General features: G+C 34.2%; 32 protein-coding genes (1 of these 32 running past the window's edge). 6 read left to right on the forward strand and 26 right to left on the reverse strand.

Annotation, left to right across the window (positions count from 1 at the left end; genetic code table 11):
• The 4 genes in view from BM289_RS09825 to BM289_RS09840 are tightly spaced (at most 25 nt apart) and all read right to left on the reverse strand, a layout consistent with a single transcriptional unit that may run on beyond the window.
• Positions 1-388, reverse strand: partial view of a hypothetical protein gene (locus tag BM289_RS09825; protein WP_091492795.1) — the 5' portion only. It extends 146 nt beyond the left edge of the window; 388 of the gene's 534 nt are visible here — the first part of the coding sequence; it begins with the start codon at positions 386-388; the stop codon falls past the left edge of the window.
• A complete protein-coding gene (locus tag BM289_RS09830; RefSeq protein ID WP_091492796.1) occupies positions 385-576 on the reverse strand; it encodes a hypothetical protein in 192 nt (63 codons plus the stop codon). The genes BM289_RS09825 and BM289_RS09830 overlap by 4 nt, the downstream gene beginning before the upstream one ends.
• A gap of 20 nt (positions 577-596) precedes the next feature.
• On the reverse strand, positions 597-2,297 hold the full coding sequence (locus tag BM289_RS09835; protein WP_143102061.1) for a hypothetical protein: 1,701 nt from the start codon (positions 2,295-2,297) through the stop codon (positions 597-599).
• Positions 2,298-2,322: 25 nt separating this feature from the next.
• A complete protein-coding gene (locus BM289_RS09840) occupies positions 2,323-2,772 on the reverse strand; it encodes a hypothetical protein (RefSeq protein WP_091492800.1) in 450 nt (149 codons plus the stop codon).
• Between the two features lie 310 nt (positions 2,773-3,082).
• On the opposite strand from BM289_RS09840, the gene BM289_RS09845 reads away from it, so the two are divergent.
• Complete coding sequence (locus BM289_RS09845; protein WP_091492802.1) at positions 3,083-4,492, forward strand: APC family permease; 1,410 nt, start codon at positions 3,083-3,085, stop codon at positions 4,490-4,492.
• Between the two features lie 250 nt (positions 4,493-4,742).
• Here BM289_RS09845 and BM289_RS09850 read toward each other — a convergent pair whose 3' ends face one another.
• The 6 genes from BM289_RS09850 to dinB form a co-directional block, all read right to left on the reverse strand.
• Entirely contained in the window at positions 4,743-5,144 is a 402-nt protein-coding gene (locus tag BM289_RS09850; protein ID WP_091492804.1) for an MFS transporter, read from the reverse strand.
• 139 nt (positions 5,145-5,283) lie between these two features.
• Entirely contained in the window at positions 5,284-5,745 is a 462-nt protein-coding gene (locus BM289_RS09855; RefSeq protein ID WP_091492805.1) for a DUF1810 domain-containing protein, read from the reverse strand.
• Between the two features lie 157 nt (positions 5,746-5,902).
• Complete coding sequence (locus BM289_RS09860) at positions 5,903-6,529, reverse strand: alpha-ketoglutarate-dependent dioxygenase AlkB family protein (RefSeq protein ID WP_091492807.1); 627 nt, start codon at positions 6,527-6,529, stop codon at positions 5,903-5,905.
• 40 nt (positions 6,530-6,569) lie between these two features.
• On the reverse strand, positions 6,570-7,949 hold the full coding sequence (locus tag BM289_RS09865) for an exonuclease domain-containing protein (protein ID WP_091492809.1): 1,380 nt from the start codon (positions 7,947-7,949) through the stop codon (positions 6,570-6,572).
• 112 nt (positions 7,950-8,061) lie between these two features.
• A complete protein-coding gene (locus BM289_RS09870; protein WP_091492810.1) occupies positions 8,062-11,115 on the reverse strand; it encodes a DNA polymerase III subunit alpha in 3,054 nt (1,017 codons plus the stop codon).
• Positions 11,115-12,296 carry a DNA polymerase IV gene (gene dinB / locus BM289_RS09875; protein WP_091492812.1) on the reverse strand — a complete coding sequence of 394 codons (1,182 nt, stop codon included), beginning with the start codon at positions 12,294-12,296 and terminating at the stop codon, positions 11,115-11,117. Before dinB ends, BM289_RS09870 begins: the two co-directional genes overlap by 1 nt.
• 86 nt (positions 12,297-12,382) lie before the next feature.
• Between dinB and BM289_RS09880 the strand changes: the two genes are divergently transcribed.
• Positions 12,383-13,156: an XRE family transcriptional regulator gene (locus BM289_RS09880; RefSeq protein WP_091492813.1), complete on the forward strand. Its 774-nt coding sequence runs from the start codon at positions 12,383-12,385 to the stop codon at positions 13,154-13,156.
• A gap of 160 nt (positions 13,157-13,316) precedes the next feature.
• On the opposite strand, the gene BM289_RS09885 is transcribed toward BM289_RS09880, so the two are convergent.
• The 11 genes from BM289_RS09885 to BM289_RS09935 all read right to left on the reverse strand — a co-directional run bounded on the left by BM289_RS09885 (position 13,317) and on the right by BM289_RS09935 (position 28,984).
• Entirely contained in the window at positions 13,317-14,078 is a 762-nt protein-coding gene (locus BM289_RS09885) for a phosphatase PAP2 family protein (protein ID WP_091492815.1), read from the reverse strand.
• A 584-nt stretch (positions 14,079-14,662) separates the two neighbouring features.
• Positions 14,663-16,381: an ATP-binding protein gene (locus BM289_RS09890; RefSeq protein ID WP_091492877.1), complete on the reverse strand. Its 1,719-nt coding sequence runs from the start codon at positions 16,379-16,381 to the stop codon at positions 14,663-14,665.
• Positions 16,382-16,633: 252 nt separating this feature from the next.
• Positions 16,634-17,755: a histidine kinase gene (locus tag BM289_RS09895; protein ID WP_091492817.1), complete on the reverse strand. Its 1,122-nt coding sequence runs from the start codon at positions 17,753-17,755 to the stop codon at positions 16,634-16,636.
• A 151-nt stretch (positions 17,756-17,906) separates the two neighbouring features.
• Positions 17,907-18,986 carry a porin gene (locus tag BM289_RS09900; RefSeq protein WP_091492819.1) on the reverse strand — a complete coding sequence of 360 codons (1,080 nt, stop codon included), beginning with the start codon at positions 18,984-18,986 and terminating at the stop codon, positions 17,907-17,909.
• Between the two features lie 412 nt (positions 18,987-19,398).
• Positions 19,399-19,950, reverse strand: coding sequence for a K(+)-transporting ATPase subunit C (locus tag BM289_RS09905; RefSeq protein ID WP_091492820.1), 552 nt, complete (start codon positions 19,948-19,950; stop codon positions 19,399-19,401).
• Between the two features lie 131 nt (positions 19,951-20,081).
• Positions 20,082-22,139: a potassium-transporting ATPase subunit KdpB gene (kdpB, locus tag BM289_RS09910; RefSeq protein ID WP_091492822.1), complete on the reverse strand. Its 2,058-nt coding sequence runs from the start codon at positions 22,137-22,139 to the stop codon at positions 20,082-20,084.
• 289 nt (positions 22,140-22,428) lie between these two features.
• The gene (kdpA, locus tag BM289_RS09915; RefSeq protein ID WP_091492823.1) at positions 22,429-24,150 is read right to left on the reverse strand and encodes a potassium-transporting ATPase subunit KdpA; all 1,722 of its coding nucleotides are present in this window, start codon (positions 24,148-24,150) and stop codon (positions 22,429-22,431) included.
• 104 nt (positions 24,151-24,254) lie between these two features.
• A complete protein-coding gene (gene kdpF / locus BM289_RS09920) occupies positions 24,255-24,332 on the reverse strand; it encodes a K(+)-transporting ATPase subunit F (RefSeq protein WP_073418200.1) in 78 nt (25 codons plus the stop codon).
• A 151-nt stretch (positions 24,333-24,483) separates the two neighbouring features.
• Complete coding sequence (locus BM289_RS09925) at positions 24,484-24,765, reverse strand: DUF7674 family protein (RefSeq protein ID WP_091492825.1); 282 nt, start codon at positions 24,763-24,765, stop codon at positions 24,484-24,486.
• Positions 24,766-25,140: 375 nt separating this feature from the next.
• Positions 25,141-26,496 (reverse strand): sigma-54-dependent transcriptional regulator, encoded by a 1,356-nt coding sequence (locus BM289_RS09930; RefSeq protein WP_091492826.1) that lies wholly within the window; start codon positions 26,494-26,496, stop codon positions 25,141-25,143.
• 49 nt (positions 26,497-26,545) lie between these two features.
• Positions 26,546-28,984 carry a sensor histidine kinase gene (locus BM289_RS09935; RefSeq protein ID WP_091492828.1) on the reverse strand — a complete coding sequence of 813 codons (2,439 nt, stop codon included), beginning with the start codon at positions 28,982-28,984 and terminating at the stop codon, positions 26,546-26,548.
• Between the two features lie 208 nt (positions 28,985-29,192).
• On the opposite strand from BM289_RS09935, the gene BM289_RS09940 reads away from it, so the two are divergent.
• Positions 29,193-31,169 carry a sigma 54-interacting response regulator gene (locus BM289_RS09940; RefSeq protein WP_091492830.1) on the forward strand — a complete coding sequence of 659 codons (1,977 nt, stop codon included), beginning with the start codon at positions 29,193-29,195 and terminating at the stop codon, positions 31,167-31,169.
• Between the two features lie 177 nt (positions 31,170-31,346).
• Here the strand turns inward: BM289_RS09940 and BM289_RS09945 are convergent, their stop codons facing one another.
• Complete coding sequence (locus tag BM289_RS09945) at positions 31,347-32,132, reverse strand: alpha/beta fold hydrolase (protein ID WP_244165353.1); 786 nt, start codon at positions 32,130-32,132, stop codon at positions 31,347-31,349.
• 359 nt (positions 32,133-32,491) lie between these two features.
• On the opposite strand from BM289_RS09945, the gene BM289_RS09950 reads away from it, so the two are divergent.
• Positions 32,492-33,688 carry a polysaccharide deacetylase family protein gene (locus BM289_RS09950; protein ID WP_091492831.1) on the forward strand — a complete coding sequence of 399 codons (1,197 nt, stop codon included), beginning with the start codon at positions 32,492-32,494 and terminating at the stop codon, positions 33,686-33,688.
• Positions 33,689-33,882: 194 nt separating this feature from the next.
• Here BM289_RS09950 and BM289_RS09955 read toward each other — a convergent pair whose 3' ends face one another.
• From BM289_RS09955 to BM289_RS09970, 4 genes are all read right to left on the reverse strand, one after another.
• Positions 33,883-37,422: an ABC transporter permease/M1 family aminopeptidase gene (locus BM289_RS09955; protein WP_091492833.1), complete on the reverse strand. Its 3,540-nt coding sequence runs from the start codon at positions 37,420-37,422 to the stop codon at positions 33,883-33,885.
• Positions 37,423-37,426: 4 nt separating this feature from the next.
• Positions 37,427-38,311, reverse strand: coding sequence for an ABC transporter ATP-binding protein (locus BM289_RS09960; protein ID WP_091492835.1), 885 nt, complete (start codon positions 38,309-38,311; stop codon positions 37,427-37,429).
• Positions 38,312-38,427: 116 nt separating this feature from the next.
• Positions 38,428-38,634, reverse strand: coding sequence for a helix-turn-helix domain-containing protein (locus BM289_RS09965; protein WP_012024053.1), 207 nt, complete (start codon positions 38,632-38,634; stop codon positions 38,428-38,430).
• A gap of 2 nt (positions 38,635-38,636) precedes the next feature.
• Complete coding sequence (locus tag BM289_RS09970; RefSeq protein WP_091492836.1) at positions 38,637-39,152, reverse strand: DUF2975 domain-containing protein; 516 nt, start codon at positions 39,150-39,152, stop codon at positions 38,637-38,639.
• 176 nt (positions 39,153-39,328) lie between these two features.
• Here BM289_RS09970 and BM289_RS09975 point away from each other — a divergent pair, with 176 nt between their 5' ends.
• The gene (locus BM289_RS09975; protein ID WP_091492838.1) at positions 39,329-40,342 is read left to right on the forward strand and encodes an LLM class flavin-dependent oxidoreductase; all 1,014 of its coding nucleotides are present in this window, start codon (positions 39,329-39,331) and stop codon (positions 40,340-40,342) included.
• A 535-nt stretch (positions 40,343-40,877) separates the two neighbouring features.
• Positions 40,878-41,097, forward strand: a 220-nt coding sequence (locus BM289_RS09985; RefSeq protein WP_143102063.1) for a hypothetical protein, incomplete at its 3' end; no start/stop codon positions are given.

The raw sequence follows: 41,097 nt of genomic DNA on the forward strand, positions 1-41,097 counted from the left end.
TTGAATTGTTCTTTTTTAATGAAGTCCTTATTTCAGTTATAAAATCTTCCAAATCCTTTTGAAGTGTTTTTTTTAAAGCATCTGGAAAAGATTTGATTTTTACAAAATCACTGAGAGCATTAAGGTTTTGTTTTCCGTTTCTTAGAGCAATTTCAAAATCATCTTCCGTTTTTAGATTTTGTAATTCAAAATATCTCTGAAATTTATCCAGCCAGTTTTGCTTCCTTTTTTTATAAACTTCTTCTGTTTTTGTATAGAAACGATTAGCTGTTCCAGAATCGATAATAAAAGTTCCAAGATTCATATTATCAAGAACAGAATTATTTCCATCCCCAAATTGATGTAAGAGAGTCACCCATTCAGAGTAAGTTGTAGGGGGCTTTGTCATTGATTTTTAATTCTTGGATTTATAAATTGAGCTTGGGGAATAATATCCCAATCTGGAAATTTTGCATTTTGTAATTCTGCCTCCGTTCTTCCTTGAAAAAGATTTGGTAGTATTTTGATGTCCTTTTTTTCTTCATTAAGAATCTCATCAGAATCTTCTAAATTATTGTTTAAAAGTATTTTGCTCATGATTAATTGTTTTTTTGATATTAAATAATATTTCGGACTGTTTCTTTCGATACGCTTGAAAAATCTTCTGGAGTAATTGATGATATAAGATTTCTAACTTCTTCAGCTTTATTATCTTCAAAAAGATGTTCTATTCTATAATCTACGGTTTCAGCTATACATCCTCGTAAAACTTCTTTTCCTTTTTGTTTGCGTTCTGTTATATTCTCGATAATTTTATTTTTGGCCTTTTTGTGGGTGTTAAGTGAATTCCAAATAATAACGATGCCCATTCCTAAACCTAAAGCTCCAACTATGGGATTGATTGTAAATAGCCAAAAACCAAGAAAACAAATTAATGTACCAATAATTAGTAAGCCATAAGGAAATGAAAGTTTGCTTAATTCTGTTTCTAGAACTTGATCATAAAAAATTTCTTGTTCTTTTAATAGTTCATTTTCATCACTTCCATCTTTGGTAGGAACTTTAAAGTTGTCAATAGATAATTCTACGAGTTTGGGAACATTATTTCTGCATTGAGCAGTAAAAGTATCATATGCTTCTAATATCCAGGTTTGACCTATTGAAACAGCCAGTGCCTGCGTAACTCTTGTTGCACCTGATAATTCTGGATTGAATGAAGCATTAGTAAGTAGTTGTAAAAAATCAATTTGCTCATTAAAAATATGCCTTTCAGCATCCATAATGGCTTGAGCAGCATTTTTGTCTCCATCCATTTGAATAATAAGCTGATTGAATCTAACTTGTTCTTGTAATGGTAATTCTTCATCGTCAAAATTGGTAACTAGTAAAGATAGAATTTCATCTAATTGTACTTTTATCCCTTTTGAAAAGTCAGCAGATGAAGAAATAATATTTTTAAAATGTGTATTTATAACATCATGCGTTTTTGCTTCTTTTAAAGATTTTTCTAATAAATTCCAATTGGTAGTGTATTTTTCAAGCAATGGATATTTTCCTTCAGATAAAGGGCCAATCGCTACAAAAAAATTAACCCATTGTTTTTTTTGTTCATTTATAAATGTATCTCCTTGGGTTAGCTGATCCAACCAGTTTTTAACATTTACCATCATTAAATTTCTTGATGCTGGAGGGAATACTCCTGTTGTAACTGCTTCAAGAATTATAATGAATTCTCTATCAAGATTATGAGGATTTTGGTGCATAAAATAACGTTCAAGCCATTTTAAGCATGCTTCATTTCTTGTTAATCGACGCATTACCATCATAAAGAAAAGAGTAGTTTTGTAGTCATCTCTTTTTAGAGCTTCATTTAAGGCTTTTTCTGTTTTACTTTTGTCATTTCTTATCCATGAAGTTAAAGAAACTAAAGCAGGAGCTAACCAATAACCAGGAGCTTTTATCATAACTTCTTCAGTAGTAAATCTTAAAGTATCATCACTTATTACTCCTGTATCTACCCCTTGAAGAATGCCTGTTGCCATTCTTCGTACTTCAGCATAATAACCAAATTTAATTTGTAAATCCTGCTTTAAATTTCCTTGTCTTGTTTCGGCAAGTTGTAACGCTTTATGCTTTAAATCTGCTTCAACAAAATCAGAAAATGAATCGGCAAGTTTAACCAATTCGCTTTCCATTTGATCTTGTTTAAAATTTAAAGAACCTAATTCGGAATGAACTCCTGACATGTCTTTGCTAATAGATCTTAAAGCATTATTTATTATTGATAGATCTGCATATGAAATTACTTGTTGTGACATAATTATCTAGTTTGGTTAGTATTTTTTATAATTTAGAGGCAGTTCCATCTTCACGTATTAGAATGATTTTATCATCATAGATTTCTACCATCGCGTAAGCATTATGTTTGGCTACGGAACGTGCTTTCTCAAATTGAGCCTCCATTGTTTCAGTTTCTTTATAATGTTTTATGATTTGACTTCCGCTTAGGTCTAATGTGTGTACTTCATAAGGATATCCTAAAAAACATTTCGAAATAATACCTAATGGTAAATTGGCTAATTCAGCTGTGCCAAATTCTTCTTGAATTGATTTTATAAGCTCATTCATCCCTTTTGTATCGGATAATGTTTTAGCATCGAGGTTAGTGATTAAATCTAAATATTTTTTTGATCTTTTTTTTAAAACATCTCTGTCGCTAACAAAACCCGAAGTTGGAGTTTTTAGGGATATACTAACATCCAAGTTATCGGATTGGGTAAGTATTTTTCTCATATTCGTTCAATTATTGTTCGTTTTCTTATTTTCAAATGTAAAGACTCAAAAAAGTTATATTTTATGGAAAACCGTAATTATGTTTTTTAGTTATAAGCTGTTATGAAAACGAGTTTGCGTAAGGGATAGAAACGGCATCCTTTTATGGCGGGGTTCGCCATAAAAGATAGAGTGGATAGCCCGACCCGCCTTTTTCGGTGGGATACGCCCAAAAAATTTTTAGTAATCTGAAATCTATCCTGAAACTTCGGGACTAAAATCTAAACTGTTGAAAAAAAGTATATCTTTAACCAACCCTAAACCAATAACAATGCAAGAAAACGACCAAGAAAATTTTAAAAGAGAACTCGGATTATTAGACGGAACCATGCTTGTAGTAGGTTCTATGATTGGATCTGGGATCTTTATTGTAAGTGCCGATATTGCCAGACAAGTAGGTTCGGCAGGATGGCTGACACTTATTTGGCTTATATCTGGATTAATCACAATCATCGCCGCAGTGAGTTACGGCGAATTGAGCGCTATGTTTCCAAAAGCAGGCGGACAGTATGTTTATTTAAAAGAAGCATATAACAAACTTATTGCTTTTTTGTACGGATGGAGTTTTTTTGCTGTAATCCAGACTGGAACAATTGCAGCCGTTGGAGTGGCTTTTTCAAAGTTTGCAGCCTATCTGTATGAACCTTTTAGTGATGAAAATATATTGTATGAATTGGGTTCTTTTAAACTCAATGCAGCACAGTTAGTCTCTATTTTTACTATTATTTTATTGAGTTATATTAATAGTCGCGGCGTAAAGGATGGTAAAATTCTACAGACGGTTTTAACAATCATTAAAATTTTGTCTTTGCTTGGACTAGTAGTTTTTGGATTAACGCTTGGTGCGAAAGCTTCTATTTGGGATGCCAACTGGGCAGACGGATGGAGTACACGTACATTTGATAAGGACAGTGGTTCGTGGTTGCCAATTGGAGGAACGGCATTGATTTCTGGGATTTCGGCCGCGATGGTTGGCTCTTTGTTCTCAAGTGATGCTTGGAACGGTGTTACTTTTATTGCTGGTGAAATTAAAAATCCAAAACGTAATGTTGGCTTGAGTTTATTTCTAGGAACTTTTATTGTAACCATAATTTATGTTTTAACGAACATTATGTATTTGGCAGTTGTTCCTTTTGATGAAATAGCGACAGCAAAATCGGATCGTATTGCTGTTGTCGCGGCGCAATATATTTTTGGAAATATTGGAACACTGATTATCGCCATAATGATTATGATTTCGACTTTTGCCTGCAATAACGGGTTAATTATGGCGGGAGCAAGAGTTTATTATACAATGGCAAAAGATGGATTGTTTTTCAAGAAAGCGGCTGTTCTAAACAAGTCAAGTGTTCCTGCTTGGGCACTTTGGGCACAATGTATCTGGGCTTCGGCTTTGTGTCTTACAGGAAAATACGGAGATTTACTAGACTTTGTAATTATCATCGTTCTGATTTTCTACATTTTGACGATTTACGGAATCTTTATTTTGCGTAAAAGAATGCCAGATGTTGAAAGACCTTATAGAGCTTTTGGATATCCGTTTTTACCAATGCTTTACATCATTACAGCGACAGCAATTTGTATTTCTTTATTAATCACAAAATTCTCAACCTGCGGATGGGGAGTTTTGATTATGCTGACTGGTATTCCGGTTTATTATCTAACAAAACCTAAAGAATAATTTGTTTCAAGTTTCAGGTTGAAAATGAAGAAATTTATAAATAATTAAAGCGCCTTGATAATTTCAAGGTGTTTTTTTTTGAAACAAATTCTAACTAAAATTAATGAAAATATTCTAGGGAAAATTAGCAAGATGCTGAATTTAAAAAGCCTTAAAAACAAGGGATTAGAGCTTTTGTGGATTTCAATAATATGTTATATATCGTAAATTGAATTTTGTTTGGTGAAACTTCGCTAATACAATTGGTGTGTTATAAGCTTAAATCATTATTGATTCTTTCTTCGGTAGGTCTTAGAAAAATAAGATAAATAATAATTAGAATTCCAAATAGTATAAATTCTGGTTTTAAGAATAATATTAAAAATGCTGCACCTTCTAGAACTGCCCAGCGCATAATGGAAGCCGATTGATAAATAGGCATTTTTTCTTCTAATTTCAATTTAGGATCAATTTGTTTTAACTGAGATTTAAATAAAAATGTACTTGAGATATAGGCTAATACTGGTATTAATAGATAAATAGCTGACGATGAATCTATATTTGGGATTTCTAATGTTTTCAAAGAAAAATCTATTAGAAAGAAATAAGCAGCCAAAGTTCCTGCGCAAATGGCAAGATGGATAATCTGTAGGGTTTTGATTTTTTCATTCATGATTTTTGGTTTTTTTGGGGATAATGAAGATCAGACTTATACAAATATAAAGGATTGTATTTGTACTGCTTACTTTTAAAAGCAAAAAAAACACTGCGGTTAAGCAGTGTTAGAATGTAAAAATCGATGAGACTGTAATTTATACAACAGCAGGCTCAAGAGATGATTCTATAGTTGAATTAATAATTGATAGGGTAAGCGGATCTAATTCTCCAGAGAAAAAAGCTTCCAAAACCTCTTGGAAGATTGGATTTGCATTTTCTACCAAAGAAAATAAAGTCATGCAGGAACGCAATTTGCGCGCATCTAAGTCACCAAAAATTCCATCAGCCGATTTCATTTTAAAGGTTAACAATAGTTCTGAAATTTCAATTAAATGTTTTCCTAAAATTGGATGTTCCAAATAATCTGAAGCTTCTTTTAGGTCGTTAATGGCATAAAGATTTGCTGTATCACTTTTTCCTAAACCTTTAATTTGAGGAAAAATAAACCACATCCAATGCGTCTCTTTTTTCCCTTTTCCGATTTCAGAAAGAGCAGTAAGATAAAGTTTGTTCTGCGCATCTAAGAAGCGCGCTAAATCGTTGTTTGAATAAGCCATTACGGTATTATATTTTTTTAAAAGTTTGCAAAAATAGTAAAAAAGGAAGGTTCAGCCTAATAAAACGTTCATACAATCAGTATTTTAACTTTTTTCGACAGAATTTTCCTCGTCGCGATTGAGCTAATAAATCAGCTAGTTTTTAGTTCCTAATGACTTACGCATTACGTTGCGTTTGTCTAAAAGTTAAATTAATTCTAGGTAAAACTTTGCGTGCCGTTTTGGGCACATGATGCTGCCAAAAACTATTCGTAGTGCCTGCCATTAGTAGGAAAGAACCGTGATGAAGCGGAATTTCAATCTGAGGAATTTCCTTATTGAATTTATGGCGCAATTTAAATATTCTCGTTTCACCAAAAGTTACCGAAGCTATAATCGGATCTTTTCCAGAATTGTCTTCCCGGTCGCTGTGCCAGCCAACGCCGTCTTTTCCGTTTCGATATAAATTTAACAGTAGACTGTTAAAATCAAGCTGTGTTTCTTTCTCTACACGACTTCTTATTTTTAATAATTCATACGTCCAGTCTGGGCCTTTGGGATCTGCGCCTACATTGTCTTTATCTTCATACCAGGCAATCATTCTGGGAACGGTATAAGTTTTATCATAAACTTCCATTTCGTATTCTCGCCATTTAGTTTTACGCAATATTCTTTCATAAAAAGAATCCGATTCTTCTTTACTGAAAAAATTATCAATCAGAATCAGTTCGCAGTCTGGGAGATCAAATATTTTTTTACCTGCTTGTCCAGTTGTAAATAATTCGGTGTCGCTAAATAGTGTCATAATTTTAATTGTTATAGCTCTATTTCTCTCTAATCTGATTTTAGGCTAAGAGATGCTTTTTGAAGAATACTTTTCTAGGATGTTTTTCAGCATAAGAAAAAATCAATTGTTCAATATATTGATTGCTTTTATAAGGCGTAATATAATTTTTTACGTCTGAAGGTTCATGAATAGAAATATCCGATGGAAGATAGCCCATTCCATAAAAATGCCCATTTTCTATCCAGACACAGCTGCGTTCTTCTTTTGATTTTCCTTTGTCAATAATCGCAAAAGTAGGTCTGTTGTTTAACAAATAATCAATTGCATTGTCGACTTGTGCATTATGCATTAACACATCGGGCAGGCTTTGCGGATTATTATTCTGGAAAAACTCTCCTTCCTCAGATTTTGAATATTTGCAGAAACGATGATCTATTTCAAAACGTTCGGCCAGACTTCGCAATAAATTAATGCCTTCATAAAGACTGCTGAATTCATGAAGACAGACCTGAAATTTGCTCACTTTCCCAATGGCAAGATATTTATAGCCATTTCGTGCTTCGTATTGATAAATACCAAATTTAGCTTCAAAGCGTTTTAAAGCTCTGTTGTAAGTTGGCCAAAGTTTTTTGATTTCAGTACATTCCAGCAAAAGTGCCATTAATTCAGTGGCGCAAACTTCAAAAGAAATTCCGTGGATATCCCTTAAAAAATGCTGTCTCTGCGGATTAATATTATTCCCGCTGAAATGAGACGAAACGCGTTTCTTTAAATTAATTGCTTTTCCAACATAAATTACTTTTTTCGCCTGATTATAAAAATAATAGACTCCTGGTTTTTCGGGTAAATTATTAAAATCATCTGGCGGAAGATTTGGAGGTAAACGCTGATCTTGTGCTGTTTTTTTAATCATTTTTTCGATTTCTCCTGCATCGTCCCATTCCATTAAAAGAGAAAATAATAGAGCAGTAGCATCGGCATCTCCGCCGGCTCGGTGTCGGTTTTCTAAAGAAATATTCAACGAATTGCAAAGATTTCCTAAACTGTAAGAACCTAAACCTGGTTTGATTTTTCGCGCAGCGCGAACAGTACAAAGCTTTTTTGCAGACCATTTAAAACCAGCTTGTTCCAATTGATGATGCACAAACGAATAATCGAAATTGACATTGTGAGCCACGAAAATACGATCGGTTAGCATTTCCAAAACCTTCTCTGAAATATCGTCAAAGATTGGCGCGTTGGCGACCATTTCGTTATTAATACCCGTTAATCCAAAAATAGAAGGAGGAATTTCCTGCTCAGGATTTACAAGTGTTTCATAACGATCCAGTACATTTTTACCATCATGAATAATGATCGCAATTTCAGTAATGCGACTTCCACTGGCATTTCCGCCTGTGGTTTCAATATCGACTATAGCATATTCCGTATTTTTCATCTTTATATAACGTAAGTTGTTCTTTAGTTATTTTTTTAGTGTTCAGTTCTCAGTCTCAGTCTCAGTCACAGTTTTCAGTCACAGTCCTGAATACTGTGACTGAGACTGAAAACTAAAACTTCATCCTATGTCTCGGCAGATTAATTTCATGTCCTGATGGATAAGGTTTTCTATGTGTAAGGCTTATATCTTCTTTAATCTGGTTTTGTGTTCGGTATTGATCTTTAGCATCCATATAACGCGGATCTGGAATAAAAGGCATTTTCGCCATTTTGGTTATCGTTATGGTAGGAAAATGGTAATCGACTTCTACAGTTCCTAACAATAAGTAACAACCTCCGCCCTGAAAAGGATGTTTTTCTAAACTATCCGGAAAATGAGCGGTGTCAAAATAAGTGCCTTCATAATCAATCCAGGTTCCAAAATACATAGCGCCTTTTTTCGTGGGAACATGTTTTCTGGAAATCAAATAAGCCAACATTCTGACTTGTTTTTTATGATATTGAACCAAATCTTTCGCCATGACATCACCACGGTATTTAGTTTGTAGAAGATCAAAAACAGTACAAGAAACGGGAAAGCTTAATAACTCTATTTCGTCAAAAGCATCTTCAAAAACAGAACGTTCCAATGTTGGAAGTTTGTATTCTTTAACGGGTTCTTGCAGTAATTTTAAATCTCTATTTTCAGGCTTAAAATTATTCAACAACAAACTGGCAGTTACCAAAAGCTGATTTTTTGTTTTTCCTGTAAAACGAAAAGCATCGATAAAAATCAAGGTTTTAACGCCTTCGATTCCAATTGGAATACGGTTGATAAAATCTTCTAAAGAAACATAATCGCCGTTTTTGTTTCGGTCTTCTTCAATCAAATGAGCAATTTTAGATTCCAGACTTTGAATGTGCATAAAGCCAAGGTAAATATCCGTTCCGTATAAAGTCGTCTGATATTCGCTTTTATTCACACACGGATTATGAATCGTTCCGCCAGACATTCGCGCTTCATGTACATAAACTTCGGTTCTGTAAAACCCGCCTTGGTTGTTAATTACCGCCGTCATAAATTCAACAGGATAATTGACTTTCAGATACAAACTCTGATAACTTTCGACCGCATAAGAAGCCGAGTGTGCTTTACAGAAAGAATATCCCGCAAAAGATTCAATCTGACGGTAAATTTCCTGACTCAACTGCAACGGATGACCTTTTTGAGCACAACTCGCGAAGAAATTATCTTTTACTTTCTGCAACGCTTCCAAAGATCTTCCTTTTCCAGACATGGCACGACGCAGAATATCGCCGTCAGGAGCGGGTAGTCCGCCGTAATGCTGGGCGATTTTAATTACATCTTCCTGATAAACCATAATGCCGTAAGTTTCACCTAGATGTTCTTTGAAAACCTCATGAAAATATTCAAACTGAGTTGGATTATTATGACGAAAAATGTACTCTTTCATCATTCCCGATTGTGCTACTCCGGGACGAATAATAGACGATGCGGCGACAAGAATTTTGTAATTGTCACAATTTAAACGACGCAGTAAACCACGCATTGCTGGACTTTCGATATAAAAACAGCCAATCGTATGTCCTTTTGCTAAATAAGAATTGCAAACCGCTTCGTCTTTAGAAATCGAAGTATCACGAATATTCACTTTTATACCGCGGTTTTTAGCAATCAGTTTTACGCTGTCGTCAATATGTCCAATACCTCGCTGACTCAGAATATCAAATTTGTCAAAACCAATATCTTCGGCAATGTGCATATCAAAAAGTACGATTGGAAAACCTTTTGGAGGCATTTCCAATGGCGTATAATTGGTAATTGGTTCTTCAGAAATCAAAATTCCGCAGGCATGCATACTTCGTTGGTTCGGATATTTTTCAAGCAGCATTCCGTATTGCTGAACCATTTTTACGATTTTATTACCATCGTGTAGTTCCATCGGATTTTTTGCCAACATATCGAGCTCTTCTTTTGGAAGGCCAAAAACTTTTCCAACTTCTCTAAAAATAGATCTATATTTAAATTCGACGTTTGTACCGCAAAAAGCAACATGATCTTTGCCGTATTTTCCGAAGATGTATTCTAAAATGACATTACGTTCCTGCCAGCTCCAGTCGATATCAAAATCCGGTGGCGTTTTTCGGTTTAGGTTTAGAAAACGTTCAAAATATAAATCCAATTCGATAGGGCAGATATCGGTAATTCCCAAACAATAAGCAATGATACTGTTGGCGCCGCTTCCGCGACCGATGTGCATAAAACCTTGGCTATTGCTATATTGAATAATATCCCAGGTAATTAAAAAATAACCGCTGAATTCCAGTTCATCAATAACTTTTAATTCTTTTTCGACACGGGCTTTTGCTTCTAGATTATCGTTTCCGTAACGATTTTTAAATCCTTCCCAAGCCAATTTGGTCAGTTTGTCTAAATCTTTTTGACGGTTTTCAGTATAGAATTTTTTATTTTTTTTAGCCGAAAAATCATATTGAAAATTACAATCGTCAATGATACGTTGTGTATTTAAAACGATTTCAGGATATTTTTCATAGAATGGCAGAATCGATTCTATAGGTTTCATCACATCCGAAACTTTGCAGAAATCAGTTTCTGTGAGTTTCGATAGAATAATATTAGTGTCAATTGCCCTAAGAATTTTATGAAGATTGTATTCTGTTTTCGTTTTAAAAGTTACAGGCTGTAAAATCACCATTTTGGAGATTTTATTTTTATGTTTTGAAGTCAAAAGACCTGAAACTTCTTCAGGACGAACTCCGATAAATTCATTTTCAAAAAGTATTTTTGGAGCATTTTCTAAAGTATAAATCACAAAAACCGATTCGAATTTTGGAGCACGCAAAGGCAAAGTTTCTCCGCTGAAATTATACTCAGTTAAAAAACGATTCATTTCAGCCAAACCTTCTGCATTTTTCGCCAAGCCAATATATCGGAATTCATGATTGCATCGAAACTCCATTCCAACCAAAGGCTTGATTTCTTTTTCCTGACACGCTTTTATAAAATCGTAAATTCCGGTAACGGTATTAATATCGGTCAATGCCATTGCTTTAATATCATGCAAAACGGCTTCAGCAATCAAATCCTTAAGCGGAATTGTGCCGTAACGTAATGAATGGTATGAATGACAATTGAGATACATTATTTTTTTCTTTTTAAAATTTCGTCTTTAGTATTGGGTTTAAAGTGAGCTCCAGCACAGCGCATTACGGCATCAAAACCGTAACGACTTTTCATTTTGTCCATCGCTTCGTAGAGTGAAAGCATTTCCTGGGTATCTTCAAAAAGATCAATTTGATAAGTTCCACGCACCAATCCGCTGAAGCGAACGCCAATCAGACGCAGACGCATACGACGCTGGTAGACTTTCTCAAAAAGTTCAATTACATTTTTGGTTAGAACATGATCGGCAGAGGTATAAGCCACTCTACATTGTTTGGTTTCGGTATCAAAATTGGCATAACGAATTTTAACCGTAACAGTTGAAGTAAGCCATTGTTCTGCACGAAGCTGAAAAGCCAGTTTTTCGACCATTCCTAATAATATTCGTCTCAGTTTTGCAAGATCAATCGTGTCCTGCGAAAAAGTCGTTTCGGTCGAAATTGATTTTCTTTCGGTATAAGGCTCAACAGGCGTGTGATCGATTCCGTGTGCTTTTTTCCAAAGTTCCAGACCATTTTTACCAATCATTTGCTGTAAAACCTCAGCAGGCATTTCGGCTAAAGTTTGAATCTTACGAACGCCAATTCGGGATAAAAGCTGAAAAGTAACTGCACCAACCATCGGGATTTTTTGAATCGAAAGCGGATTTAAAAAATCTTGTACTTTTTGTTCCGGAATTTCAAGATTTCCAACAGGTTTACCTTCTCCGGTCGCAATTTTTGAAACGGTTTTGTTGATGGATAAAGAGAAACTAATTGGCAGTCCGGTTTCTTTAATTACCTTTTGCGCTAGTTCATTTGTCCATTTATAACTGCCATGAAATTTGTCCATTCCGGTAATGTCCATATAAAACTCATCGATACTCGCTTTTTCTAAAACAGGTGCTTTTTCCTGAAGAATTTCAGTTACATCATGCGACAATTGCGAATACAATTCCATGTCGCCTTTCATCACTTTTGCGTCAGGGCAAAGTTTTAATGCCATACGAATTGGCATGGCAGAACGCACTCCATATTTACGGGCTTCATACGAACAAGATGCCACAACGCCTCGGTCTCCGCCACCAATAATAAGCGGAATTCCGTTGAGTTCAGAGTTGGTGCGTCTTTCGCAGGATACAAAAAAGGTATCCAAATCCATATGTACAATTGCCCGTGCCATTTTCCTTTGTTTTTGTATGAAACAAAATTAGTACAGATTAGAACATTTTTAGTATATTTGCTGTTCCAAATTATAACAAATTAATTATGTCCTTATTTTCAGACAACATCAGAGCATTAAGGGTTAAGCATAAAATATCGCAGGAGAAATTAGCTGAAAACCTTAGCATTACCAGAGGTAGATACGTAAAATACGAAGATGGAACTTCGGAAGCACCGTATGACATTTTAAAGAAAATTGCGTTATATTTTCATATGAGTATCGACTTGATATTATCTGTCGATATCCGTAAGATTGATGTGCAAAATTTGATAAAACTGGAAGGCAACCGACTTATTTTACCTATTCAAGTGGATAGTTTTGGAGAAAATTATATCGAAATTGTATCTCAAAAAGCAAAAGCAGGTTATCTCAACGGATATGCTGATCCAGAATATATTGAAAGTTTACAGCAGATTACACTTCCGTTTTTAGGACCAGGTAAGCATAGAGGTTTTCCAGTTGAAGGCGATTCAATGCCTCCACACGAAGATGGTTCGATTATTATTGGTCGTTATGTAGAAAAGCTTGGAGAAGTGATGGATGGCAAAACCTATATTCTGATTACCAAAAATGAAGGAATGGTTTATAAACGTCTCAATAAAAATAAAAAGAATAGTTTGGTTTTAGAATCTGATAATAGTTTTTACCCGAATTATGAAGTGAAAGCTTCTGATATTTTGGAGATTTGGGAATACGAATGCAACATCGGCCGTTCAGATAAAAAACAAGAAACGACGGAAACTGGGGAAATGAAAGATTTGCTTTTAGAATTGAAACGTGAAGTTCGAGAGATTAAGAATAATACTTCGAATACATAAAAAAAGTTTGCCACGAAGGCGCTAAGACACAAAGTTTATTTTAAATAATTCGTGAATTCGTGGCTATAAATTAAGTATAGTGATTCAAAAATCCTTCGAATCTTTAAAATCTGTGGCTAAAATAGAATTAGTGTCTTAGCGCCTTTGTGGCAAAAAAAATCTAAAAGACCTTCGCAAATCCTAATCCATATTGCTGGCCATTATAAAAAGGCATAATCATAGAAGTTGATTTGTTTTCAGAATCTGACTTAAATAGTTTTTTTGTGATATACGGATTGATCCAATACGCAATTTTGGTACTCAAAATCCCGATTCCCGCTCCAGCAGCAACATCAGTTAACCAATGACGATTGTTGTAAATTCTAAAAAGTCCGGTTCCTGTTGCAACGGCATAACCTGCAATTCCGTACCAAATCGATTTGTCTTTGTATTCTTGATATAAAAATTCTGCTCCAGCAAAAGCAGTTGCAGTATGTCCAGAAGGGAAGGAGTTGTTTGAACTTCCATCAGGTCTTTCTTCATGTACAATCGATTTCAAGCTCAAAACAGTCGTTGCCATAATAATATAAGAAGTTGCAAATATCACAGAACGATCACGCATATTATTTTTCCCTTTTACGCCAAAGGCATTCAAAGCGTAAACAGAAGCAGCTGGCGCATATTGCGAGAAGTCATCAATTGTGATTTTTTCGTCAATATCTTCTTTAACTTCTGCTCTTATCTGGCGATTGAAGCTTAAAAGTTGATCATTTCCAATTCCAATTACGCCGTACCCAATCAAAACCGACGGAATAATTAGCTGTTTGTAATTGAATTTCAAATTATTTGACGTGCTGTCAATTTTTGCAATTGAATCATTTTGCTGTGCATTCGCAGAAAATAATTCGAATAGAAATACAAGGAAAATCGTTTTGCGGAACATTGTTTTTGCAGTTATATTTTACAATAGTAACGAATGTTCGGCGCTGGTATTTTGAACTTAATTGAACCTTAAGCGAACTTTAATTTATTGGTTTTAAATAGGGTAATTGTATTAAGATTGGCTAAATTATTACAGAAAAAAGCATTGTAAATATTGTGTGATCCCTACGGGATAAATATATGTGTGCAGAAATTTTTTCTACCAATATATAATCTCTACGAGATACTCCTTTAGGAGTTAAATATTGGTAGAAAAAAAATATAAATTACAAGAAAGTCCCGTAGGGACGAACCATTTTGTAGGGCTGGATTTTAATCCAGTTTAATAATATGATTATAGCCTATAATTGTTTTTATTGTAGAATTTCTGTGTCAATCGGATTGAATCCCGATAGTTATCGGGAGGCCCTACAAAATGTACCGAGCCTACGGCTCTTCTGATAAATTTTATTAAAATATAATTTGTGAAAATTTGTGGCGAAAAAACACACACAAAGTCATTCAAAAATCTGTTTAATCCTTTTAATCTGTGGCTAAAAAAAATAAAACTTAGCGTCTTAGTGTCTTTGTGGCAAAACAAAAAAATTAAACCTTCAACGAAAACCAAAACGTACTTCCTAATCCCAAATTACTCTCAACACCAACGCTTCCATTTTGGGCTTCAATAAACTCTTTGCTAATCGCTAAACCTAATCCCGTGCCGGATTTTTGACTTCCCGGAACCTGAAAATATTTATCAAAAACTCGGTCTTTATATCGTGCATCAATTCCTTTTCCAGTGTCAATAACCTGAAATACGATTTGATTGTTTTCTTTTTTCAGTTTGATGTGGATCATACTTTTTTCAGATGAATATCTAATCGCATTCGATAAATAATTAATCAAAACCCAGCCTGTTTTTTCGCTGTCCGCTTTTACTTCGGTCAGGTTTTCATCGGCATCAACAATTAACTGAATTTGTTTTTGATCGGCTTGGACTTTTACCGCTTCAACAGCATAATTTACAATTTGATGCGGATTGCTTTTTTCGATATTCAGCTGAATATTTCCAGTTTCCAATTGGGATAAATTCAGCAATTCGCCTGTAATTTTCAACAGTCGCTGACTATCTTCTTTTATACTTTCAACCAATTGTTTCTGATCGTCGTTCATATCGCCCGTTTTCCCATTTTCAAGCAATTGAAGACTCAACTTTATAGAAGCAATCGGAGTTTTTAATTCATGTGAAACTGTGGCAATAAAATTGGTTTTAGCAAAATCCAATTCTTTAAAAAGCGTAATATTTCGCAGAATAATAACATCACCAATGTTGATTTCTTTTTCTTCTCCAGTCGGAATTATAGTAATATTCAGAATCTCTTTTTCGAAATAACTTTCTTTTCCATGAGCAAAGATTTTAAGCGGTTGTTTTTTAGGAATATCTGAATCTTCTTTTAAAATCAAAGAACGAATCAAATCATTTGATAAAGCCAGTTCTGAAGCCGATTTGCCAATAACATCTTCTAACTTCAGACCAATAATTTTTAATGCTTCATCGTTGGCAAACAAAACAATTCCTTCATGATCCAAACCAATAATTGGATCGTTCATATTGTTGATAAGCGTTTCGAGGCGTTTCTTTTCAAAAAAGAGTTTGTATAAATTACTGTCGTTGTATTCCTGAAGTTTCTGAGCCATTGTATTGAACGATTTTGCCAAATCTCCAAACTCGCTGTGACTCGTAAAATGAACTCTTTCAGAATAATTTTTATTAGCAATTTCCTTAATACTCAGCGTTAATTCTTTTATAGGATTCGCAATATTATTCGGCAGATTAACTAACAGATTAAAAGCAATCAAAAAGCATAAAGTTCCCACAATGGCAATCCATAAATTGGCAGTTTCTGCGGTATGTTGAGCAATATCGCTTTTTTGTTTTATAGCATTCATATTGAGCTTCATGATCTCAAAAATATCCTGCCTGATTTGTGTTTTTAAAGATTCATTAGAATTGTCTTTTTCTAAAAGAGAAAAGTTTTTTTTCAGGTTGTCAGTTCCTTTTTTCTCCCCAACTTCAGTAACATTTTGTGTCTGTTTCTGAAGATTGTCTTTAAAAATAACAATAGCTTTATTTTTATTAGAATTAATTTTGTCTAAAGACAAAAGCATATTTCGGGAATATTCAAGCGTGTTATAATTCGCTTTTAGAATGTTTTCAGTGTCTTTTTTTATAGAAAAAATATAAAAGGCACTAACTAAAGTGAGTATTATTATTAATAAAAATAACAATCCAACTCCCAGATTCAATTTGGTTTTAATTCTCATTTTATAAAACATTTAGTTTTTTTTGAACCATATAAGTGATATAAGAAAATATTAGAGTTTCTTTTATTTAACCGCAAAGAGCGCTAAGGTTTCGCAAAGCACACAAAGATTATATTTAAAATACTTTGCGCCCTTGCGCCTTTGCGAGCAAAAAACTCTAGCGAATTTTGCGTAAATCTTTGCGCCTTGCGGTTAAATTTCAACATCCCTAATTAAATGAACTTATATAACTTATATGGTTTAAAATTTTTTTCACGACAATATCACAAGATCAACATTTGACAAAGACAATTTGTTTAGCAAACGCCTGAAAATTGTTGTAGACAAAATTACTTTAAACAAATTAAAATGCGGTTTCCCAATACACACCGTTGTAATTTGTTTTTCTTCTACCGTTTTCAAAATAGCATCTGTAATATTTGAATTTTCCAATTTTATAACTTCTGCGCCTAATTGCACTGCGAGCTTAAAGTTATTAATTAAATGTCTTTGTTTGTCAAGTGCAATTCTCGTACTGCTTTCTTTAGGCGTTTCGACATACAAAACATACCAGGAACCATTATAATAACTCGCCAATCGCGCCGCTTTTCTAATTATAATTTTGGCTGTTTTTTCGTTACTGCTAATGCAGGCCAACAATTTTTCGTGTCGTAAAGCATGCAAATTCGGAACTTCACTTTCTACTTTTCGAACGACCTGACTTGCGACTTCTTTCAAAGCCAATTCACGCAATTGTAGAATTTGTTCCGATTTAAAAAAGTTCGCTAAAGCAGTCGGAATTTTATCTGCCGTATAAATTTTTCCTTCTTTCAAACGATCAATCAAATCTTCTGAAGTCAAATCGATATTCACGACTTCATCCGCCAACCGCAAAACATTATCGGGAATTCGCTCCTGAACATCAATGTTTGTAATACGTTTTACATCTTCGTTTAAACTCTCAATATGCTGAATATTGACAGCCGAAATCACATTAATTCCAGCTTCCAGAATCTCTAAAACATCCTGCCAGCGTTTTTCGTTTTTGCTTCCCTCAACGTTCGTGTGTGCCAATTCATCAACAATAACAACTTCCGGACGAAGATTAATAATGGCTTGTACATCAAGTTCTTCAAGCTGTTTTCCTTTATAAAAAATTGTTCGCCTTGGAATAATAGGAAGACCAGCTAATAATTCATGTGTTTCTTTCCGCATGTGCGTTTCGATGTAACCGATTTTGACATCGATTCCGTTTTTCAATAACGAATGCGCTTCCTGAAGCATACGAAAGGTCTTGCCCACACCGGCACTCATTCCAATGTAGATTTTAAACTTTCCTTTCCGTGATTTCTGAATCAAATCCAGAAAATGCTGTGCGTTGTTTTCGTTTTCCATTTTTTGTTTTGCCACAAAGGCGCTAAGTCACAAAGTTTTTTTTAGCCACGAATTCACGAATTTTTATTTGAAATAATTCGTGAATTTGTGGCGAATAAATTAGCACAAAGAAAAATCCTTTTAATCTGTGAAATCTGTGGCTAAAATATTTCTAGAAAGAAATTGCCAGCGAAGTTGTCACAAATGTATTGGTATCCGTTGGCAGATTGTCTTTATTTGTAAAAAATTCATCTTTACTTGACAGATTTCTAGCTTCAATTCTAAACATAACATTATCAGTTACTAAGTAATCAAAGTTAGCTGAAAATCCGTAAGTTTTAAATCCGTTTGGAGTTTCTGTTGCGATGATTACACCTTTTTCGTCACTGTAATATTCACCACGTGCTGCAAGCTGAATTTTATCAGTCGGCTTGTATTGCAGAATTGCAACAGGCGAAAACCAAACATCATATTTATCACTTCCTTTAGCCGATTGCTGTGAACCAATATCAAAACCAGTTGTTAAGTTTACTTTTTCAGCCACTTTAAATTGTCCGTAGAAATTATTAAAGTAACGCCACTTTTTATCAATATCAGGCTGTTCGTTTCCAACATAAGTGCTCCAATTCAAAACAACCCGATCAGATGGTTTGTACGTAACTTGCGTTCCAAAAGCTGGAGTTTGATTTCCATCTATTTTTTGAATTCTCTGCCAACCGTTTAAATACATTCCGGCCAAATACCATTTTCCAGATTCAGAAGTATAGCCAATTTTAACTCCTGCTTCATAATATGGAGAATTCTCTGCTAAAATACTTCTGGTCAAAGTCTGGCAATCTTTTCCAATCGCACTTTCAAAACCAATATGCGATGGCAAGATTCCCGCATCAATCCATAAATTATGGTTTTTGGAGATTTTAACACCAACATTTGCTTCATAAACATTTTGCAAAAGACCTTGTTCGGCAGACATATTATATTGCGGATAAGTTCCAGCCATCAAAGCAAAATTTCCACGAACATTTTCTGTCGAATAATTCACTTTTGCCATTCCCAAATTCAGGTTCACTTCATTGCTTTTATTATAACTGTAAAAAAAGTTTGGACGAGTATGATTTTCTGGTTTCCCAAAATCATAACTATAATAAACGTCTACATATCCTGAAAACGTAAACGGACTTTTTGTTTCTTCTTGTGCGTGTAAATTGCTAAAACCAAAAGCGATTAAAGCAGTAAGTATTAATTTTTTCATTTTTGTGGTATTCAATTATTTGTTTAGTAGATTTTTTAGGAGCTATTTCCCGCTATCCGTTTCAATCTTTTGCTTTTTAAAGAAAAAAGCAAAAGGATTTCCACTACTATCGGGGCTAGGACATTTGGGGTAAAAAGGCGTTTTCGTTTCCTGCAAGGTTTTCAAAACCTTGTAGGTATTTAATTTTAAGTTTCAGTTCACGCTCTGTTTGTCATCCTGAGGAACGAAGGATCACACTAGAAGCTCGACAAAGATTGGCGATTATGCAGACGGAGTGTCGAGTGTGATCCTTCGTTCCTCAGGATGACAAACTGTATGGTTACTCTGTTTATAATACCTAACAGGTTTTTAAAACCTGTTACGAGAAAAAACTTAGAGTCTCATTATATCAGAACCTTAGCATCTTAGAGCTTTAGCGAAGCTGATCCAAAGCCACATTCAATTCCAAAACATTCACAGTCTCAGGCCCAACAACAGCCGAATTAATTTTAGATTCCACCAAAGCTTTTACTTTCGCTTCAGCTAAATTTCGTTCTTTAGCAACACGTTTTACCTGAATCAAAGCACCTTGCGGAGAAACATTCGGATCTAAACCGCTTCCTGAAGCCGTAACCATATCAGCTGGAATATCAGATTTTTTCAAATAAGGATGAACTAATAAAAGCGTATCAATTCTTTTTTGAACCAAAGCCAAATACTCGGCATTGCTTGGCCCTTTGTTGCTTCCGGCGCTTCCCGCCGCGTTGTAATCAACAGCTGATGGTCTTCCCCAGAAATAATTCGATTTATCGAATTTCTGACCAATTTTTTGGTAACCAACTATTTTTCCGTTAACCGAAATAGTTTCTCCTTTTCCTTGATTTGGAGCAATTTGTGCGATTCCATAAATCGCAAGAGGATAAATAACTGCAAATAAGATTAAAGTAACTGCAGTAAGTTTTAATATTGAGAATATGTTTTTCATTTTTTTTTAAGATTCTAAGGTTCTAAGTTGCTGAGATGCTAAGTTTTTTTAGAACTCACTAATCCAGAACCGATGTTTTTATTTGAGTTTTTGTAACCCGACAGGTTTTTAAAACCTGTCGGGTTTAATCTTTACATAAAGAGCGTAACAATCAAATCAATAATTTTAATTCCAATAAAAGGAACAATGATTCCTCCCAAACCATAAATCAAAAGATTACGTTTTAAAATCGCACTCGCACCGATTGGACGGTATTCAACACCTTTCAACGCAAGCGGAATCAAAATCGGAATGATAATAGCATTAAAAATAACAGCCGATAAAATCGCACTTTCAGGACTGTGGAGATGCATAATGTTCAAACCTTGAAGCGCAGGAATTGCAGTAATAAATAAAGCAGGAACAATCGCAAAATATTTCGCAACGTCATTAGCAATTGAGAACGTAGTCAAAGTTCCGCGAGTCATTAAAAGCTGTTTTCCAATTTCAACAATCTCAATTAACTTGGTTGGGTCATTGTCAAGATCGACCATGTTTCCGGCTTCTTTCGCAGCTTGAGTACCGCTGTTCATGGCAACACCTACATTCGCTTGTGCAAGGGCAGGAGCGTCATTTGTTCCGTCACCCATCATGGCAACCAAACGTCCTTCTGCTTGTTCTTTTCGGATATAGTTCATTTTATCTTCCGGTTTAGCTTCAGCAATAAAATCATCTACACCCGCTTTTTCAGCAATAAATTTAGCCGTCAAAGGATTGTCTCCCGTAACCATAACGGTTTTGATTCCCATTCGGCGTAAGCGTTCGAAACGTTCTTTCATTCCGGTTTTGATAATATCCTGTAATTCGATTACACCTTGGATTTCATTGTTTTTTAGTACTACTAAAGGCGTTCCTCCATTAGAAGAAATAGAAATTACCTGCTGTGCTGTATCTTCTGGGAAAACATTTCCTGCTTGCAAAGCAATGTTTTTTGCTGCATCTTGTGCGCCTTTTCTAATATTGGTTCCATCTTTTAGTACTACTCCCGAAGTTCTGGTTTCGGCAGTAAACTTGATAGTGTGTGAAATGTTTTCTGTAAGAAGTGAAATGTCTGACTGCATTTTACTATTCTCATCTAACATTTTAGCTAGTTCCAAAATACTTTTTCCTTCAGGAGTGTCATCGGCAAGCGAACTCAATACAGCCGATTTCACGAAATCATCAAAAGAGATTCCTTTTGTTGGATAAAAATTAGTTGCTTTTCTATTTCCAATTGTGATCGTTCCGGTTTTATCCAAAAGCAAAACATCAATATCTCCGGCAGTTTCAACCGCTTTCCCTGATTTTGTAATTACGTTGGCGCGTAAAGCTCTGTCCATTCCTGCAATTCCAATCGCAGATAATAAACCTCCAATTGTAGTTGGAATTAAACAAACAAAAAGCGAAATAAAAGCTGCAATAGTAATAGGAGCGTTGGCATAATCTGCAAAAGGTTTTAAGGTTACGCAGACAATGATGAAGATTAAAGTGAAAGCTGCTAACAGAATTGTCAAAGCAATTTCGTTTGGCGTTTTCTGACGGCTTGCACCTTCCACCAAAGCAATCATTTTATCTAAAAAGCTTTCGCCAGGTTCAGAAGTTACTTTTACTTTAATTTTATCAGATAATACTTTTGTTCCTCCGGTTACCGAAGATTTATCTCCGCCTGCTTCACGAATTACTGGAGCACTTTCTCCCGTAATGGCACTTTCGTCGATTGTGGCAAGTCCTTCTATAATTTCACCATCAGCGGCAATTAAATCACCTGCTTCACAAATGAAAATATCGTCTTTTTTTAAGGTTGAAGAACTTACGTTTTTGATTTCTCCATTGGGCAGAATTTGTCTTGCAGGAGTTTCCTCACGAGTTTTTCTTAAACTGTCGGCTTGTGCTTTTCCTCGGGCTTCGGCAATCGCTTCGGCGAAATTGGCAAACAAAAGCGTTGCAAATAAAATTAGGAAAACAATCAAATTGTAAATAAAACTGCCTTGATCGTTTGCGCCCATTAAGATCGAAACGCAAACGGCAAACATAATGGCAGTTCCGATTTCTACGGTAAACATTACCGGATTTTTTACCATCATTTTTGGATTCAGTTTCACAAAAGACTGCAATAAAGCTTCTTTTACCTGTTTGCTTTCAAACAATGATGTGGATTTATTAGTTGTCATTTTCTTGTAAAAAGTTAAATGTTATTTGTAAAATGTTATGCGTAAAAAACACATAGGTTATAAAACATAGCCAGTGGTTTCAACCACTGGAACGCAACGTATATCACATTTTGTGTCCCGCAATTCGTTTCCCGTGGTTGAAACCACGGGCTATATTTAAAATAAGAATGAACAATTTGTTATTCAACTATGTGTTAGAAACTAGTTTCTTTTTATTTATCTTTTTCAGAAAAGAAAAAATCTATGTTTCTATGTGTTTAAAATAAATTAAGCATTGAAAAATGAGTTATTATTTTAGTGTAAAGTATTCTGCTAATGGACCTAAAGCTAATGCAGGAAAGAAAGACAAAGCAGCAATAATAGCAATCACAGCAAAAATCATTATTCCAAAAATGGAAGTATCGGTTTTTAAAGTTCCCGCACTTTCAGGAATATATTTTTTATTCGCTAATAAACCTGCAATTGCAAGAGGCCCAATAATCGGAATGAAACGGCTCAACAATAAAACAATTCCTGTTGTGATATTCCAAAACGGATTATTATCTCCCAAACCTTCAAAACCAGAACCATTGTTGGCAGCACTCGAAGTATATTCATACAGCATTTCAGAGAATCCGTGATTTCCAGGATTGTTTAGCCAGCCTGTAGCATTTCCGCTGAACCAATAACCCATTGCGGTATCATGTGCTGCAAAATAAGAAGCCAAAGCAGTTCCGGCTAAAATCAATAATGGGTGAATAATCGCGATAAAAGCAGCAATTTTAACTTCCCGTGCTTCAATTTTCTTTCCTAAAAATTCAGGAGTTCGGCCAACCATTAAACCAGAGATAAATACGGCTAGAATAATAAAGATGTAAAAGTTGAGGTAACCGACACCACATCCGCCGTAAAAAGCATTTACCATCATGGCTAATAACTGCATTGCTCCAGAAACCGGCATAGAACTATCGTGCATACTATTTACAGATCCTGTAGAAATCACTGTTGTAGCGATACTCCAGAAACCTGAAATAGCGGGACCAAAACGAACTTCTTTTCCTTCCATGGCTCCAGTTGTTTGAGCGATTCCCATTTTTGCAATAGCTGGATTTCCGTTCATTTCGCTTGAGATTGTCGGAATTACAAGAAGTAAAAAGCCAACAGTCATCACACCAAAAATGATGTAAGAGAATTTTCTTTTATTTAGGAAAAAACCAAGTGCAAAAATCATTGCAAACGGAACAATCATTTGTGCCCAAAGCTCAACAGCATTTGTAAAATAAGTCGGGTTTTCTAACGGATGAGCTGAGTTAGCTCCGAAGAATCCGCCACCATTTGTACCTATATGTTTAATAGCAATAAAGGCAGCTGCTGGCCCGCGCGAAACTTCGACATGATCGCCTTGTAAAGTTGTGATGGCATCTTTTTCTTCAAAAGTCATTGGAGTGCCACTGAAAACTAAAGCGATAGCAACAATTGCAGAAAGAGGCAATAAGATACGAGTACAGCTTTTTACGAAGTAATTGTAGAAATTCCCTAGCTTGTCTGTGGTTCTTTCTTTCATAGCGGTAAAAACCATTGCGGCAGCAGCGATTCCGACACCAGCCGAAACGAATTGCAAAAACATTAATACCATTTGCGATAAGTACGAAACCCCGCTTTCGCCTGAATAATGTTGTAAATCGCAATTGACTAAAAACGAAATGGCAGTATTAAAAGCCAAATCGGGTGTCATTGAGGGATTATTATCTGGATTTAAAGGCAGAGAACCCTGAAAAAGCAGCACAAAAAAGCAAAGAAAAAACCAAACCATATTGATGCTCAAAAGTGCTTTTAAATGCTGTTTCCAGTTCATTTCTTCAGCTGGATTGATACCGCTGATTTTAAAAATAAATTTTTCAAGCGGATTGAAAATCGGGTCAAGAAGGGTTTTATCTCCTTTGAAAATCTTAGCAATATATTTTCCGAAAGGAATGGCTAAAAAAACAGTTAGGATAAAAATACCAATGACACCTAATAATTCTGTATTCATAATTTTTATTTTTTGTGAGATGTGAAATTGTAAAAAGTGAGATGTCATTTGTAAAAAGGATTGACGCATAACATCTAACTTCTCACTTATAACTTTTCACTAGATTAAAATTTTTCGGGTTTGATTAATACGTAAATCAAATACACGAAAACGGCGATTGAAACAATAAATAGTGCAGTCATGATTTAGATTTTTTCAAAGAATTCAACTGACAGAAAACAAATCGCAAACAGTAAAACCGCTAAAGCGAGAAGGAGGATGGTGATCATAATTTTATTTTAGATTTTAGATTTTTATCGATTAAACAATTAAACAGTTAACCGATTAAACTTTTTACACTCCTGAAGCATTAACCTGTTTGATATATTCTGCTTTAAGAGTTTGTGGAAAAAGATGCGAGATATTGCAATGACGCATTTCCATAAAAGATGAAACAGAAAAAACATACACATTTGAAATGGCGTTTTTAGTTTCGATACTTCCTGTATTAAATAATCGTTCAGCAAGTGCCAAGCATTTTTTAGCCCGAACGATATTTCCAGAAATAATAGATTTTTTGGTTATCTCAGCAAACCGTTCGGCTTGTTTGTAGATTGAGGTTACTTGATTTTTCATTTGGAATGAATTTTTAATGTTCTTCCTCTGTATGCCAAAAGATGTTCCGAAAAAATAAAGAAGTGTGTAAAGTGTTGTGAATAAAAGGAATGTGTTTTATGCCAAAAATTAAGCATAAAAAAAGCCTATCATTTTGATAAGCTTTTCTCGTTTTGATAAGTTGTTTCCAAGCTTCGGAGAAGCGAAATGTTTATAGAAAATAACGAACCCACGTTCATCAGAGCCCCAGCGGGGTGAAATATTTTTTTAGATTGCGTGGGTGTCGCTCCGCAGGAGCTTTTTCTCATTTGTGATAAAATAATCTATAAATATATCGCTTCTCCGAAGCTTTAAAGATTGAATTTAAAATTTGTCATTGATATTGGAATTTGGAATTTAATTTTTGGAATTTTCTATTCCGTATTCTTCAATTTTCCTATACAAAGTCGCAATCCCAATTTCCAACAATCTAGCCGTTTCAGCCTTATTTCCTTTTGTATAATTTAAAACCTTTTGAATATGGAGTTTCTCAACACTTTGCATAGAGAAAGCAGACATTGCTTTCGAATTATTTTCAGCCTGATGTTGCATTTCATAAGGCAGAACATCTGAAGTCAAAATATCGCCATTACTCAAAATAACCGATCTTTCGATAACGTTTTTAAGTTCACGGATATTTCCCGGCCAAGAATAATTTTCTAATTTCTGCAGAAAATCATCCCCAATCTGTAAGGATTTTTTATTTGTTTTTTCAGAAAATTGTTTAACGTAATAATTCGCCAAAAGTGGAATGTCTTTAATTCTTTCTCGTAAAGAAGGCAATTTAATTTCGAAAATATTCAAACGGAAATACAAATCAGAACGGAAACGATGTTCGTCGCTTTCTACCTTTAAATCTCGGTTTGTAGCCGCAATTAATCTGAAATTTGATTTTTTTGGAGTCGTATCTCCAATGGGAATATATTCGCTGGTTTCTAAAACACGCAATAATTTAGCTTGAAGATCAATCGGCATTTCGCCAATTTCATCTAGAAACAAAGTTCCGCCATTCGCTTCTTCAATAAAACCTTTTTTATCTTTTAAAGCTCCTGTAAAAGCGCCTTGCTTATGACCGAAAAGTTCACTCTCCAGAATTTCTTTACTGAAAGTACTGCAGTTTAAAGCCACAAAAGATTTTCCAACGCGATTGCTGTTTTCGTGAATTGCCTGTGCAAAAACTTCTTTTCCAGTTCCGGTTTCGCCAGTTAATAAAACAGTCGAATCGGTTTTGGCTACTTTTTGAGCCAAATCAATAACTTGCTCGATTCCTTTTGATTTTCCTATAATAGTATTAAAAGAATATTTGTCGTTGATTCGTTTTTCAAGCTGTTGCACTTTCTTTTGCAAATGTACTTTTTCGACAGCTTTATAAAGAAGCGGAATAATTTTATCGTTATCATCACCTTTTACAATATAATCGAAAGCGCCGTTTTTCATTGCCTGAACTCCGTCCGGAATATTTCCGAAAGCGGTCAGTAAAATAACTTCTGTTAAAGGAAAACTATTTTTTATGTTTTGAAGAAAATCAACACCATTTCCGTCAGGCAATTTTACATCGCACAAAACAACATCAATTTCAGTTTGTTCCAGTTTTTTGAAACCCGATTTTAAATCCTTCGCTTCAAAAACTTCAAATCCTTCCGATTTTATAATTCGTGCCAGCAGACTTCTCAGTTTCTCTTCGTCGTCTATAATTAAAATTTTGTGTGTCATTTGCAGATAAGCTAAAAACCGAATCGGTATTTGATGTACAAATTTAGCTTTAAATCGATTTCCTTTTTGGATTCAGTGGAAATTCTTGTGCAAATTCAATTTTCAGAATTGTTCCGTTATTATTTTCCATGGTCAAATTTCCGTCAATATCATCACTCAAACCTCTTATTAAGCTCATTCCGAAAGAGTTTGCTTTTTTATCATTGAGGTTTGGATCAAAGCCAATTCCGTTGTCAGAAATAGTCAGAACATATTGCTTTTCGTCTTTCGCTTCAAGCGTAATATAAATCATTCCCGTTCGGTCGTTTGGAAAAGCATATTTAATAGAATTCGTGATTGCTTCGTTCAAAATCAATCCAAGCGGAACGGCCTGTGCCACATCTAATTCTAACGGATCAACTTTGACTTCAAAACGAATTCTCTGTCCAAGCGAAAAAGATTCACGTAAATATTCGACTAATTCTTTAATATAATTCGGCATATTAATAGTCGAAATATTCTCGGAATTATACAATTTCTGATGAATCAAAGACATCGAATGAATCCTGTGCTGACTGTTTTTAATAGCTGATAAAGCCATATCATTTTCTAGATAAGCCGATTGAGAATTCAATAAACTAATTACAGTCTGCAGATTATTTTTTACTCGATGATGAATTTCTTTCAAAAGCCATTCTTTTTCGTCCAATAAATGTCTCAGGTCGGCATTTGCTTTACTGATTTCTTTTTCTTTTAATTCTAATTTGACATTATTTCGTTGTTTTAAACGATAACGATTGTACAATAATCCAACCGTAATGAGAAGCAAAACCAAACTCCAGATTGAAACACTGTTTAGCATTTTGGATTTCTTTAAAGCCACTTCTTTTAAATTAGATTCTTGATTTAAAAGTTTGATTTCTTGTTCTTTATTTTTGGTTTCGTATTGAATTTTAAGTTCGTCAATTTGTCGGTTTTTATTTACGCCATGCAGAGAATCGCTTATTCGGTTGTATTCTTTATAATGCTCTAAAGCCGTTTTGTAATCACCATTAATAGAGTCTGTTTTATATAATAAAAGTTTAAGTGCTTCAGAACTATATCTTATATCATGTGGTTTTAAAGAAGCAATAACTTGATCAGTATAAAATTTAGCTTCTTTTGGTCTTTTGGTTTTAATATAAAATAAGGCAATTACCGTATTTTGATGCATAACTTCTCTAAATGTCTCAGGCGAATTTATTTGTTGGGAGTATTGATAAGTTTCTTTAAAATACTTTTCGGCCTGAACAAAATTCCCTAATTGATCATAACAATTCGCTGTAATATAGGCAACCGACATTTTATCAAAAGTACTTTTTGGAGGATATTTTGTAGTCATAAAATGTATATATTCCAAAGCTTCTTTTGTTTTTCCTTTTAGAGATATAGCTGCAACAGAGCTGAAAAAACTTTTATACCAAGTACCGGTATCAAAAGTATGCTGTCCAATTTCGATACTCTTTTTGTAGAGTTGTAATGCTTCTTCATGATGTCCGTAGTGATTGTAAACATCGCCTAAACGCATATAAAAGATGTCTCCAAAGGTATAATCTCTTTCTGCCTCCATTCTTTTTATACTTTTTAATGCGTAGTATAATGCAGTTGGAATATTTCTTTGTGCCAATTCAATAAAAACAATTGTGGTTTCGGCAAATTGTTGATGTGTAAAGCCAATTTTTCGCAAATCGACTAAATTTTTATATAACCTCTTTTTTGCGTCATTTATTTTTCCTGTCCAGAAATAAATGGTCGTGATTTTCATATAGTTTTCGATTCTCTTTTCTTCCAATCCTAAAGAAGCATAAATCGAAACGGTTTCTTGCAACAGTTTTTCTTTTTCAGGATCCTGATTAAACAAAAGAGTTCCGTAAGCATCCAAAGCTTCAGCAAGTTTTAATTGATCATTTTGTTTACGATACTCTGCTATAATTGACGAAAATATCTTTTTACCTTCTGACTGATTATTAGCCTGATAATAATATTTGCCTAAAAGCAATAAACTCTGATGCTGCCATTTTTTATCTTTAAGCTGATTGCTTGTGCGAACAGCATCATCAATATAAGTTTTGGCATTTTGAAGATCTTCGGGTTTGGTGCCTGGTTTAAAAAGATAAAAATTTCCTAATTGAAGTGATAATTTGATTCTATTTTCCCCTTTCGTTTTCGCCAGAAGTTTTATAACCGAATTGATGTTACCTTTTTCCATCAAATCTTTTCCAATAAGATATGAGCCGTTATTAAAACCTTCATCATAAGCAAGAGCAACAGGAAGTTTATAAGCCTTACAAGCTAAAACTACCGAACTGTCTACATCGATAGCACCTTGATTGGCATTGAACAAATACATCGAACAGGCCTGAATTAATAATCTTTTTTTAGGAAGATTATATTTGGCAACAGTTGGAGATAATTGCCCAGCCGAAGCATAACTTACAAGCAAAATCAAATAGAAAATGATTCGTTTCATAACAGGTTATAAATTAGTTTTTTGGATTGGTTTTGGTAAACAAATATAGAAAGAAAGAAGTCTGACTTTTTTAAAAAATATCAGGAAAATTCACATTAAATATGATTTTTTTTGATATAAAATTTCAAAAACACTGAAATTACTTGAGTTATTTAACTAATTTTATACCATATAATTATGAAAATATAATATTACAAATACTACATTTATGGGAACTGTGTCTGAAAAAAGCACCCAATCTGAAAATAACAACTTACAAAAGCAAATTTTAATTGTCGAAGATCAGTTTATTGAAGCGCATGATCTGCAATTAATTCTAGAAAAGGCAAACTATAATGTCATCGGAATTGTACGTTCTGTTGATCAGGCTTTGGAAGTAATTCAGACCCAGAAACCAGATTTGGTATTTGTAGATATTATGCTAAAAGGAAGCCAAACCGGAATTGATCTTGCTCATATTTTAAAAGAAAAAAATATTGGTTTCATTTTTGTCTCGGCCAATTCAAGCAAAGGAATTTTAGATCAGGCGAAGACAACTCATCCATACGGATTTATCGTAAAACCGTTTCGGGAACAAGATATTTTAACGACGCTGGAAATTGCTTTTTACAGACAAAAGTATAGCTTGGAATCGCATTTAATGCAACAATTGGATTTGAAAAATGAGATAACAGAGTTGATCAATTCCAATCTAAAGTTAGAAGATGCTTTATTAGCTTTCGCCAAAATCATTCAGACTTTTGTTTCTTTTGATTATCTGGAAACCGGATTTGTAAATGCAGAACAATATTCAAACCTTGGAATCATCCGAAAAAATATCAATCAATATCAAGTCATCAATGTAGAAAAACTTTCGCAGATTGCCGAAATATCCGTTCGGGAATTAAATGAAACCTATATCAAATCTCAAATTGATATTAAACCAATTATTTACAGCGAAGAATCTCTGATAAATAATTTTCAGGCTGCGCCGATAAAAGGAATTATTTCGCATAATTTCGGAATTAAATCCTATTTGGTTTTCCCGCTTTCTATTGCTGTTTCACAGCGTTTTTGCTTTACGTTTTACAGTCGTAATTTTAATGTGTATTCCGATGAGAATCTAAAATTACTGTCGAATCTTGAAAACATTTTTTCTCAGTTTATTTCCCGTTTTTATCTGACTGAACCAATAATTCGTATTGAACCTAAAGAGATTCCTGCAAAAAAAGAAAAAACAGAAAATATAAAATTAGGTTTTGAAGGCATAATTGGAAACAGTTCGCAAATGGTAACGGTTTTTAATTACATTAAAAAAGTAGCGCCATCGGATACTTCTGTTTTGATTTTAGGCGAAAGCGGAACGGGAAAAGAAAAAATTGCCAAAAGCATTCACGATTTGTCTCCAAGAAAAGATAAACCGCTCATTATAATAAACTGTGGAGCGATTCCTGAAAATCTGGCTGAATCTTTACTTTTTGGGCATGAAAAAGGCGCGTTTACCGGAGCAACCGAAAAACGAATCGGGAAATTTGAGTTAGCAAACGGCGGAACAATTTTCTTAGATGAAATAGGAGAAATGCCTCTCGAACTTCAGGTAAAATTATTGCGTGTTCTGCAGGAACGGGAAATTGAACGTGTCGGCGGATTAATGCCGATAAAAATTGATGTGCGAATTATCGCGGCAACCAATAAAAATCTGGAAGAAGAAGTCGCAGCAGGACGCTTTAGAATGGATTTATATTATCGACTTCACGTTTTTCCAATAATGGTTCCATCTCTAAAAAAGAGAAAAGAAGATATTCCAGAACTGACAGACCATTTCATAAATATCTACAGCGAAAGAATGAACCGAAAAGCTCCTGTACTCTCAGAAAATGCTTTAAAGCAGATTATGAATTACGATTGGCCTGGAAATATCAGGGAATTAGAACACCTTATTCAACGCACTATTTTACTCACCGAAGGCAATACGATTAAAAATATCGAGTTTTCGCCTTCATCCAAAATACACGCACAGCAAAACACCGATTCATTTTCAATCAAAACAATCATGGAAAATGAGCGTGACTACATATTATATATACTCAAAAAATGTAATGGAAAAATTTCAGGAGCAGGCGGAGCAGCCGAAATTCTGGATATTCATCCTTCGACTTTAAATTCGAAAATCAAAAAACTTGAAATTAAGAGAGAAATAAGTTAATTTGTTTTTAGTGTAACCGGTAAAATAATTTAAACACATAGAAACATAGATTTTTCTTTATAGTAAAAAGGTAATTAAAAGAAACTAGTTTCTAACACATAGCTTATGTGTTTTATTAAAAGTGAAATGCCTTTCAACAGTAGCAAAATCTATGTTTCTATGTGTTTAAAAAAATAATCAAGTAACTTTCTCAATCCATTTTGAAATGCATTCAGCAACTTCCTGCCATTCTGATTGAAGAATTACAAAATGACTTTTGTTTCTAAATTCCTTATAACAAGTTATAGAATGCATATTTCTATGTTTTTTGAAATTCCACAAAACGAGTTTTGGAGTAATAATTTTATCTTCTGAACAAGAAATAAAAAAGAGCGGAACATGTTTTTTTCTGAAATTGATTTGAGCATTTTTTGAGAATAGATTTCGAAGCGCTTTTTTGGATTCCGGAATAATTAATTTCTCGTATTCTTTTTTCGGTTCTTCAGCAAATACATTAATAAAAAAGGTATTCTGCCAGTCTTTATAGGGTAGAATCAATGTTTTTTTAGAAGAGAAAATATTCCACATATAACCTAAAATACTTTTATAAAATGAAAATTTGGAAGCCGTAAAACCTTTTGGAGGAAAAGAATTGATGCAGATTCCGGCTTCGGCCAAATCTTTCTGAAGTAGCAATTGTACTAGAAGTCCGCCATACGAATGTCCTATTAAAATGGGTTTTTCAGGAAGTTTCTCAATGATTTCAGTATAATAACACAAAAGATTATATAAAGTAATCGATCCAATTTTTACACACGAATTCTGTTTTCTTAAATTTTCTACCGAATCATTTTTATGAAGCCAGGGCGGAGCAACCACTTTGTATCCTTGTTTTTCAAAAAAAGCAAGCCATGCTTCCCAATAAAAATGACTCACAAAAGCTCCCGAAATAAACACAATCGTTTTTGTATTAGAAAGATACATAGCAGGATTTTTTTAGGTTATATTTTAAAATACAATCTATATGCCTGTTTAAAAAAGCCTTATTATTACTGAGCTGATGAGGTTTCGACTCAATTGTAATTATTATATTTCGTTAAATACTTTTTTAGGTATTGAAATATCATTTTTTTGAATGTTCACAATAGAAAATTAGACAAGAATGAAACAGATTCGCTCTGCGAAAACGCGGATAAAAACGGATTTTTCATTCGCATAAAAAAAATCCGTGTAAATCCGTGTCTTTGCGATAGCAAATCCGCTTCATCCGCGTACAATTCTACAGCATTTGATAGTTTGTTTTTAAAGAAAATGTACCTTTAAAAAATCTAACTAAGCTAAAAATGAAAATACCAAGTTTCCAGATCAAAGCATTTTTATTCATTTTGATTCTTTTACTTCAGTTCTCTTTCAATACTATTTATTCGCAAAATATTTCCTTTAAAATAAAACTAAAATCAGAAAGTAAAGTAGAAATAAAAGCTTCACCATTAAAATTCAACAAACATTTTGCTTACAGTTTTACACTTGACGATGGTTATCGTTCAGCTTATATGACTGCTTTTCCCTTATTGAATGGAGGAAAAATTAGTAGTTCATCTATTAATGAATGGAAAATCGATCAGGGTGGAGATGGATCAACTTCAAGAGGACTTTTTTATTCGGACGGATTCGGAAATAAAATTCCGTTTAAACTGGCTTTGGCTATCAATGGCGGATCAATTCGTGATCTACCTGAAAACCGAGGACATCTTTCATGGTCAGAAATCAAAGAAATGTACAACGCAGGCTGGGATATTTTGAATCATAGTTTTCATCATGCCACTAAACACGGAACAAATTATAAAACGGAAGTAACAGAAAATACAACTTCAATTAAACAAAATCTAGATTTTACAATGTCACATTTTGTGGTTCCGGGTGGAGAAGGAGATGAGAAGTATTATTTGGAATATGAAAAAGAGGCTCTTAATAATGGACATTTTTCTGTAGCGTCTTATTATGGTGCTGGTCCGGTTTACAAAGTGAATTCGAAAGTAAATTTGGATAAAATGATTTCGGCCAGAACTTTTGTATTGAGTTCAAAAGACACAATCGATTTTAAAACGATGGATCGTTATTTAAAAACGATAGATTCGATTGTAAAACAACCAGAGTCAGTTTGGTTTAACGATTTTACCCACGGAACAGGAAATGGAAATCTTTGGAATTTAAGCATGCGTTTTCTAGATTTCAAATACTATATGACAACGCTTGCCAATAAATACGGAGAAAAAGGAAACGATTCCGTCTGGATGGCACCGTGGCAGGAAGTTTACGAATATATTTGGTTAAGAGACCGAATCAAAATCGAATGCAAACAAAACAAAAAAGAAGTAGAAGTAACGATTATACTTCCCGAAATTCCTGAAACGTTTCGTCACAAGGATATTTCATTAAATATAAAAACGTCATCCAAATTTGAAATCGAATTGGCCAAAGATTTGAATATAAAAGACGACGGAAAAACAAGTCATAAACAGATTTTGATTCATTTGTAATAAAATAGGACGTAAAAATTTAAACACATAGAAACATAGTTTAGCATAGTGCTGAAAAGGCGTTTCACTTGCATAAATACACATAGTTAGTAAGCTTCAGCTATGTGTTAGAAACTAGTTTCTTTTCAACTCCCTTTTAGATAAAGAAAAATCTATGTTTCTATGCGTTTAAAAACTATACACAACGAAATAAATCAATCAATATCTTTCTCGTTGTCCTTTATAAAGGTATCGATATTCATTAAATACGGATCAATCACAATTCGCTGAGGTTTTGTTTTCAATTTAATTTTTCCTTCAATTTTATTGTTTTTTATAGCGAAAGGATAACGAAACAGCTTGCCACTTTCATCATAAATTCCAATATCTATTGTAGCATCATTTAGTATTGGTGTGCGTTTTCCAGTAGCATTTTCTCTGAATTTCTCAGAAACAGCTTTAAAAGAAACCTCATAAAAGCCATTTTTTTTCTGACTTTCAACCGAATTTATTTTAGAAGAATAGGTAATAATCTGTTTAAACATTTCATCCAATTTAGGATGCAGCTTGACATTTGCAACAGCATAAATTTCCTTTAATAAACTTTGAGCATCAGGAATCGGATTTGGATATTTCGAATGATTTAGAAAATTTCGCAAAGCCAGATTCACTTTTTCTTCCCCAATCAAAACCCGAAGCTGATGCATCACCAGCATACCCTTATCATAATGTAAATGTGGCGTTTCGTAATTTGTTTTATATAAAGGTGTTTCAGGTTCGTAACTTCGGCTGCTTAAATACAAATCCAGATGAATTTTTAAAGTTTCCAACGCTTTTTCCAAACCATGCTCTTTTTCATAAAGCATCAGTTCAGTGTATTGGGCTAAAGTTTCGGTCAAAATCCAGCTTCCTTCTTTCTGTTCCGGACTAATCTGCGCATTTCCCCACCATTCATGCGACAATTCATGAGCCGTTAATTGATTAATTACATCTTCTTTGTCCTTGTTGTTGAGATTGCTGTAAAAACCAAAATTCTCTTTCATATAAACTGTAGACGGATAAGAAGTCGCGGCAAATCCATCAGCGAAAGCAGAAACTTCGGCATAACGAATCGTTTTATACGGATATTTTCCAAAATTATTTTGGCAGTAATCCAGCGTGTTTTTTAAATCCTGAATCAGTTTCGCAATATTTCTGGAATGTCTTTTATCATAATAAACTTCAATTGAAATGCCTTTATAATTCGTTTTTTGAATTTGATATTCTGCTGACGAAAAAGCAAATCGGAACGGAATTTTTCCATTTGATTGATAATGAAAATAATTGCGGCCGTCTTTTTTCCAGTTTCCAATTAAATTTCCAACGCCAATTGCAGTTTGATTTCCAGAAGTCGAAACCACAGCGTCATAATCAATAAAATCATTTGCAACATTTGATTTCTCTTCTAGTTTTTTTAATGGAGTCTGAGATTTCAAATGTCTTTTCGTACGCTCTTTTTTACTGCTGATTTCATTAGAATCCTGATAACCGAAAAGTGGAAAATAACGGCTTATTCGCATAAAAGACCCGTTTTCGATTATAGAATTAAAAGCAGTATGCCCTTTAAATGGTGACCACGAAGACTCAAAGGAAAAACTAATTGTTATTTTCTGTTGAGGTTCTAATGGTTGCTCCAATCGATACCAATAATGATGAAATGCTGAAACGTCTTTTAAGCTTTTTGAATTCGGAATTTCCAGAGAAATTAGTTTCGAATTTTGATCTATATATAGGAGTAAACTATCAATTGGTCTTTCAGCGTTATTGATTAATTCGTAAGTTCCTTTTACTTCGTAACGATTTTCTTCAGGAAACAAATCGACATTACTTTTTACAGCAACAATCGTTGGCTGAACCAGATTCGTATATTTTTTAAACTGACGCTCGTATTGTTCCCTCCAATTATTCTGATCATCTTCGGTCAAATACGGATATTCAATATTCGTTTTATAAAAAAGATAACTTCCAAAACCAATAAAAAGAAGAGTTCCGAAACCCAAAATCGCTTTTTGAACACTATTAAATGAATTTCTGCGAAAGGTTTTTACAATTGATGCATTTCGTTTCCATAAAATTGCAGTCAAAGTTAAAAGCACTAAAGCCAAACCAAGATTATAAAACATCTTAATAAGAAACGGATAGCTATAAGCTCCAAAACCATTCATATCAAAGTATTCTCTTTTAAAAGAATCTCCAAATCGTAATAACGGATGTGAAATTCCCAGCTGTTCGCCAATTCCCGTACAAAACAAAATACAGATAAAGGCAGAAACGGCTAATCCTAAATATTTGTTTTTAACGAAAGTCTGAATCGCAATGATTAAAATCGAAATCAACAACATCGGAAATCCGAGATAATAAAACAAAGAAAGATAAAGATCAATTTCGATTGGAGCATTTGCGTGAACAAGCTGAAATCCGCATCCAATCAAAATACTGATGCTAATTATGATTAATGGAATGATGAAAAGCGCCGTCAGTTTTGCCATTAAAACAGCAAACTGAGAATAAGGAGCAGTATTTTCCAGCATTTCAAATTTCGAATTTTCGCTTCGGTTGACCAATTCATTGCTGTAAAACAGAAGAATTAATATTAAGATAAACGGAAGGCGATCCATTATGGTCGAAATCATTAAAGCCGTATCTGTAATTTTTTCCGCTAATCGGATACCGCCGTCAATTTCGTCTGAAATTTCAATCATCAATAAACCTGAAAATAAAAGTACAATCAGTAAAAACGGAATTCCCTTCAAAACCAAAAAAATATCCATTTTGATATTGCTTTTAAAAACTGCCCAATTATGTCTGAAAGTTTTGAATTCGATGTTTTGTGGAATCTCAGAAGAAAGAACTTGTATTTCTTTTTGAAAAACTTTTGACGTTTTTAGCTTTTTAGTTTTTGTTTTTCGGAAAGAAAACAATCGATACGAAATAAAAACCAAAAGAAATGAAACGCCAATCCATAGAATTCGGTTGAATAAAAAATTCCCTGAAAGAGAAACCAGTTCGGTGTTTTTTTCAATAGAAGTCCAATATCTCGTTTGTTCCAAAAAAGCTGCCAGCCCAAACGGATCAATCTTTGCTGCCCAGGACATGGCTTTCGCCGAAGAAGGAGAGGCATTGGCAAATATTGGTGAATTAGAAAATATAGAACCTGCTATATATAAGATGTAAATTAATAAACCGCCAACATAAATAAAAAGTTTACTTCTAGTAAGCCAAGCCAAGGCTGTCAATATCGAAAGGCATAAGAAAATATTCGGAATTACAATTACCAGATAAGGCCAGAGATAATTTAGAATTTTAAAAGGACCAATTTCACTTTCAGAAAGCCAAGACATTTGATGTCCAATAATCATTCCCAAAATAAACATTCCAAAAGAAACTACAGCAGTACTAAAAGCCGTTATAAATTTGCTCCCCAAATAATGAAATTTTGAAACGGGAGAAGAGAAGATAATCGAATCAAATTTGGTTTCGTATTCTCTTAAAAAACTTTGTGCCGCTTGAAGCGTAATCGAAAATATTGTCATCAGCGAAATCAAACCAATCGCATACGTAAGCACATAAGGACTATTTTTGTAAGCACCCGAAAAAGAGAAGTTTGCAAAAGCACTCACAAAAAATCCTAAAACCAAATAAATGATAAATGTGGCATAAAATGTCCAGCTTCTGGTATTGTTATGCCATTCAAATCGAATTAATTTAGAAAGCATAACTTTAATTTTTAAATTGATTTTGAGCTAAAACACTGAAATAAACATCGCTTAAATCTGGCGAAATCAATTCAAAACCAGAATCAGGCTGATGATCTGAGAAAACATGAATATTAATTTTTCCGGAATTCAAGTGAGATGAAATGATATCGAAGTTCAGTTTATGATCTTCTAATTCTGATTTCTGAATAGCCTTTGTCCAGATTTTACCTTTTAATGTTTCAATTGTTTCATTAGGTTTCCCTTCAAGAATCAATTTTCCGTTGGAGATAATAGCCATTTTAGGGCACAAGTCACGAACGTCTTCTACAATATGAGTAGATAAAACTACAATTATGCTTTCGCCAATTTCGCTCAACAGATTATTAAATCGGTTTCTTTCTTCCGGATCCAATCCAGCTGTTGGTTCATCTACAATAATAATCTTTGGATTTCCCAACAAAGCCTGAGCAATTCCAAAGCGCTGACGCATTCCTCCCGAAAAAGAATGAACCGCTTTTTCTTTATGCTGTAATAAATTGGTTTGCTGTAACAAATACAAAATCTGATCGTGTCGTTCCTTTTTATTGATAATTCCTTTCAAAATGGCCAAATGATCGAGAAGTCGATAAGCAGAAACCTTTGGGTAAACACCAAACTCTTGTGGAAGATAGCCCAGGTTTTGTCTCATAAACATTGGGTTTTCTATAATATTAATTCCGTTAAATTCAATAATTCCCGAAGTTGGCTCCTGTAAAGCGGCAATCGTTCGCATTAAAGTAGATTTTCCTGCGCCATTCGGCCCAAGCAGGCCAAACATGCCGTTTGTAATGTCAAGCGATAAATGGTCAATCGCTTTTGTACCATTATCGTACGTTTTGCTGAGATTTTTGATTGATAAACTGTTCATTTTTTGATTGATTTTTGTTGATTGATTAAATAATGATCTGAAAAATTAGGCAATAGAATACCTGTCGGCTCCAAAAACCGATTTTTTATAAAGAAGAAATAAGATTTAAAAGAAAACTATTCCGCTACGTATTCTAAAATATCGCCAGGCTGGCAGTCTAATATTTTACAAATAGCTTCGAGAGTATCAAATCGGATTCCTTTTGCTTTTCCAGTTTTTAGAATCGATAAATTGGCAGGCGTAATATCTAGTTTTTCTGCCAACTCTTTACTCTGCATCTTGCGTTTGGCAAGCATTACATCAACATTTACAATTATTGGCATAGTTATATAAATAAGTCTTGTTCATTCTGAAGGTTTAAACCTTGTTTAAAAATAGCAGCTAAAAAATAAGCAAAAGCACCAAGCATTCCGTGAAGTATAATAAAAAGCGAAACTTCATTATCCAGCGGAACAAAAAAGAAAGCGATGAATATTACGATAGACGGAATTAATAAATTCGATAAATAAAATCGCCTTAAATGCGAAATACCGTTAACAGTGAATAATTTAGGCTGAAAAAATATTTTGAAAACATTACTACTCAATAAAAAGAATAATCCGTACAAACTCAAAGGCGCCAGAAAATCAAATAAAATGTAAGGCAGGTTATAATCGCCCAACATCATAGGGTGAGAAGTAAACGGATAACAAACCTGAAAATACTTTCCATTATCTTTAAAAGTCAAAAACAGTCCTGTTGTTAATGTGAAAACAGAATAGGATGCCAAAAAGAAATAGACCACAGCTAAAAATCTGGTGAAGTAAAATAGTATTCTGGATACAATATGAGTTGTTTTCATATATCTTAAAAGTTAGATTTATATTGCAAATGTATAATTAATTATTGTAAAACGATAATTAATTATCAAAAAATAATTATTTGAGAAGATTAGTTGAATATTATAATTCTCTTAACACTAGAAAACAAAAGGCATCCGAATAAATGAGTTAATTTTGCATATTAGCATTTTTTTATATGAAAAACCCAATTTCAGTCTCATTATTAGAGCTCGCTATCATTACTCAGGATAGCAATGCATCAGAAACATTCCAAAAAACAAAAGATATAGCGCAATTAGCAGATACTTTAGGATACAAGCGATTTTGGCTTGCAGAACATCACAATATGGCACATGTTGCCAGTACAGCAACAGTTGTTTTAATTGGTTACATTGCAGGTCAGACCAAAAATATCCGTGTAGGTTCTGGTGGAATCATGCTTCCAAATCATTCTCCTTTAGTAGTGGCAGAACAATTCGGAACTTTGGAAACACTTTACCCAAACCGAATCGATTTAGGTTTAGGAAGAGCACCAGGAACAGATCAGCCAACTGCCGAAGCAATTCGAAAAGATTTTTTTGAGCAAGCACAGCGTTTTCCTCAAAATGTAAGCAAGCTTCAAGAATATTTTTCAAGCGAAAATGCCACAGGAAAAGTGCGCGCTTTCCCAGCCGAAGGCTTAAAGGTGCCAATCTGGATTCTAGGTTCAAGTATGGATAGTGCAGCTTTAGCGGCGGCTTATGGATTACCCTATGCTTTCGCTGGACATTTTGCACCAAAGTTGATGATTCAGGCATTTGAATTTTACAGAGAAAATTTTCAGCCCTCAGAGTTTTTAGATAAACCCAAAACAATGTCCTGTGTAAATATAATCGCAGCAGATACAAATGAAGAAGCTGAGTTGTTGTCTACAAGTTTGTACCAAATGTTTTTAAACTTAATTAGAAACGACCGCAAAGGTTTACAGCCTCCAGTTTCGTCACTAGACGATATTATGAACGAAGCAGAACGTTTTCACGTTAATCAAATGACAGTCGGAACTTTTACAGGAAACAAAGAACAATTAGTAACTGATCTTAAAAAATTCATCGACTACGCCAGAATCGACGAATTAATGGTAACAAGTCCAATCTATGATCATCAGGCAAAACTAAAAAGCATTCAGATTACAAAAGAAGTTATAGATAGTTTGAATAAAGTACTTGCATAAGTATATCGTTATCTATAAATAATGTAAGCCCGACAGTTTTTCAAAACCTGTCGGGTTTGTTTTTCTATACATATATATAATAGTGTATTCCCATTTTCCGTAGAGACGCACCGCAGTGCGTCTACTGCGTAGTAAGGACATGAAAGAGATACGAGATTTAAGAGATTGCAATTGGAATCTGGAATTTCAGAAATTGGAGTTTAAATTTTCGGGAGCAGTTTCCCGCTATCCGCTTCACACGAGCGATAGCGAACTGACGAAGTAATCTTTTGCTTTTTAAAGAAAAAAGCAAAAGGATTTCCGCTACTATCGGGGCTGTGGCCTCGGTTTTCAGCAGAAATTTCAAGGAAGAATTAGGTGTTGTTTCAGGAAATAAAATAAAAAACCCACCGCCTTTGCGCCTTTCGGATATCAAAAAGGGCAGAAAACAAGGCCTTGCGCCTTGGTGCCTTCGCGGCAGAACACCCCAAAAAGGAACAAAGTAAAGAAAAACCCCACAAGGAACGGAAAAAACTTCAGTTATAAAGGGCGAGTTATGAGAATGTTAGGAAAAAGAACAAAAAAAAGTCAAAAAAACATCCGAAAAAAGCTTGCGGAAGCGGAAAAAGGTTCTACTTTTGCACCCGCAACAGCGAAAACGTTCACAGCAATACTGACAAAGGCCAATCAAAAAGAGAAAAGAGATTTTCGGAAAAAAAAGATTGAAAAAGCCTTGCAGGATTGGGAAAAGCGTTTTACATTTGCACCCCGCAAAC

This window comes from Flavobacterium phragmitis, assembly GCF_900112575.1.
GTDB classification, from domain to species: Bacteria; Bacteroidota; Bacteroidia; order Flavobacteriales; family Flavobacteriaceae; genus Flavobacterium; species Flavobacterium phragmitis.

Coding starts and splice junctions, on each gene's coding strand:
- BM289_RS09890 (WP_091492877.1), bottom strand. CDS start 16,381: ATGAGAATTAAAACCAAATTGAATCTGGGAGTTGGATTGTTATTTTTA.
- BM289_RS09960 (WP_091492835.1), bottom strand. CDS start 38,311: ATGAACAGTTTATCAATCAAAAATCTCAGCAAAACGTACGATAATGGT.
- BM289_RS09970 (WP_091492836.1), bottom strand. CDS start 39,152: ATGAAAACAACTCATATTGTATCCAGAATACTATTTTACTTCACCAGA.
- BM289_RS09930 (WP_091492826.1), bottom strand. CDS start 26,496: ATGACACACAAAATTTTAATTATAGACGACGAAGAGAAACTGAGAAGT.
- BM289_RS09845 (WP_091492802.1), top strand. CDS start 3,083: ATGCAAGAAAACGACCAAGAAAATTTTAAAAGAGAACTCGGATTATTA.
- BM289_RS09850 (WP_091492804.1), bottom strand. CDS start 5,144: ATGAATGAAAAAATCAAAACCCTACAGATTATCCATCTTGCCATTTGC.
- BM289_RS09895 (WP_091492817.1), bottom strand. CDS start 17,755: ATGGAAAACGAAAACAACGCACAGCATTTTCTGGATTTGATTCAGAAA.
- BM289_RS09865 (WP_091492809.1), bottom strand. CDS start 7,949: ATGAAAAATACGGAATATGCTATAGTCGATATTGAAACCACAGGCGGA.
- BM289_RS09880 (WP_091492813.1), top strand. CDS start 12,383: ATGTCCTTATTTTCAGACAACATCAGAGCATTAAGGGTTAAGCATAAA.
- dinB (WP_091492812.1), bottom strand. CDS start 12,296: ATGGCACGGGCAATTGTACATATGGATTTGGATACCTTTTTTGTATCC.
- BM289_RS09870 (WP_091492810.1), bottom strand. CDS start 11,115: ATGTATCTCAATTGTCATTCATACCATTCATTACGTTACGGCACAATT.
- BM289_RS09885 (WP_091492815.1), bottom strand. CDS start 14,078: ATGTTCCGCAAAACGATTTTCCTTGTATTTCTATTCGAATTATTTTCT.
- BM289_RS09905 (WP_091492820.1), bottom strand. CDS start 19,950: ATGAAAAACATATTCTCAATATTAAAACTTACTGCAGTTACTTTAATC.
- kdpA (WP_091492823.1), bottom strand. CDS start 24,150: ATGAATACAGAATTATTAGGTGTCATTGGTATTTTTATCCTAACTGTT.
- BM289_RS09830 (WP_091492796.1), bottom strand. CDS start 576: ATGAGCAAAATACTTTTAAACAATAATTTAGAAGATTCTGATGAGATT.
- BM289_RS09955 (WP_091492833.1), bottom strand. CDS start 37,422: ATGCTTTCTAAATTAATTCGATTTGAATGGCATAACAATACCAGAAGC.
- BM289_RS09840 (WP_091492800.1), bottom strand. CDS start 2,772: ATGAGAAAAATACTTACCCAATCCGATAACTTGGATGTTAGTATATCC.
- kdpF (WP_073418200.1), bottom strand. CDS start 24,332: ATGACTGCACTATTTATTGTTTCAATCGCCGTTTTCGTGTATTTGATT.
- kdpB (WP_091492822.1), bottom strand. CDS start 22,139: ATGACAACTAATAAATCCACATCATTGTTTGAAAGCAAACAGGTAAAA.
- BM289_RS09855 (WP_091492805.1), bottom strand. CDS start 5,745: ATGGCTTATTCAAACAACGATTTAGCGCGCTTCTTAGATGCGCAGAAC.
- BM289_RS09835 (WP_143102061.1), bottom strand. CDS start 2,297: ATGTCACAACAAGTAATTTCATATGCAGATCTATCAATAATAAATAAT.
- BM289_RS09965 (WP_012024053.1), bottom strand. CDS start 38,634: ATGCCAATAATTGTAAATGTTGATGTAATGCTTGCCAAACGCAAGATG.
- BM289_RS09945 (WP_244165353.1), bottom strand. CDS start 32,132: ATGTATCTTTCTAATACAAAAACGATTGTGTTTATTTCGGGAGCTTTT.
- BM289_RS09935 (WP_091492828.1), bottom strand. CDS start 28,984: ATGAAACGAATCATTTTCTATTTGATTTTGCTTGTAAGTTATGCTTCG.
- BM289_RS09925 (WP_091492825.1), bottom strand. CDS start 24,765: ATGAAAAATCAAGTAACCTCAATCTACAAACAAGCCGAACGGTTTGCT.
- BM289_RS09940 (WP_091492830.1), top strand. CDS start 29,193: ATGGGAACTGTGTCTGAAAAAAGCACCCAATCTGAAAATAACAACTTA.
- BM289_RS09950 (WP_091492831.1), top strand. CDS start 32,492: ATGAAAATACCAAGTTTCCAGATCAAAGCATTTTTATTCATTTTGATT.
- BM289_RS09900 (WP_091492819.1), bottom strand. CDS start 18,986: ATGAAAAAATTAATACTTACTGCTTTAATCGCTTTTGGTTTTAGCAAT.
- BM289_RS09975 (WP_091492838.1), top strand. CDS start 39,329: ATGAAAAACCCAATTTCAGTCTCATTATTAGAGCTCGCTATCATTACT.
- BM289_RS09860 (WP_091492807.1), bottom strand. CDS start 6,529: ATGACACTATTTAGCGACACCGAATTATTTACAACTGGACAAGCAGGT.